Origin of the sequence: Streptomyces sp. NPDC050625 (assembly GCF_040654755.1) — a bacterium.
Taxonomy (GTDB): Bacteria; Actinomycetota; Actinomycetes; order Streptomycetales; family Streptomycetaceae; genus Streptomyces.
Genome location: NZ_JBFAIQ010000022.1, coordinates 1 through 56,517, shown reverse-complemented (window position 1 = coordinate 56,517; position 56,517 = coordinate 1). Strand labels below are relative to the sequence as shown.

The following is a 56,517-nucleotide window of genomic DNA, read 5'->3' as shown; positions in this document are numbered from 1 at the left end:
GACTCGTCGTGGACTGCTCACGGCTTGAGTTCTGTGACTCCACGGGCCTGAACGTGCTGCTCGGGGCCCGTCTGAAGGCGGAGGCCGCCGGCGGTGGGGTGCACCTGGCGGGGATGCTGCCCGTGGTGGCCCGTGTGTTCGAGATCACGGGGGCGGATGCGGTCTTCACCGTTCACGACTCCGTCGAGGCGGCCCTGGCGGACGAGGCCGACGAGGCCGGCTGAGCCGTCGCCGCGGCCGTCTCCCGCCGCGGCCGCCCCGGTGGTCGCACCGGTCACACCGCAAAGGGGGTGTTCCGGCGGATCCGCCGGGCAGGAGACAAGCTGGACCTGTTGGCCCCGGGGGGCGCCACGGAACCGGCGAACGCCCCGTGTGCGACCTGCGTACCGACTGGTATCGACTGGTACCGACTGGTGCCGACCGAACGAGAATTCTGAATCGTGTGAATTGTGAACTGGTGAATCGGTGAGGTGAAGCGCTGATGAGCACCACCCGGCCCTGCTCGCCGGGCGACCGCGGCCCGGAGCCCAGTGGCGCTTCCGGGGCGTCCGAGGGGGGAGCGCCGGCGGTCGGCGCGTCCACGGGGGAAACGGCCGCACCGTCCGCGCCGGCGGGGGACCGCCACAACGGCCAGGGCCATCGGGACCAGGACCCGGGAAGCGGCCAGGACGGCCGGGGCCGGCAGGTCCGCAGGCTGCGTCTGGACGGAGAGAGCGGGGTCGTCCCGCTCGCCCGTGATTTCACCCGCCAGGCGCTGTACGCATGGGGCTGGCTGCCCGCCGTCGGCGCCGATCGGCGGGCCGCCGCCGAGGACGTCCTGCTCGTCGTCTCCGAGCTGGTCACCAACGCCTGTCTGCATGCCGAGGGCCCGGAGGAGCTGTTCCTCGCCTGCGACAACAAGGTGATCCGCCTCGAGGTCACCGACCGCGGCACCGGCCAGCCGGCCCCCCGTACCCCGCACCGCGCCGGGCGCCCCGGCGGCCACGGGATGTTCATCGTGCAGCGGCTGTGCCTGGACTGGGGGGTCGTCCGCACCCCTGGACTGTCCGGCAAGACGGTGTGGGCCGAGCTGGGCGCACCGGCCTGACCCTGTTACTCACGGTCACTCCCTCCACTGGAGCCCCCTCCCGCGCACGCCGGATCGTCACAACTCCGGCGTGCGCCTTGTCTTCCCTCCTCAACGCCCCGGGCGTACCTTGACGGCCGATCTGATGTACCGTCAGGAATGGGGTGGACCGTGTCGTACCCGAAACGAACCGCCGCGCTCGTGTCCGCCGCGGCGCTGGCCGGGTCGGCGGTGCTGCTGGCCGCCCCCGCGGCCCACGCCGAGGTCGTCGACGTCAACTACCAGTGCAAGACGCCCATCGGCGACAAGAGCGCCGTCTCGCCCATCGACATCAAGGGCGTCAAGAGCGGCAGCGGCTACAGGATCACCATGTCCTGGCAGAAGGGCGTCTCATCCAGCCCGGTCGAGCTGGGCAAGGGCGCGATGAACCCGAGCGCCACCATCGTGCTGGGCGGCGCCGACAGCGGCACGCTGTCCGTGTCGGGCCCGGCCAACCAGAGCGCGATCCCGGCCAACACCCCCATCAAGATCAATGACTTGAGCGGCACCTACACACCGAAGAAGACCGGCAAGGTCACCTTCACCGCGGGCGTGCTCACCATCAAGGCGCTCGGTACGACGACGACCTGCACGCCGGCCAACAGCCCCAAGCCGTCGCTGACCCTGGACGTCACCGCGGCCGGTGGCTCCTCCGGCTCCTCGTCCACGACGTCCAACAGCGGCACCGACTCCGGCGGGCAGCTCCCGAAGACCGGTCCCGAGGACTCGGTCGTCGCCCTCGGCACGCTCGGCGGCACCGTTCTCCTCGCCGGGGCGGCGGGCGCGCTGTGGCTGACAAGGCGGAATCAGGCCGTACGCCGCTGAACCCCGGGTCCGACCGTTTGAACTCCCGGGCCCGACCGCTTGCCCCCGGGTCCGACCGCTGGAGCCGCCGATGCCGTCCGCCGCCCGTGTCCCGCGCCCGTCCCTCGTGCCCGCCCTCGCCGCGCTGACCCTCCTGCCCCTCCTGCCCCTGCTCGCCGCCGCGCCGGCCGAGGCCGCGGGCGGCTGGTCCGTCGCGCCCTCGGGCGGCGGACGCCCGACCTTCTACGCCGAGGGCACGCCCGGGACGGTCCAGCAGGACACGGTGTCCGTGACCAACCGCGGCGCACGGCCGGTCACGGTACGGCTGAGCGGCACCGGCGTCCGGGTCACCTTCGCCCGGCCGCGGCTGAGCGTCCCCGCCCGCACCCGGGCCGACGTCCCCTTCACGGTGGCCGTACCGGCGGACGCCGCGCCCGGCGACCGGGCGGGCACGGTCACCGTGCGGGACGGCGACGGCCGCACGGCCACCGTCCCGGTCCGTCTGCGCGTCGCCGGTCCCGCGCTGTCCGCGCTGACCGTCGAGCACCTGGCCGTGCACGCCGACCGCATCACGTACGAGCTGGTCAACCGCGGTACGACGGTCCTCGTACCGAGACTCGCGGTGCGCGCCGACGGGCTGTTCGGACCGGTCCTGCAACGCGCCCCGCGCACCCTGCCCGTCCGGCTGCCCCCGGGCCGGCGCCTGCGGCTCGACGAACCGTGGCCCGACCGGCCGGCGCTGGACGCGGTCGACGTACGGCTGACGGTGACCGCGTCCGGCGGGGCGCGGGACTCGGCGAGCGCGTCGGTGCGGTTGGTGCCCTGGGGCGGTGTGGCGACGGGGGCGACCCTGGCGGCCGGGGCGGCCACGGCATTCGTCGTACGGCGGCGCGGACGGCGTACGACCGGCAGCGAGGCACGACCGCCGTGCGTGGAAGCCGAGTCGACGGGAGTGCTGACGTGAGCGGGAGAGTGCGGATTCCGGCGCTGGTGGCGGTGCTCGCACTGCTCCTGCTGCCGCTCGCGGGCACGGCGACGGCGGCGGACGGGCCGACCGTCGAGCTCTCCGACTCCCAGGCGGGAACGGGTGGTTCGGTCACCGTCAGCGGCAGCGGCTGGCGGCCGCACACGCTGCTGATGATGCTGATCTGCGGCCGGGCCACCCCGTCCCGCGGCGTGATCGGCGGCACCAACTCCTGCGCCAACGGCGACGGCAGGGCCGTCACCACCGACGCCAAGGGCGGTTTCGGCAAGAAGCTGCCGGTCGCCGAGCCGCCGGTGCCGTGCCCGTGCGTGGTGCACGTGGCCACCGTGACCGGGGCGAAGGCCGACGCGGACGCGGTCCTCCAGGTCGCCGGGCACGCCGTCGAGCCGCTGCCCGCCGAGCCGTCCGGCGGGCGCCTGTCGATCCTCACCGACACCCGGCTCGAAGGGTCCAGTGGGCTGCTGACCTGGTTCGGCGCCCCGCCGTCGCGCACGCTGGTCCTCACCGTCGGCAACGTCGGCTCCTCCGCCGTCAAGAACCCCGTCTTCCAGGTCGGCACCTCGCACGGCGTGTTCGCCCCGCAGTGGGACGAGCAGCAGTGGCGCGGCACCCTCGGGCCCGGCAAGAAGGCGCGGATCAGACTGCCCGTCGAGCTCGCGGCCGGGGCGCACGGCGACTACACCGTCTCCCTCAAGTACGGCGGCAAGGTCCTCGCCGAGCAGCCGTGGGGCGTGGGGCGGCCCTGGGGCGTGACCCTGTTCTGGATCCTGGTCTGTCTCGTCGTACCGGCCGCGGTGTTCCGCGTCGGGATGGCGGTGGTGGACCGGGTGCGGCCGCGCGGGACCGGCGGCGCGGCCCGAGGCCGCGGACCCCGTCCCTCCCGGTCGGCCTGGCGGCTGCCGCGGTTCGGCACCCCGGACGGCGCGCCCACCCCGTCTTCGACCCTGCCGTGGTTCACCCCGGACTCCGATCCGGGCACGGCGGCCGGTCGGCTCTCCGCACCGCACGACGACAGCCCGACGAGTCCTACGACTCCCACCACGAAGGGACCCACGTGAGCATGCGAAGGAGAGTCACACCGGTCGGCGGCGGCGTACGGAGAGCGGGCGCGGCGGGGGCCGCGCTGGCGCTGGGCGGGGCGGCGGTCCTGCTGGGCGTGGCCGCGACGCCCGCCCAGGCCGCCGAGGTGTCGTTCGCGACGCACTGCGTGCCGCCCGCGGGCATCGACCCCGTCGACGGCACCACCAAGGTCGAGATCACCGCGCCGGCCACCGCGAAGGTGGGCGACACCGTCGACGTGGTGTGGAAGTTCGTACAGGCCGCGTCGAAGAACCCCGACATCATCGACCTGCCCGCGAACTCGGTCCAGCCGTCCGGCGTCCTCAAGGCGGCCGGCGCGCAGAGCGCCGACATCGCGATGCAGGGGCCGCGGCAGAACCCGGCGATCCCCAAGGGCGCGGCCATGGTGCTGTCCGACATGAAGGGCACCCTGAAGCTGACGGCACCCGGTGAGGTGACGCTGACGCCGGACGCGTACACGGTCAACGCCATGTCGACCGACACCAAGTGCACGCCGAAGGAGACGGTGCAGAAGGCGGCGACCATCGAGGTGACGGCGGGCGGCGGCGGTTCGTCGAGTACGACGCCGGGGCCGACGACCTCGACCTCGCAGTCGGCCACGCCCACCCAGTCGGGCACGGCCACCGCCTCGGCCTCCCCGAGCGACGGCACCGGCCAGACCGACTTCACCGGCAAGGAGGTCCAGGTCCCCTACGCCTGCAAGACGCCCATCGGCGACAAGAACGCGACCTCGCCGGTGCAGATCAACGCCAAGAAGAACGGCGGGAGTTTCGACCTCACGGTGCAGTTCAAGAAGTCGGTGATGAACAGCCCGGCCGACATCCCCAAGGACTCCGTGAAGCCGTCGATGGAGGTGGTCCTGGGCGGCGCCGACAAGGGCACGGTGCATGTGGAGGGCCCGACGAACTCCTCCGCCATCAAGTCCGGCGACCCGATCGAGATCCCCGATCTGACGGGCACGTACAAGCCGGGGGCGAGCGGCTCGTCGACCCTGGCGCCGGGCGTCCTGACCATCAAGGCGCTGGGCACGACCACGACCTGCACGCCGACCAAGTCGGAGGTCTCCCTCACGCTGGACACCTCGCAGCAGGCGAACGGCGCCTCGGGCGGCACGTCGTCGTCCGGCGGTTCGTCCTCCGGCGGGAGCAGCGGCAGCGGCGGCCTGGCCGAGACCGGTTCGGGCGACCACGGCGCCCTCAAGGCCCTCGGCCTGGTGGCGGGCACGGCGATCCTGCTGGGCGCGGCGGTGTTCACCTTCATGCCCCGGCGGAACACCCGCTGACCGGCTGATCCGTGGTTCCTCGAACCCTGCTCGGATCCGCCGCGCGGGTTTGCACGGCGGGCACCGCGGAGGCGGCCGGCGCCAAGTACATACGGCGAGGGCCGCCGCACATGGAGTGCGGCGGCCCTCGCCGTATGCCGGGCGGTGCGTCAGCGCACGTCGCCCATCAGCGCCTTGACCTTCCGGCGGTACATCCACACCGCGAATCCGGCGAGGGCCGCGAGGGCCGCCTCCCCGAAGACGGCGCCCTTGCCGCTCAGGTCGACCCCGGCTATGGCCGGGTTGGACAGCAGGCTGGTGATGGAGTCGCCCGCGGTGACCGCGAGGAACCACACGCCCATCATCTGGCTGGCGTACTTGGCCGGGGCCATCTTCGTCGTCACCGACAGGCCGACCGGGGACAGGCACAGCTCACCGACGGTCTGGATGAAGTAGATGCCGACCAGCCACATCGGGCTGACCGCGGTGCCGTTCGCCGCCATGCCCAGCGGGATCAGGAAGAAGAAGAACGACACGCCGATCAGGACCAGGCCCATCGCGAACTTCACGATGGTGCTGGGCTCCTTGTCGCGGCGGTTCAGCCACATCCAGATCCAGGCGAACACCGGGGCCAGCGCCATGATGAACAGCGGGTTCAGCGACTGGTACCAGGAGGTCGGGAAGTCGAAGCCCAGCATGTCGTGGGACGCCTTGCCCTCGCCGAACGCCTGGACCGTGGACGCGCCCTGGTCGTAGATCATCCAGAACACGGCGGCGGCGACGAAGAACCAGATGTACGCGCTCATCTTCGACTGCTCGGGGCCCGAGAGGTCCTTGTCCCGCTTGATGCGCAGCAGCACGCCCGCCGGGACGACCAGACCGATGACGGTCAGCGGGATCATCGCCCAGTTCAGGGTGAAGTGGCCGGTGAGGCCGACGACCCCGTAGAACACGGTCGCGACGATCAGCCAGGTCAGGCCCTTGCGCAGCCAGGAGGTGCGCTCCTCGGTGGTCAGCGGCTTGGGGACGATGTTGCTCTTGGGGCTCAGGGTGCGGGTGCCGAGCAGGAACGCGGCGAGGCCGATGGCCATGCCGACCGCGGCCATGCCGAAGCCGAGGTGCCAGCTGACCTTCTGGCCGACGGTGCCGATGGCCAGCGGGGCGAAGAAGGCGCCCGCGTTGATGCCCATGTAGAAGATCGTGAAGCCACCGTCGCGACGCGGGTCGTTCGGACCGTCGTACAGGTGGCCGACCATCGTGGAGATGTTGGCCTTGAGGAGACCCGAACCGGCCGCGACCAGCGCGAGACCCGCGAAGAACGGGGCCTGGCCGCCGGGCAGCGCCAGCACGAGGTGGCCGCACATGATCGTGACGGCGGCGATGGCCACCGTCTTGCGCGGGCCCCAGACGCGGTCGCCGAGCCAGCCGCCGGGCATGGCGAGCAGGTACACCATCGCCGAGTAGACGGAGACGATCACTGTGGTGGTGGCCACGTCCATGGCCAGGCCGCCACCCATGCTGCCCTTGCCGGCGCCGGGGCCGCCCGAGAGCAGGTAGACGGTGAGGAGGGCCTTCATGCCGTAGTAGGAGAATCGCTCCCACATCTCGGTCATGAAGAGGGTGGCCAGTCCGCGGGGGTGGCCGAAGAAGGTCTTCTCGGAACCGGGGGTGCCCGGTTGGACCGAGTCCTTCGTCAGGCTGGACGCCATGGTCGTTCCTTGCTGGTCGGGACGCGCGCTGGAGCGTTGCGCGCCCGGTGGGGGAGTGGCCGGCACCGGCGGGGTCGGCACGTCCACCCCCACGCCCGAGGGGAGTCCGCTCCGGATCGCGGAGCGGTGGACGGCGACCACCGGGATCCACGCCCCGTGACGCGTCATGCGTACGGAGCCCGGCCAGAGGTCATTCCTTTCAAGGCCGGTGGAGGACCGGCCCGCACACAAAAGAGACCCTCAGCGTCAACTGCCCGCCAAAGGTCCCCGGTGTACTACAGGCGTTGCAAGTCACTGTACGTCAGGACAGTGCCGGATATGGAAGGACTTGAGACACGGATCACAGGTGTCGCGGGAACCGCGCACCCGATTTCGAAGGTCCCTCCTAGGGTCGCACCTCTCGGCCATAGGTTCGTACCACTGTGCCCCAAGGTAAGAATCCGGCCAGCCGATCACACCCCTGCACTACGGGCGGGCGGACTACCATCACCTCATGACCCGTGTACTGCTCGCCGAGGACGACGCGTCCATCTCGGAGCCGCTGGCCCGCGCCCTGCGCCGGGAAGGTTACGAGGTCGAGGTGCGCGAGGACGGACCCACCGCGCTCGACGCCGGAATGCAGGGCGGCGTCGACCTGGTCGTGCTGGATCTGGGCCTGCCCGGCATGGACGGCCTGGAGGTCGCCCGCCGGCTGCGTGCCGAGGGCCACACCGTGCCCATCCTCATCCTGACCGCGCGGGCCGACGAGGTGGACACCGTCGTCGGCCTCGACGCGGGCGCCGACGACTACGTCACCAAGCCCTTCCGGCTCGCCGAACTGCTCGCCCGTGTCCGGGCCCTGCTCCGGCGCGGCGCCGCCGAGCCGCAGCAGCCGCCGGCCACGCACGGCGTGCGGATCGACGTCGAGTCGCACCGCGCGTGGATGGGTGACGAGGAACTCCAGCTCACTGCCAAGGAGTTCGACCTGCTGCGGGTCCTGGTGCGCGACGCGGGCCGGGTCGTCACCCGGGACCAGCTGATGCGCGAGGTGTGGGACACGACGTGGTGGTCCTCGACCAAGACGCTGGACATGCACATCTCGTGGCTGCGGAAGAAGCTCGGCGACGACGCGGCCAACCCTCGCTACATCGCGACCGTGCGAGGGGTCGGGTTCCGCTTCGAGAAGAGCTAGACGCTGCCGCTGGGCTTGGCCGACTACGCGTGTAACGCCGTTGTGGCTCGTGTGGCGGCGCGGCTGCGGGCCGTCGGGGGCTGGTCGCGCAGTTCCCCGCGCCCCTTCGGGGCGCTGCCCCGAACCGGTGTGCCCGCATGCCCGAGGCACACTGGTCGTCGTAGAGCCACTGCCCGGAGGGCCCCGTGCGTCGTCGTCTCATTCAGTCCACCCTTGCCGTCGTCCTGGTGGTGATCGCGGTCTTCGGCGTGTCCCTGGTGATCGTCGAGACCCGCACCATCAGCAACAGCGCCCAGGAACGGGTGGACTCCGAGGCGGTGCGCCTGGCCAGCATCGTCGACAGCCGGATCCTCGGCGCGGAGAACGTCAACGCCGAGATCCTGCGCGACCAGGTCGCCAAGGAGCAGTACGCGGTGATCCGCCTCCCCGGCCGCGCGCCGATCGAGTTGGGCGTCAAGCCGGAGGGCGACGTCATCCACGCCACGCAGGCCGGCGAGGAGGGCGAGACGGTCACCGTGCAGGAGCCGCGCTCGTCGGTGACGCGCGAGGTCGGCCGTACGCTGCTGATCATCGGTGCGGTGGCGCTGCTCGCGGTGATCGCCGCGGTCCTGCTGGCCGTACGCCAGGCCAACCGTCTCGCCTCCCCGCTCACCGACCTCGCGGAGACCGCCGAGCGCCTCGGCTCGGGTGACCCGCGGCCCCGCCACAAGCGGTACGGCGTGCCCGAGCTGGACCGGGTCGCCGACGTCCTCGACTCCTCGGCCGAGCGCATCGGCCGCATGCTGACCGCCGAGCGGCGGCTCGCGGCCGACGCCTCCCACCAGCTGCGTACGCCCCTCACGGCGCTGTCGATGCGGCTGGAGGAGATCACCCTCACCGACGACCCGGACACGGTGAAGGAGGAGGCGAACGTCGCGCTGACGCAGGTGGAGCGGCTGACGGACGTCGTGGAGCGGCTGCTGACCAACGCCCGCGACCCGCGGACCGGCTCTGCCGTCTCCTTCGACCTGGACGAGGTCATCCAGCAGCAGCTCGCCGAGTGGCGCCCCGCCTACCGCAGCGCGGGCCGCGCGATCGTCAGCTCCGGCAAGCGGCATCTGCGGGCCGTCGGCACGCCGGGCGCCGTCGCCCAGGTGCTGGCGGCGCTGATCGAGAACTCGCTCATGCACGGTGGCGGCACGGTCGCCCTGCGCACCCGGGTCACCGGCAACCAGGCCGTGGTCGAGGTCACCGACGAGGGCACCGGGGTGCCGGCCGACCTAGGCGCCCGTATCTTCGAGCGGACGATCAGCGGGCGGAACTCGACGGGGATCGGGCTCGCCGTCGCCCGCGACCTCGCGGAGGCGGACGGCGGCCGCCTGGAGCTGCTCCAGGCCCAGCCCCCGGTCTTCGGCCTGTTCCTGTCCCGCACACCCCCGCTCAGGAAGCACGACGGGGACCGTCCGACGGTCCGCTAGGCAGGTCCGCCAGGCAGGTCCCGAGGGAGGGCTAGGGCACCCGCTGGGTGGCCCGGCGGGCGGCGGAACCCTCGTCGAGGAACGACTCCGCGCTGGCGACGGCCTCGCGGGCCGGAAGCGCCTTGAAGACCCAGCTCCGGTAGGACCAGAAGCGGAACAGCGTCGCGACGCCGATGCCGAGGAACTTGAAGACGTTGCTCTGCAGCGGGGTGTCCCAGCCGAACCCGTACGTCGCCGCGTACAGCACGCCGTTCTCGATCACCAGGCCGACCACGCTGAACAGCAGGAACAGCGTGAGTTCCTTGGTGCGCCCGCTCTTGTCACGGTCCCGGTACGTCCAGTAGCGGAAACCGATGTAGTTGAAGATGATCGCGACGACGGTCGCGATCACGCTCGCCCTGACGACCGGCAGGTCGGTGACGTGGCGTACCAGGTTGAACACGCCGAGATTGACAAGAAGTCCCGCGCCACCGACGGCGCCGAACTTGGCCACCTCGCGCACGAGTCGTTGCAGCCCCGAGGAACGATGTTCCATGGTCGTGCAGGCCCCCGTCCGTAGGTTCGGTCAACCCAGCCATGCTAACCGGCGCACTTCGGCCTTTCCTGCGGACGGGCTCACAGGTCGGCATCAGATCGGAAAGAGCCAGGGAAAAGCAGGGCAAGAGGTGGCGAAACGCAGGGTAAGAACCCTGCTCGAAGGCGCGCAATCCGGCCGCGCCGGCACGGCCGATACCCTGGGGGGCGTGACGTTCCCGGTAGTCGGCATGGTCGGCGGGGGTCAGCTCGCTCGTATGACACACGAGGCGGGCATCCCGTTGGGCATCAGGTTCAAGCTTCTCAGTGACACCCCTCAGGATTCCGCGGCACAGGTCGTGAGCGATGTCGTCATCGGCGACTACCGCGACCTGGAGACGCTGCGTGCGTTCGCGCGGGGCTGCGATGTGATCACCTTCGATCACGAACACGTACCCACAGAGCATCTGCGGGCCCTGGAGGCGGACGGTGTCCCCGTGCGCCCCGGCCCCGACGCGCTCGTGCACGCCCAGGACAAGGGCGTCATGCGGGCGAAGCTCGATGCGATCGGTGTGCCGTGCCCGCGGCACCGGATCGTGACGGACGCGGCGGACGTCGTCCGCTTCGCGGCCGAGGGCGACGGCTTCCCCGTCGTCCTCAAGACGGTCCGCGGCGGCTACGACGGCAAGGGCGTGTGGGTCGTGGAGTCGGCCGAGGAGGCCACCGACCCGTTCCGCGCGGGCGTCCCGGTCCTCGCCGAGGAGAAGGTCGACTACGTCCGCGAGCTCGCCGCCAACGTCGTACGGTCCCCGCACGGCCAGGCGGTCGCCTACCCGGTCGTCGAGTCCCAGCAGGTGAACGGCGTCTGCGACACCGTGATCGCGCCCGCTCCCGGCCTGGACGAGGCCCTCGCCCTGAAGGCCGAGGAGATGGCCCTGACCATCGCCAAGGAACTCGGCGTCGTCGGGCACCTCGCCGTCGAGCTGTTCGAGACCCGCGACGGCCGCGTCCTCGTCAACGAACTGGCGATGCGCCCGCACAACTCGGGCCACTGGACCCAGGACGGCGCGATCACCTCGCAGTTCGCCAACCACGTCCGCGCGGTCCTCGACCTGCCGCTGGGCGACCCGCGTCCGCGCGCCAGATGGACGGTCATGGCGAACGTCCTCGGCGGCGACTACCCGGACATGTACTCCGCGTACCTGCACTGCATGGCCCGCGACCCCCAGCTCAAGATCCACATGTACGGCAAGGACGTGAAGCCCGGCCGTAAGGTCGGTCATGTCAACACCTACGGCGACGACCTGGACGAGGTGCTGGAGCGCGCCCGTCACGCTGCCGGCTACCTGAGAGGCACCATCACCGAATGAGCCCAGTTGTAGGCATCGTCATGGGGTCGGACTCCGACTGGCCCGTCATGGAGGCCGCCGCCCAGGCGCTCGACGAGTTCGAGATCGCGTACGAGGTCGACGTCGTCTCCGCGCACCGCATGCCGCGCGAGATGATCGCGTACGGCGAGCAGGCGGCGGAGCGCGGCCTGAAGGTGATCATCGCGGGCGCGGGCGGTGCCGCCCATCTGCCCGGCATGCTCGCCTCGGTCACCCCGCTGCCGGTCATCGGTGTCCCGGTCCCGCTGAAGTACCTCGACGGCATGGACTCCCTGATGTCGATCGTGCAGATGCCGGCCGGTGTCCCCGTCGCCACCGTCTCGGTGGGCGGCGCCCGCAACGCCGGTCTGCTCGCGGCCCGCATCCTCGCCACGCAGGACGAGGAACTCCTCACCCGCATGCGGGAGTTCCAGCAGGAACTGAACGACCAGGCGACCGAGAAGGGCAAGCGCCTGCGCGCCAAGGTCGAGGGCGCGAGCGGCTTCGGCTTCGGCTCGGGGAAGTGACGGCGATGGCCTCACCGGAGGAAGCCCGGGCACTCCTGCGGGAGTTCCCCGTCGTCGACGGCCACAACGACCTGCCCTGGGCGCTGCGCGAACAGGTCCGCTACGACCTCGACGCCCGTGACATCGCCGCCCACCAGAACGCCCATCTGCACACCGACATCCCGCGGCTGCGCGAGGGCGGCGTCGGGGCGCAGTACTGGTCGGTGTACGTCCGCTCGGACCTGCCCGACGCGGTCCCGGCGACGCTGGAACAGATCGACTGCGTACGGCAGTTGATCGCGCGCTACCCGGACGACCTGGCGCCCGCGCTGACCGCCGCCGACATGGAGTCCGCGCGCGCCGAGGGCCGCATAGCGTCGCTCATGGGCGCGGAGGGCGGCCACTCGATCGCCAACTCGCTGGGCACGCTGCGCGGGCTGTACGGCCTCGGTGTCCGCTACATGACCCTTACCCACAACGACAACAACGCGTGGGCGGACTCGGCGACGGACGAGCCGAACGTCGGCGGCCTGTCCTCCTTCGGCCGTGAGGTCGTGCGGGAGATGAACCGCCTCGGCATGCTCGTCGACCTCTCCCACGTGGCGGCGACGACGATGCACGCCGCGCTGGACACCTCCGTCGCCCCGGTGATCTTCTCCCACTCCTCGTCGCGTGCCGTCTGCGACCACCCGCGCAACATCCCGGACGACGTGCTGGAGCGCCTGCCGGTCAACGGCGGTGTCGCGATGGTGACGTTCGTACCGAAGTTCGTGCTCCAGGCGGCGGTCGACTGGACGGCCGCGGCGGACGAGAACATGCGTGCCCACGGCTTCCACCACCTCGCCACCACCGCCGAGGCGATGAAGGTGCACCGCGCCTTCGAGGAGAGCAACCCGCGTCCGGTCGCCACGGTGTCGACCGTCGCCGACCACCTCGACCACATGCGCGAGGTCGCCGGCATCGACCACCTCGGCATCGGCGGCGACTACGACGGCACGGCCTTCACACCCGACGGCCTGGGCGACGTCTCCGGCTACCCGAACCTGATCGCGGAACTCCTCGACCGCGGCTGGTCCAGGCCCGACCTGGCCAAGCTGACCTGGCAGAACGCGGTACGGGTACTGGGCGCGGCGGAGGACGTGGCCCGAGACCTCCAGACGACACGCGCACCGTCCAACGCGACCATCGCAGAACTGGACGGCTGATCGCCGAGGGGGCGGGGCGGCCGGCGCGTCCGGCTGCCCCGCCCTGCCGGGACGTCGTACTCCGCGGTCACCGACCTCGATGCCGGGCCCGGCGGACTCCGCCGCGCTTGCTGCGCGAGATGAACCGGTCCGGCGCGTGCTCCGGACGGCTGGGCGCGTACTCCGGACGGCCGGTCAGGGGCGGGCGATGCGGCACAGGCAGAACGGATGCCCGGCCGGATCCGCGAACACCCGGAAGTCCTTGTCCTCGCCCTCCTCCAGGTCCAGCGGCCGGGCGCCCAGCGCCAGCACCCTCTCCTGCGCCGCGTCGACCTCCTCCCAGGTGGACCCGGCGTCCAGGTCGAGATGGAACTGCTGCGCGTTCCGGTCCGCGCGCGGCCACTCGGGCGGGGTGTACCCCGGTGCCCGGTTGAAGGCGAGCCGTGGCACACCGGGTGCCTCCAGGACGACCCAGTCGTCCTCCTCGACCCGGGGCGTGCCGCCCACCACCGCCGCGTAGAAGCCGGCGAGCGCGACCGGGTCGGGGCAGTCGACGACGACGGAACGGAAGCGGGCGACCGGCTCCATGGACTCCTCCTGGCTCAGCTGAGGCACAGACAGAAGGGGTGCCCCGCCGGGTCCGCGTACACACGGTAGGTGCGCGAGCGGTCCGCCGCGTCCAGTGGCTTCGCGCCCAGTTCCAGCACCCCCTTCTCGGCCTCGTCCAGGTCCGCCACCACCAGGTCCAGATGGAACTGCTGCGAGCCGTCGGACGAGGGCCACTTCGGCGCCACGAACCCGGGGGACTCCTGGAACGCCAGTGCCTGCCCGCCGGACACCTTGAGGTCCACCCACTCCCCCTGGTCCTCGATGGTGCCGCCGAGCACGCCGGCGTAGAAACCGGCGAGCGCGCGCGGGTCGGGACAGTCCAGGACGACGACGCCCAGTTTGGCGAGAGCCATGACTTCCTCCTCGAATCGGGTTACGTAGAAGTGGGTTACCTATAGAAGCGGCTTACCAGTAACCGTTACCGCATACTGCCGCATGAGAGGTAACGTCGCAAGGGAATTCCCGAGAGGTAGCGTCACGGCCATGAGTGAGAGATCGCCCGCCCCCGGAGGCCTGGCCCTGGTCGAGTCCCTGGTGAACACGCTCGACCTCGAGTCGGGTGGCGACGCGCTCGACACACCGGAGGTCCGGGACGGCCTCGGGCTCACCGAGGACGACCTGCCGGACGCCCGCGAACTGCGCGAGTCGCTGCGCGCCACGCTGCTCGCCCACGCCGGCCACCCCCCGCACCGCGAGGTCACCCCGCTCGGCGAGCTGCTGGCCCGCGCCCCGCTGTACGTGGCGGTCGACGAGCGGGACGGCTCCGCCGCCCTCGCCCCCGCCGACGCGGCCCCGCTGCTGTCCCGGGTCGCCGCGGCCGTCGCCGAGGCGCTGGTGGCGGGCACCTGGAACCGGCTCAAGGCCTGCGAGGCCGTCACCTGTCACTGGGCGTACTACGACCGCAGCCCTGCCGGCCGCGGCCGCTGGTGCTCGATGCAGGTGTGCGGAGCACGCGCGAAGATGCGCCGCTACCGCGCCAAGGAGCAGTAGCCGAAGGAGCGGCAACCCACAGGTGGTTCATCGGCCATCCAGTGGTCCCGTGGTGCAGAATGCAACAGGACGCCGGTTCGGCCGACTGAGCCTCGGCCGAACCGGCGTCACCCTGTCTCCGGGGACTCAGGCGGTCGGACGCCCCATCGCCCGGTACGTCCACCCGGCCCGCCGCCAGTGCTCCGGGTCCAGGGCGTTGCGCCCGTCGAGGATCACCCGGGCCGCCACGACCTCGCCCAGCGCCGCCGGGTCCAGCTCGCGGAACTCCCGCCACTCGGTGAGGTGCAGTACGACGTCGGCGCCCCGGACGGCGGTGAGCGCGGAGTCGGCGTACCCCAGCGTCGGGAAGACGCGGCGGGCGTTGTCCATGCCCTTCGGGTCGTACACCGTGACCTGACCGCCCTGCAGATGGATCTGGCCCGCCACGTTGAGCGCGGGCGAGTCCCGGACGTCGTCCGAGTCGGGCTTGAAGGCGGCGCCGAGGACCGCGACCCGCTTGCCGAGGAAGGAACCCCCGCCGAGCGCCTCCCGGGCCATCTCCACCATCTGCCCGCGCCGGCGCATGTTGATGGAGTCGATCTCCCGCAGGAAGGTCAGCGCCTGGTCCGCGCCCAGCTCACCGGCGCGCGCCATGAACGCCCGGATGTCCTTGGGCAGACAGCCGCCGCCGAACCCGATCCCGGCGCGCAGGAACTTCTTGCCGATCCGGTCGTCGTGCCCGATGGCCTCCGCCAGCTTGGCGACGTCGCCGCCGGCCGCTTCGCACACCTCCGCCATGGCGTTGATGAACGAGATCTTCGTGGCCAGGAAGGAGTTCGCGGAGGTCTTCACCAGCTCGGCGGTCGGGAAGTCGGTCACCACGAACGGCGTGCCCTCGCTCATCGGCGTGGCGTACACCTCCCGGAGCAGCTTCTCGGCCCGCTCGCTGCGCACGCCGACCACGATCCGGTCCGGGTGCAGGGTGTCCTCGACGGCGAAGCCCTCGCGCAGGAACTCCGGGTTCCAGGCCAGCTCGGCGTCGGCGCCGGCGGGCGCGTGCTCGGCCAGGTAGGCGGCGAGCCGGTTCGCGGAGCCGACGGGCACGGTGGACTTTCCGACCACCAGCGCGGGGCCGGTCAGATGGGGGGCGAGGGAGGCGACGGCGGCGTCGACGTACGACATGTCCGCCGCGTACTCGCCGTGCTTCTGCGGGGTGTTCACACACACGAAGTGGACATCGCCGAACTCGGCCAGCTCGGCCCAGTCCATGGTGAACCGGAGTCTCCCGGAGGAACCCTCGATACCGGCGACATGCCTGCGCAGCAGCTCGTCGAGCCCCGGCTCGTACATCGGGGTCTCGCCGCGCTCCAGCATCGCGATCTTCTCGGGCACGACGTCCAGCCCCAGCACCTCGAAACCGAGTTCGGCCATGGCTGCGGCGTGCGTGGCGCCGAGGTAGCCGGTGCCGATCACGGTGATCTTCAGGCTCATGGAGTGCTCCAGATCGGGTGCGTCTCAGATGCGGAGCCGAGCATAGTCGGGCCGCCCACCGGGCAATTTCCCGGCTGTCGCCAAGCTCACGTAGGCGGGTCGTGGGCGGCCCTTTAAAATTTCAGTTACTTAACGGTAATTAGCGTCAGTATCACTGCGTCTTTGGAGCGTGAGAGACCGTGGCCGGATCGGCTGACTTCGACCTGTACCGCCCGTCCGAGGAGCACGACATGCTCCGCGACGCCGTCCGTTCGCTGGTCGAGGCGAAGATCGCGCCGTTCGCCGCCGCGGTGGACGAGGAGGCACGCTTCCCGCAGGAGGCACTGGACGCCCTGGTCGCGGGCGACCTGCACGCCGTGCACGTACCCGAGGAGTACGGCGGCGCGGGCGCGGACGCCCTGGCCACCGTGATAGTGATCGAGGAGGTGGCGCGCGCCTGCGTCTCCTCCTCCCTCATCCCCGCGGTGAACAAACTGGGTTCGCTCCCGGTGATCCTCTCCGGGTCCGAGGACCTGAAGAAGAAGTACCTGTCGCCGCTGGCCAAGGGCGACGCGATGTTCTCGTACTGCCTCTCCGAGCCGGAGGCGGGCTCGGACGCGGGCGGCATGACGACGAAGGCGGTCCGCGACGGCGACCACTACGTCCTCAACGGCGTCAAGCGCTGGATCACCAACGCCGGCGTCTCCGAGTACTACACCGTCATGGCGGTGACCGACCCGTCCCGGCGCACCAAGGGCATCTCGGCCTTCGTCGTCGAGAAGTCGGACGAGGGCGTCTCCTTCGGCGCCCCGGAGAAGAAGCTCGGCATCAAGGGCTCGCCGACCCGCGAGGTCTACTTCGACAACGTCCGCATCCCCGCCGACCGCATCATCGGCGAGGAGGGCACCGGCTTCGCCACCGCGATGAAGACCCTGGACCACACCCGCATCACGATCGCCGCCCAGGCGCTCGGCGTGGCGCAGGGCGCCTTCGACTACGCCAAGGGCTATGTCCAGGAGCGCAAGCAGTTCGGCAAGCCGATCGCCGACTTCCAGGGCATCCAGTTCATGCTCGCCGACATGGCCATGAAGATCGAGGCCGCCCGCCAGCTGACCTACGCGGCCGCCGCCAAGTCCGAGCGCGGCGACCGCGACCTCACCTTCCAGGGCGCGGCCGCCAAGTGCTTCGCCTCGGACGTGGCGATGGAGGTCACCACGGACGCGGTCCAGCTCCTCGGCGGCTACGGCTACACGCGGGACTACCCGGTGGAGCGGATGATGCGCGACGCCAAGATCACCCAGATCTACGAGGGCACGAACCAGGTCCAGCGGATCGTGATGGCGAGGAACCTGCCGTAAGCGGCAGTTGCAGGAGTTCGAGAAGGCGCCCCGCGGGGCGCCTTCCGTTCGTCGGGTGCGGGGATCCGTCGGAGGGAGCCGTCGTACGAATGGCACTACCCGGCGGTCGGGCGTAGGACGGAAGCACACGGGGCCCGCCCAGGGCCCCTCTCCCTCTCAGGAGGAGCCATGACCCAGCCCGGAACCATGAGCGCCATGAGCAAGGAGATGCAGGACTGCGTCGAGGCCTGCATGTCCTGCCACGCCACGTGCGAGGAGACGATGAGCAGCTGCATGCAGATGGGCGGCCAGGCCCAGATGCAGATCATGCGCGCGCTCATGGACTGCTCCGAGACGACCCGTATGTGCGCGGACATGATGATGCGCCGCTCACCCATGTCCGCCGAGATGTGCGCGATGTGTGCCAAGGCCTGCGACATGTGCGCCGAGGCGTGTATGGCCATGCCCGACGACCCACAGATGAAGCGCTGCGCGGAGGCGTGTCGCCGCTGCGCCGAGACCTGCCGCGCGATGGCGGGCGCACGTATGTGACGCCGGCCCGACGCCGTTCAGGGGCACCCCGCCGGGTGCCCTTGATCGTTGTGCGGCAGGCTGTGCCCATGGGTATCCCGTCCGATGCGACCGCTGCCTTCGACGCCGCCGAACGCGCCATGTGGGAGGGGCGGGCCGCGGCGTACGCCGACAGCTTCGGCCGGCTGTGCGCGCACCCGGTCGACGCGCTGCTGGACGCGGCGGGGGTGACCGAGGGGACACGGGTCCTCGACGCCGGAACCGGAACGGGTACGGCGGCCCTGGCCGCGCTGGGGCGCGGGGCCCGGGTGTGCGCCGTGGACGCGGACGCCGGGATGGTGGCGGCGGCCCGGGAGCGCGGCATCGTCGCGCGCGTCGCGGTCCTTCCCGAACTGCCCTTCGCCGACGGCGAGTTCGACGCCGCCGTGGGCAACTTCGTACTCAACCACGTCGGCCGCCCGCGCGCCGCGCTCGCCGAGCTGCGCCGGGTGCTGAAGCCCGGCGGGCGGATCGCCCTGACGCTGTGGGGCGCGCGCCGCGGCGCCGGTCAGGAACTGCTCGGCCGGGCCTGCGCCGAGGGCGGGGCCGTACCGCCCGCGTACCTGCCCCGCCTGGACCCCGCCGAGGACTTCACCCGGACTCCGGAGGGCCTCGCGAAACTGCTGGCGGAGGCCGGCTTCACCGACGGGCACGCCACCGAGCACACCTGGAACCACCGGACCACGGTGGAGGAGTGGTGGGGTGGAGCGGCCGGCGGGGTCGCCACCGTGGGGCTGGTCGTGACGGCACAGGACGCGGAGACGGTCGTACGGATCAGGCGCGAGTACGAGCGACTGAGCGCCGAATACGCCGATGGGGAAGGGCACCTGGCCCTTCCCCATGTGGCGATCCTCGCGGCCGGTACGGCCTAATTGCCGGAGACGGTGACCGGGGCGTCGCTCTTCAGTTCGTCCACCAGGGTCTTCACCTTCGCCTTGTCCCAGACGAGGTTGCCGCCCGAAGAGCCGGAGATCGGCATGTTCATGGACTTGCCGTCACCACCGCTGACGCTCTTCATCGCCCAGAACATCGACGCCAGGTCCCACAGGCTCATGTCCTTGTCGACGGTCAGGGAGTCCAGGCCCGCGCCCATGGTCGGGTAGAACTTGAAGGGGTTCAGGACCGTCGACGGCGTGGCGACCTGGTGGGCCAGGGCCGACAGGAACTTCTGCTGGTTCTTCGTGCGCTGGAGGTCGCTGGTCGCGAAGGCGTGCCGGGTGCGGACGAAGGCCAGCGCCTCCTCGCCGTTCAGCGTCTGCTTGCCTGCCTTGAAGTCCGCGCCCGAGTACTTGTCCTTGAAGCCCTTGTCGATGTCGATCTCGACGCCGCCGACGGCGTCGACTATGTTCGCGAAGCCGGCGAAGCCGATCTCCACGTAGTGGTCGATGTGCAGGCCCGTGTTGTACTCGACGGTGCGCACGAGGAGCGTCGGGCCGTCGAACGCGTACGCCGCGTTCAGCTTGTTCGTACCGAGCGGGCCCCTGATCTTGCCGGACTCCGAGCCCTGGAACTTCGGAATCGTGACGTTCGAGTCACGCGGGAGCGAGATCAGCGTGTCGCCGTTGTCGCCGACGTGCAGGATCATCATCGAGTCGGTGCGCTGGCCCTCGGCGGAGCCGGTGTGCAGCTTCTTCTTGTCCGCGGACGACATGCCCTTGCGGCTGTCCGAGCCGACGATGAGGTAGTTGGTGCCCGAGCCGGTCTCCGGCCGGTCGATGACCTTCGACAGGTCGACGTCGCGGTGGAGCTTGGAGTCGGCCCAGAAGTAGGTCGCCACGGATGTGACGACCAGCAGGGTGGCGAGGGTGATCGCCGTCCACTTGATGCGCTTGCGCCAGTTCGGCCGCGGCCGGTACTGGCCGACGTCCGGGTCCACGTCGTTGTCGTTGGGGACGAAACCACCGCCGCCGTACACCTGGCCGGTGTTGTAGCCGCTGTCGTAGTCGTCGTAGCCGTCGTCGTATCCCTGGCCGTCGGCGTACGACGGCTGCTGCGGGACCCCGGCGCCGTACGGCGGCGCGGGCCGGCCGCCGTTGCCGTACCCGCCCTGCCCGGGCGGGGTCGCCGGGCCGCGCCGGACCTGGCGCATCACGCGGGCGCCCTCGGGGTGCGCGCTGGCGCTACCGCGTCCGTACCGGTTGCCGCGGTTCTCGTCGGACCATGCCTCGGGCCAATCGTTCATGCGCCCCAGTGTGCAGTGCGCGGCCGTGTCCCTTACAAGGGACATCGGAAAATCAGGGCAGTGCTGTTGCGAAGCTGACACAAATTCCCCGAATGTCACTTCGGCATAAGGTGGGGGCCATGACAGACCAGGTTTCCTCCGCAGACGCGGACGGAATGGACATATCGGGCAAGCCCACCTCGGCGTCCCGCACCACCCTCAGCCACATCATGACCCACAACGACACCAACCTGCTGGGCACGGTGCACGGCGGCGTGATCATGAAGCTGGTGGACGACGCGGCGGGCGCCGTGGCCGGGCGCCATTCCGGCGGCCCCGCCGTCACCGCGTCCATGGACGAGATGGCGTTCCTGGAGCCGGTGCGCGTCGGCGATCTGGTCCATGTGAAGGCACAGGTCAACTGGACCGGACGGACCTCGATGGAGGTCGGCGTCCGAGTCCTCGCGGAACGCTGGAACGAGTCGGCCCCGCCCACCCAGGTCGGCTCCGCGTATCTGGTCTTCGCGGCGGTCGACGAGGACGGCAAGCCCCGCCGGGTCCCCCCGGTCCTCCCGGAGACCGAGCGCGACAAGCGCCGCTACCAGGAGGCCCAGATCCGCCGCACCCACCGCCTGGCCCGCCGCCACGCGATCAAGGAACTGCGCGAGAAGCGCGCGGCACAGGGGTACGAGGACTGACCGGCCCGCACGCCGTCACCACGTCTTGGCGGGCCGCGGCCGCCGCTATGCCCCGCACACCACCTCGTCGCCCCGCACCGCCTGGGACTCCGCCTCGGGCGGGTCCTCCGGCTTCACCTTGCGCACGTCCTTGAAGTCGGACCCGGCGATCACCTTCAGGAGCGGCCCCCGCCCGGGTTCCGCCCGCAGCTCACTGCCCGGGAGCGCCGCCGCCAGGGATCTGGCCGAGCGGTCCCAGCGGGGGTCGTAGACGATCACCGTCCGTCGTACGGAGTGGTCCTTCGAGGTCGCGGGCTGGTGGGTGGTGGCGAAGCCGGTCGCGGCCAGGGCCGCGTCGACGCGCTTGGCCAGCCCCGCGGTGCCGGTGCCGTTCTCCACCTGCACGCGGATCTGCTGCGGGGCCACGTCCACCGTCTCGGCCCGCAGGCGCGGCGGACGGTTCACGGCCAGCGGCCTGTCGGCGCGCAGGGACCGGAACAGCTGGTCCGCCTTGGGCTCGTCCCACTTCAGGGTCGAGCCGATGCCCGGCACGACGTATCCCATCCGGCCGATCGGGACCGTCATGAACTCGGAGGACGACGGGGAGAAGTTCCGCATCGCACGGCCGAGGTCCAGCAGCTCGTCGGTGCCGAAGCCCCGGTCCGCCCGCACCGACCCCAGCACGGCCCGTGTCACATCACGGAACTTCAGCGGGTTCAGCAGCACCCCGGACGAGGTCGCCCGCTCGATCAGCGCCGCCAGGAACCGCTGCTGGCGCTTCATCCGGCCCAGGTCGCTCGCCCCGTCGATGTGCCGCGAGCGGACGTACTGCAGGGCCTCCCCGCCCTTCAGCGTGTGCGTGCCGGCCGCCAGGTCGAGCCCGGTGTAGGAGTCCTTGAGCGGCTTCGTCGTACAGATCCTGACCCCGCCGAGCACGTCCACGGTCTTCATGAAGGAGGTGAAGTCGACCTCCAGATAGTGGTCGATCTTCACATGGGTCATGTTCTCGACCGTGCGCACGGTCAGCTGCGGCCCGCCCTCCGCGTACGCCGCGTTGATCCTGATCGGGTGCGGGCCGTGGCGGGCGCCGGTGGTCTCGTCGACGTGCTCGGGCAGCTCGGCGTACGAGTCGCGCGGCAGGCTCACCACGCTGGCCCGCTCCCGGTCCTCCGAGATGTGCACGATCATGATCGTGTCGGTGCAGTGGCACGGCGCCCCGCCGAGCCGGTACTCGCGCCGCTCCTGCTCCGTCACCCTGTCGCGGCCGTCCGTGCCCACCAGCAGCACGTTCATGCCATGACCCGCCTGCGGCCGGTTCTTCATGTCCCTGAACGGGTCGACCCGGGCGATGTCCGCGTCGAGGCTGGTGACCACCGCGTGCCCGATCCCGGCGGACGCGAGCACCACCACGGACAGGGTCGTCACCGCCCGCATGGCCCAGCGCGGCCGCTTGCGCCGTACGGGCCGCACCGGCGCACGCGCCGGCCGGGGCGGTTGTGGACGGCGCTGCGGCCGTGCGGGGGAGCGTGGCGGCGTCGCGGGCATGGGGAAACCTCCGCTCGGGCCGTGGCCCCGGGGCCGTACGTGGGATCCTGAGCACCGTAGGCCCATACGATCTCCGGCCCGAGGCAGTGGACCGGTGGCGCGCAACGGTGTCCCCCGTTCGCGGTAACGTGAGCCCCCTATGAACGCCAAGCCCGACGTGCGGCTCCCCGCCGTTTCTGTGATCATGCCCGTCCTCGACGAGGAGCGGCATCTGCGCGGAGCCGTCCAAGCGATCCTCGCGCAGGAGTACGCCGGCGACATGGAGGTCGTGATCGCCCTCGGTCCGTCCACGGACCGCACGGACGAGATCGCCGCCGAGCTCGTTCGCGAAGACCCGCGCGTGCACACCGTTCCGAACCCGACGGGCCGCACGCCCGCCGCCCTCAACGCTGCGATCAAGGCCTCCGGCCACCCGATCGTGGTCCGCGTCGACGGCCACGGCATGCTCTCGCCGAACTACATCGCCACCGCCGTACGGCTCCTGGAGGAGACCGGCGCGCAGAACGTCGGCGGCATCATGCACGCCGAGGGCGAGAACGACTGGGAGCACGCGGTCGCGGCCGCGATGACCTCGAAGATCGGCGTCGGCAACGCGGCCTTCCACACCGGCGGGGAGGCGGGCCCGGCCGAGACCGTCTATCTCGGCGTCTTCCGGCGCGAGGCCCTTGAGCGGCAGGGCGGCTACAACGAGGAGTTCATCCGCGCCCAGGACTGGGAGCTGAACTTCCGCATCCGCGAGGCCGGCGGGCTGATCTGGTTCTCGCCGGAGCTGAGGGTGTCGTACCGGCCGCGGCCCAGCGTGAAGGCGCTCGCCAAGCAGTACAAGGACTACGGCCGCTGGCGGCATGTCGTCGCCCGCTACCACGAAGGCTCCATCAACCTGCGCTACCTCGCCCCGCCGACCGCGGTGTGCGCGATCGCGGCGGGCATCGTGGTCGGCGCGGCGCTGACCCCGCTGGGCTTCGTGATCCCCGGCGGCTATCTCGCGGCGATCGTCGCGGGGTCGCTCCCGGCGGGCAAGGGGCTGCCGCTGAAGGCCCGGCTGCAGATCCCCGTGGCCCTCGCCACCATGCACATGTCGTGGGGCTGGGGCTTCCTGACCAGCCCGAAGGCGCTGGCGAAGCGGGTCATCGCGTCCCGCCGTCCGGCGGTGCTCGCCGCCGACTGAGCGCCGCCGTACCCGCTCCGGCCCGGACTACCAGGTGTAGTCCGGGTCGACGTGCATACAGGCCTTGGTGTCCGCGCCGTTGAGGGCGCCGGCCGACTCCGGCGTCTCGTCGTCGTCCTCCGTGGCCGTGTACTCGGTGCCCGAGCGCCAGTCGGCGCCCACCACCAGCGTGACTCCGGACACGTCCGTCGACTTCTTCACCCGAGTGGCCGGGATCCCGAGCGCCTTGCCGACCCGCTGGGCGTCGCCCTCCAGGTCGGCGCTCGGGTAGCGGACGACCGTCTCGTCCTCGCCGAGCAGCGTGGAGGTGTCCGCGACCGCCTGGTCGAAGCCCTTGCCGACGAGCAGCCGGGCGATCGTGCCCGCCCGGCCGGTGACCGCGGCCTCGGTGCCGCTCCGCGTGCCGTTCCGCACCTGCACGGCGATCCTGTCGTCCGCCGCGGCGGGGTCGGTGGACGTCTCGGTCTTCGTGCTCTTCCTCTTGTCCTTGCCGTCCAGCGCGATGTCCTCGCGGACCAGCCGGAACAGCTTCGCCGCGTCGGTGGGCCTGGGCAGCACCCGGTTGCCGTCCGAGGAGTACACCCATGGCATCGTCGTCATGGTGATGCGCCCGGTGGGGACCTTCTTCAGCTCCTTGCTCAGGTCGTAGAGCCGCGTCACGGTCCCGAGGCCGGTGTCCACCGTCAGCGCCCTGGTGGCCGTCTCGGCCAGGGCGCGCAGCTTGCCGGGGTTGCCGAGCGTGGCGTCGGCGCGCAGCCGGCGGACCATCGAGTTCATGTACATGTGCTGGGCCTTGGTCCGGGCGATGTCGCTGCCGTCCTCGAAGCCGTACCGCGTGCGCAGCCACTGCAGGGCCTGCTTGCCCTTGACGGAGGTGGTGCCCTTCTTCAGCTTCAGGCCCGAGCCATGGCCGGAGGAGGTGTGCGAGTAGATGTCGGCGTCCACGCACACCGGGACACCGCCGATCGCGTCCGCCATGGACACCACGCCCGAGAAGTCGACCATCATGAAGTGGTCGATGTGGATGTCGGTCAGCTTCTCCCAGGTCGCCACCGTGCAGCCGGGGCCGCCGCGGCCCAGGGAGTCGTTCGTCATGGCCAGTGAGGTGCTCGCCGCGTACACCTTGCCGGTGTCGGGGTCCGTGCACCTGGGGATCCGCAGCAGTGTGTCGCGCGGCATGCTGATCACCGACATGTTGGTGCGGTCCGCCGAGACATGGACCAGCATCTGGACGTCGGCGCGCGGTGCCGTGTTGAAGGTGTCCTTGGCGCCGCCGAGTTTCTGGTTCTCCGTGCTGTTGCGCGCGTCGGAGCCTATGAGCAGGATGTTCAGCGGCTTCTGGCCCGCCGCGTTCGCCCTGGACTCGGCCGCACGGTCCTTGGCGTCGCCGATGTTGAGCTCGTCCTTCTTCATGTTGGCGTTGAGGTGTCGGTAGTAGAGGTATCCGGCGCCTGCCGTGCCGAGCACCGCCACCGCCAGGACCATCGCTGTCCAGCGCAGCACACGCCGTCCGCGCGGCCTGCGGGCACCGCCCGGCACGTCCTGGCCCTGCGATGCGCGGAAGTTCGCGTCGTCGGCCGCGTCGACCGCGTCGGCCGCGTCGAGCCCTTCGCGCGGGGGCACCTCCCCGCGCACACTGCTCCGCACCACTGCGTGCCCTCCCACCCGCTCCTGCCACCGGCGCCGGGCCTCAGCACCCGGGCACGCCGCATTGTTCTGCAGACATGTATGAGCCCCCTGTGCGTACGAAGACCGCGGTGCCGGCGCACCGCGACAGGGGCGGGCGCCGGCACCGGGCGAGCTACGCGGACGGCACTACCACTGGTAGACCTTGTAGACGTCCATGCACTGCTTGGTGTCCGAGCCGTTGATGGCGTCGGAGTTACTGGGCAGGTCGCCGGCCTTCGGCGGGGACTGCTTCGGGTACGCCGAGCCCGTGCGCCAGTCGGCGCCGACGACGACGGTGACACCCGACACGGCGGTCGACTTCTTCACCGCACTCAGCGGAATCCCCAGCGACTTGGCGACGGCCTGGGCGTCACCCTCCAGATCCGCGCTCGGGTACTGCACCACCGTCTTGTCCGCGGACAGCGTCGCCGTCGTGTCCGCCGCGGCCCTGGTGAAGCCCTTGCCCGCGAGCACCTGGGCGATCGCGCTCGCCCGCCGGCCGACCGGCAGTTCGGTGGCCGTGCGGGTGGCGTTCTGCACCTGCACGCCGAGCCGGCCCGGGTCGACCGAGGGAGTCCTGGTGGGCGTGCTCGTGCCGGTCTTCTTCTTCGCGCCGGACGCCTTGCCGTTCTTGTCGAGCGGCACGTCGTCACGGAGCATCTGCCACACCTTGTCGGCGTTGGCGGGGTCCGGCACGACGTGGTCGGCGTTCTGCGGGTCCGCGACGTTCGGCATCGTCACCGAGGTGATGCGGTCCGTCGGCACCGACTTGAGCTCCATGCCCAGGTCGTACAGCTTCTTGACCGTGCCGATCTCCTCGGAGACCTGCAGGGACTTCGTGGCCGCCTCGGCCAGGTCCGTCAGCCGCCCGGTGTCGGTGAAGACGTTCTGGTGCTTCAGCGTGCGGATCATCGAGTTCAGGTACATGTGCTGGGCCCGCGCGCGCATCAGGTCACTGCCCCAGGCGTGCCGGGTACGCAGCCACTGCAGGGCCTGCTTGCCCTTGACCTTGTGCGAGCCCGCCGTCAGCTTCAGGCCGGAGCCTCCCGGCACCGAGGCCGTCGGGTGGTCCCACACGTTCTGCTTCACACAGACGTCGACGCCGCCGATGGCGTCGGCCATCCGCACCACACCCGCGAAGTCGATCGTCATCCAGTGGTCGATGTAGACCCCGGTGAGGTTCTCCCAGGTGGCCAGCGTGCAGCCGGCGCCGCCACGGGCCAGCGACTCGTTGATGATGCCGTTGGTCGCCGGGTACGTCTTGCCGGTGCCGGGGTCCGTGCACTTGGGGATGTCGACCCGGGTGTCCCGCGGAATGCTGACCATCGCGGCGCTCTTGCGGTCCGCGGACAGATGGATGAGCATCTGCACGTCGCCGAGCGGCGGATTGCCGCGGTTGTCCTTGCTGCCGCCGAGCTTCACGTTCTCGTCGGAGTTACGGCTGTCGGAGCCGATCAGCAGGATGTTCAGCGGCGTCTGGCCGGCCGCGTTGGGCTCGGTCCTCCTCGCCTTGGAGTCGCCGCTGCTGCGCTGGCCCTTGCGGATGTTGTCGTTGAGGTGCTGGTAGTACAGGTATCCGGCGCCGGCCGTGCCGAGTATCGCCACCGAGAGCACCGTGGCCGACCAGCGCAGCACACGCCGTCTGCGCCGCGGCGGGCCCCCGTCCGGACCGCCTCTGCGCCGCCCTCCGCCGTGCCGTCCGCCACCGTCCGCGCTCGGCTCCCTCGGTGTGAGCGACATGGTGTCCTCCACCGCAGGAACCTCCCCCCGCACACTGCTCTGCGCCAACTGCCTGCCCTCCCCACCCTGCGCCTGACAACGGGTCCCTCCCGCGTCGGGTTAGACGCACGAGGGACCCGTAGGGTTACCTACTTGGCGCATGTCACCTTGTCTGCCGTGGACTTATCAACATCCGGCGCCTTTGTCGGAGTGGTGAGGGACACACCCGCACCCTTGAAGTCCTTGCCCAGGGTCAGCGTCATCGCGGGCAGCCCCTGGGAGTTGGTCACGCTCTTGCCGGGCTTCATCGCGGATCCGGAAAGTCCCATGATGGCGGCCAGCCTGCGCGCCTGGGCCGCCTGGTCGGGAGCGTACTCGAGTGTGGTCTTGCTCAGCTCCGCCGGAGCGTTGCCCGCGTTCTCCGACTTGAGCACGCCCTCGTCGTTCTGCAGCCACTGCAGGGTCTCCTGCGCGCTGCCGGCCACCGCCCCGCCGTTGAGGATGCGCACCCGCACCTCGGAGGCGTCGGCCTTGGTGCCCTTGAGCCGGGCGGCCTGGGCGTCCTTGGCGGCCTTCTGCTTCTTCTTCACCTCACTGAAGGAGACATCGTCCTTGATCGCCTGGAAGACCGCGGGGGCCTTGGAGTCGTTGAGGACGACGGTCGCCTTGACCTTCTCGGCCGGGTTGTCCACGACCGGCACCGTCGTGAAGGTCAGGTTCTTCGGGTTGAGCTTGCCCAGCTCCAGACCGAGGTCCTTCAGCTTGCCGATGCTGTCCAGCTGGGAGTCGACGGTCAGTGCCTTGGTGCCGGTCTCCGCGAGCTTCAGCATCTTCGTCGGGCTGCTCAGCGTCGAGTTGGAGCTGAGCTTGCGCATCAGCGCGCTCAGGAACTGCTGCTGCAGCCCGATCCGGCTCAGGTCGCCGCCGAAGCCGACGGCGTGCCGGGTCCGTACGAAGGCCAGTGCCTGCTCGCCGGAGATGTTGTGGGTGCCCTTCGACAGCTTCAGGTGCGAGTCCGGGTCGTCGATGTTCTTGCCCAGGCACACCTCGACGCCGCCGACCGCCTCGGTCAGCGTCTTGACCGCGTTGAAGTCGGCGACCATGAAGTTGTCCGGCTTGATCCCGGTCAGCTCCGTCACGGTGCGCACGGTGCAGCTGGGCGTCCGTCCGTCCTGCCCGAGGCTGGTGTTGAAGCGGACGTTGTCGGTGCCCGGGATGACCTTCTCGGAGCCGTCGGGCTGCTTCGTCGGGCAGTCCGGGATGTTCACGATCAGGTCGCGCGGGATGCTCAGCGCGGTGGCGTTCGAGCGGTCCTTGGACAGGTGCAGCAGGATGTTGGTGTCGGCGTGACCGACGCTGCCGGCGTCGCCGTAGCCCTCGTTGCCCTTGCCGGTGCGCTTGTCGGTGCCGATCAGCAGGATGTTGATCGCCTTGTCCTTGCTGAAGCCACCGGTGCTCGCGCCGTCGTCGGAGACCGACGTGATGTTGTCGTTGAGGTGCTGGATGTAGAGGTAGGCGGCGGCCGACACGGCGACCAGGACGAAGGCCATGATCCCGCCGGTCCACAGCAGTATCTTCTTCGCCTTCGACTTCGTCTTCACCGGCCGCCTGGTGCGGCGCCCCGGCGGCGGCTCGGGCTCGCCCCGGCGCCTGCGCTGCGCCGGCACCTCCCGGCTCGGTGTCTCGGACTCCTCGCGCCTCGGCGCGGGCCTCCGCCCGCGCGCCCCGCCGGCCGAACCGCCGCCACTGCGTGGTCTACGGGGGCCAGGGACCGCCGACTGCGGAGCGGAAGGAGTCAGTCGCAGTTCGTATTCACCGGTGCTCGGATTGAGTACCCACTGGTCTGCGGGATCGATGTTGTCCGCCCGCCCACGGCCTTGCGCGTCCACGGTTGTCCGAATCCTCCGTTGGGGCCACGCGGCGCCTTCCCCCCTCAAGGCGCTCGGGTCTCGGTCAATCAGTGCACGACCCCAGGTCGGAGCTCGCGGCGTGGTGCACCGGATCGCTCACACTATCCGCCCAGTTCAGCGTTGGGTGACGCCGGTGACAAATTCCACGTCCCTACAAGCGGGCAATCCGCCTCATTCTTCGGAACAAAAGTTCGTCGTCTTGGCGCACGTTTTACCCGCAGGTGTTCTCGGCGGCCGTGGTCCCGTGAAATGTGGGTTCGGCGGAGGGGTCGCTCTTCTCGTTGCCACCCCTGCCCGAATTGCCACTCTTCGTTGCTGATTTCGGGGAAACGGTCACCGGCCTGTCGGTGCGCAGCCGCGAGAAGAGCCGCTCGGCCGCGGGCTCCACCAGTTGGTCGCGATTGGTGTCATGGGCGTACGACTCCCGTGGAACGGTCAGGAACTGCACATGTTCGGTGGGGATGTTCCGCAGCCCGCGCACCAATTGGTACAAACCGCGCAAGCTGGCCAGCTCCGGGTCGGTGGTGAGCGACGAGGTCGCCGCGTCCAGCACGGGGTAGAGCTTCACGGGATTCAGCAGTACGTCATCGCTCCGCACCTTGTTGACCAGCGCCCCGAGGAAGCGTTGCTGCCGGTCCATGCGGTCGGTGTCGCTTCCGTCGCCGAGCGACTTGCGGGCCCGCACATAGCCGAGCGCCTGCTCGCCGTCGAGCGTGACCCTTCCCGCGGGCAGCTTCAGCTTGGCGGCCTTGTCGTCGATGGGCTCCTTCAGACACACCTGCACGCCGTCGACGGCGTCGACCATCTCCTTGAACCCGCTGAAGTCGATGACGACATGATGGTCGATCCGGATGTCCGCCAGGTTCTCCACGGTACGGATGCTGCACGCCGAACCGCCCACCGCGAAGGCGTAGTTGAACATCGCCCAGGTCGGCTCGCTGCGGCTGCCGTCCGGCCGCAGGCAGCTCGGCACGCGCACCATCAGATCGCGGGGCAGGGACACCGCGGTGGCGCTCTTCCGGTCGGCCGCCAGGTGCAGCAGGATCGCGGTGTCGGACCGCTCCGTCCCCTGGTCCCGCCCGTACTTGCGGTTGCCCGCGCCCGAGCGGGTGTCGGACCCGATCAGCAGGATGTTCTGCGCGCCGCGCACCAGCGGGGTGGGCCGCTCCCGCTCATAGCGGGCCAGCTCGGCCGCGGCCGCCTCGTCGGCCGTGATGTTGCCGCTGAGCTTCGCGTACACGGCCCACCCGGCCCCGCCCGCCGCGAGCAACAGGAAGGCCCCTCCCAGGGCGGCACCCTGTGTCCAGCGCCGACGGCGCCGCCGTATGAGCCCGTCACCGGTGGCTGAGGCACCCGTACCGGGACCGAGGGTGCCCGAGGAAGGTGTACCTGCAGCATCGGTCACGGGCGGGCCACCCCTCATGGCGTACGAGCGTGTCGTCCTGCTCCTACGACGATGGCCCGGGGCAGGGCGCCGAGGCGGCCGGTACTACTCCATTCGGGTGACTGCGGTTCCCCTGGGGGCACGGGGAACTGCGCGACCGGCCACGACGGTCCGGCAGCCGCGATACAGCCGTCGCTCCCCGGTTCAGCACGCGTGACTGTCGCTTCTCGCTACGGGTGACCGCGGCTTCCTCAGGGGCGCGGGGAACCGCGCGACCGGCCACGACGGACCCGCACCCGCCCGGAAACACTCGCCCGGAAACCGCCACCGCCCCCGTCAGTGACGCGACGCAGTCACCCGCTCGCTCTCGATCCGCTTGGCCAGCGCGTCCTCGTCCAGCCGGTCCAGATGCCGGCACAGCACCACGGACCCGCCGACGGCCAACGGCGCGTACAGCCCCGCGCTCAGCCCCTCCCACGTGTCGTACGACAGCCCCGAGAGCAGCCTGGATCCGGGCCCGATCAGGTCCAGCGACGGCGCGTCCGTCCGGGCCCGTTCCACGACCTCGGCCCCCGTGTACTCCGCCCCGGCCACGATCAGCGCCGGCTCCTCGGGATCCACCGGCGCGAAAGGAGCGAACCGGTCCCCCTGGCTCGGCGCCTCGACGGCGTAGTCCATGAAGCCCTCCGGCGGCTGCGGGAAGCGCCCGCCCAGCGGCCGCAGCGCGAGCGCGACGCGCTCCCCGCGGCAGGCGCGTGCCGCCTCCAGCGAGTCCGGGCCGCTCACGACGACATCGGCCGCCGCCGGGTCACCGGCCACGTCCGCGATCGCGCCCACCGACGAACACGCAAGCAGCCACACCGCCGTCTGCCAGTGCGCGGGCAGCAGCAGCGCGACCCGGTCGCCGGGCCCGGCGGCGAGATCGCCCTGGAGCAGATTCGCCGTCTTGGCCACCCAATTGGCGAAGGTGGCCACGGACAGTTCGACGCGTTCGCCCGTGGCGTCGTCGTAGAAGGTCACCAGGGGGCGTCCGGGATCCGCGGCGAGCGCGGAACGCAGCAGGTCGGCAGGGGTGCGATCGGTGGCGTTCACCCGGGCAAGCGTACGCGGCGCGAGGGCCGCACACCGGGCGGCGGGGCCACCGGTTCGGAGGAACGGAACCCGACGACCCGTCAATTTCCCAATGGACAGGATTATATGGATATATCCAGGATGAGGGGCATGCACGGATTCCTCGCCTCCTCGCTCGGTGTCTCCTCGGCCGGTGTCACCTGCGCGGCCGCCCTCACCCTCCCGCCGACCCTGCCCGCGGCCGCCGCCGCACCCATGAGACTCCCGGCGCCGGCCGTCTCCGGCGCCACCCAGTCGCTCCCGCTCGTCCCCCTCACCCACGACCGCGTCCACGGTGTGGCCCCCGAACAGGGCCTGCACCGCCGGAGCGTGCGTCACTTCTCCCTGGTCGGTGTCATCTGGGACAACCCGGACACCGAACTCCGCGGCGGGGTCCAGGTCCGCACCCGCGACGCGGCGGGCGGCACCTGGTCGGGCTGGCAGGACGTCGAGACGCACAACGAGGACGGCGCCGACCCGGGCACGGCGGAGCGCACCTCGGGCCGGGTGCGCGGCGCGACGGCACCGCTGTGGGTCGGCGACTCGGACGGCGTGGAGGTGCGCGTGCGCGCGGCCGCCGAAGACGCGGCGGGCCCGGGCCGCGACGGGGACGCCGCCGGCCGGTCTCTTCTCCCCGCGGGACTGCGTCTGGAACTCGTCGACCCCGGCATCGCCTCCGGCATCGACCCCGGCACGGAGCCGGCGCCCGTGGGCCGCCCCGCCGCCGGACCCCGCCCCGCCGCCGGGCCCCGCGCCGACTCCCCGGGGACCGACGTCCCCCCGGGCGAGGTCGCCCGCACCGACAGCCTGGGTGACATCGCCGCCTCCGCCGTCAACACCGACCTGGCGCTGACCCACCTGGGAGCCGCCGAGATCCCCGCGCTGAACCGGCGGGACACCGAGATCGAACTGCTGGCCCTGCGGTCGGGCGAACTGACCCAGGCCCAGAGCGCGAAGCCGTACATCGGACCGCGCCCCCGGATCGTGACGAGGCACGGCTGGGGCGCGGACGAGAGCCTGCGCGAACGGGGCTTCGTCTACACGAAGAAGATCAAGGCCGCCTTCGTGCACCACAGCGCGGGGGGCAACAAGTACACCTGCTCACAGGCCCCGTCCGTCATTCGCAGTATCTACCGCTATCACGTCAAGAGCATGGGCTGGCGGGACATCGGCTACAACTTCCTCGTCGACAAGTGCGGAAACATCTACGAGGGCCGGGCCGGGGGTGCCGCCAAGGCGGTCATGGGCGCACACACCCACGGTTTCAACTCAAACACCATGGGCATCGCGGTCCTCGGCAGTTACGCCACGACCAAGCCGGCCTCCGCGGCGGTGAAGGCGATCGCCAAACTCACCGCGTGGAAGCTCGGGCTCTACGGGATCAATCCGCGCGGAAAGACATATCTGACGTCGGGTGGTGGCAATCTCTACCCAAAGGGGAAGAACGTACGACTGAACGTGATCTCCGGCCATCGGGACGGGTTCGCCACGCAGTGCCCAGGACAGAAGCTCTACTCCAAGCTCGGCACCGCCCGTTCCGACGCGGCGCGCTATCAGGGGCGCTGAGGCCGGGGCGCGCGTGCACAGCCGTCGGGGACAGTCGGGGGAAACCGCATGCCGATGTCGCGGGACACCGCGTGGCCATCGAGGGCGCCGTCGCACGGTCTGCGTACACTGACCGGCCGAAACACACTTCGGCCGGTCCCGGCAGGAAGCAGAGACGACAGGTGACAGAAGCGATCCTCCTGGTCGGCGGCAAGGGCACCCGGCTCCGTCCGCTCACGGTGCACACGCCCAAGCCCATGGTCCCGGCGGCCGGAGTCCCGTTCCTCACACACCAGTTGGCCCGCGCGAGAGCGGCGGGCGTCGAGCACATCGTGCTGGCGACGAGCTATCTGGCCGAGGTGTTCGAGCCGTACTTCGGTGACGGCGCCGCGCTCGGCCTGCACATCGAGTACGTCACCGAGGAGGAGCCCCTCGGCACGGGCGGCGCCATCCGCAACGCGGCCGCGCACCTCCACTCGGGCCCCGACGACCCGGTACTGGTGTTCAACGGCGACATCCTGACGGGCCTGGACATCAGGGCGCTGGTGCGCACGCACGAGTCGACGGGCGCGGACGTGTCCCTGCACCTGACGAAGGTGACCGACCCCCGCGCCTACGGCCTGGTCCCCACGGACGAGACGGGCAGGGTGCTCGCCTTCCTGGAGAAGCCGCAGACACCGGAGGAGATCGTCACCGACCAGATCAACGCGGGGGCGTACGCCTTCCGCCGCTCGGTCATCGACACGATCCCGGCGGGCCGCCCGGTGTCGGTGGAACGGGAGACGTTCCCGGGCCTCCTCTCCGCCGGAGCCCACCTCCAGGGCCTGGTCGACTCCACCTACTGGCTCGACCTGGGCACCCCCGCCGCCTTCGTCCGCGGCTCCGCGGACCTGGTCCTCGGCCGGGCGCCGTCCCCCGCTGTCCCGGGCCGCTGCGGCGACCGGCTGATCCTGCCGACGGCACGCGTGGCGCCGGACGCGAAGCTGACCGGCGGCACGGTGGTGGGCGAGGGCGCGTTCGTCGCGGAGGGGGCGCGGGTCTTCGGCAGCACGATCCTCCCCGGCGCCGTCATCGAACCCGGCGCCGTCATCACCGACTCCCTCATCGGAACCCGAGCCCGCGTCGGCGAACGCTCGGTCCTCACCGGCACGGTCATCGGAGACGGCGCGATCGTGGGCCCGGACAACGAACTCCGCGAGGGAGCACGGGTGTGGTGCGACGCCCAGATCCCGGCAAGGGCGCTGCGCTTCTCGTCGGACCAGTAAGGGCTTAGCTGCGGGCATTCGTGCCTCCCCCCTGCTCGAACGAAGTTGAGAGCTTGGGGGAGGCACCCCGCCAGCGCCGGGCCGCGCGACCCACCCCCGCCCAGCAACAGCACCGGGCGCCGATCCAGCCGACGCTCACTTCACAACCGGCCGATATCACCGCGAGGCATCTTCGGAGCCCGACGCGCAGGCGTCTTCCCGCTCAACAGAATCAACCGAGCCGCCCGATGCCGCTGCCCGGCATACGGCTCCAACAACTCCAGCATCACGGAGTCGTCCGCATACCGGTCCCCGGCCAGCGCCCACCCCACGATCCCCGGCAGATGAAGATCCCCGACGGTCACCGCGTCCGGCGCCCCATGACTGCGCTGCACGGTCTCCGCCGACGTCCAGGGCCCGACCCCCGGCACGACCTCCAACCGCGCCTGCGCGGCCGCAGGCTCCATCCCGACCGCCTCCTCCAGCCGCGCGGCGACCCGCACGGCCCGCAGAATCGTCGACGCCCGCTTGTTGTCGACCCCGGCCCGATGCCACTCCCAGGACGGAATCAGCGCCCACGTCCGAGGCTCGGGCATCACCCACAGGCGTGAACCCGCCGCGGGCCCCGGCGCCGGCTCCCCGAACTTCCGCACCAGCAGCCGCCACGCCCGGTACGCCTCGTCGGTCGTGACCTTCTGTTCCAGAATCGACGGAATCAGCGACTCCAGCACCAGCCCGGTCCGCGTCAGCCTGAGCCCGGGCCGCCGGTGCCGGGCAAGCGCCACCAGCCGGTGCCGCGGCGCGAAGGCGTCGGGGTCGTCGTCGGCGCCCAGCAGCTCGGGCAACCGTTCCAGCAGCCACTCGGCTCCCGGTCCCCATGCCTCCCCGCGCACCTCACCGCCGTACACCGCCACCCGCAGCGTCCCCGGCCCGAGGGGTGTCCGGCTGGCCCGCCACACGGACCCGTCCGGCATGGCCCGGAACGTGGGGTCGGCCGGTCCGCGCCGCAGCGGCCCGAGCACCAGCCCGAGATCGAGCGTCCCCTCCGGCACCCAGCTGCGCACGCGCCCGGCCCGGCCGCTCTGCCGCGGCACCCCCGTCCCGGCGGGCACGGCGACATGCCCACCGCGCACGGTCGTACGCGTGGGCCGCGGAGCGAAACGTCCTGCCACGAGTGATCCCCTGGGGTGCCGGAGCTGTCCTACGAGACTAGGCGGTCCGTACGGCCGAGACCGGGCGGTCGTACGGCACGGTCACCGGACCTCGATGAACGCCCCCGCCTCCCGCTCCGGCCGGGGCCGCGGCGCCTCGGCCGGATGTCCGACCGCCACCGCCCCCATGGGATCCCAGTCCTGCGGAAGCCCGAGCACCTCGCGCACCACGTCCCGGCAGAACATCGTCGACGACACCCAGGCCGAACCGAGCCGCTCGCCGGCCAGCGCGACCAGGAGGTTCTGCACGCCCGCGCCCGTGGCCACCACGAACATCTCCCGCTCGGCCGTGTCACGCCGCGCGTCGCCGTAGGTGTGCGAGCCGTCCATGACGAGACAGGGCACGACCAGGTAGGGCGCGTTGCGCAACACGTCCCCGCGCCGCACCCGCTTGGCGATCGACTCCTGAGTCTTGCCGTCCCGCGCGAGGTCGGCGATCCACGCGTCGCGCATGGCGTCGAGCAGCCGCGTCCGGGACTCCTCCGACTCCAGCAGGACGAAGCGCCACGGCGTGGTGTGGTGCGGGGCCGGCGCGGTCACCGCCGCGGCCACCGCCCGCCGTACCGCCCCCGGGTCGACGGGTTCGTCGGTGAAGGCCCGTACGGTACGCCGCTGGGTCACCGCCTCCCGTACCGCCTCGGAGGTGCCGAGCCGGAACATGTCGTCGCGCGCGTCGCGCACCATCGCCCGTGCCCCTTCCTCGTGGTCCCCGCCCACCACGTGCGGCAGCCCGCGCACCACGGCGACCGGCAGGCCGGCCGCCTTGCCCTTGACGAGGTCGCCCGCGGCGGCGAGTTCGTCCGCCGTGGCCACGACCGTCGCGCTGAGCGGATTGCCGTACCCGTCCGTGCCCCCACGCAGATCGTCCAGCACGCGCACCCCCGCGGCGCCGATCGCGACGTCCGTCAGCCCCGCGCGCCACGGTCGCCCGAACGTGTCGGTGACCACGACTCCGACGTCGACGCCGAGGGCGTCGCGCAGCCCGTCGCGGATCGCCCGCGCGGACGCGTCCGGATCCTCCGGCAGCAACAGCACTGTCCCCGAAGGGGTGTTGGAGGCGTCGACCCCGGCGGCCGCCATGACCAGGCCCTGCCGGTTCTCGACGATCCGCAGTGGCCCGCGCCGGGCCACGACCCGCACGGTCTCGGCGTCGATCACCTCCTCCCGGTCGGCCGCCTCGACGATCCGGCCCTCCGCCTTCGACACGATCTTGGAGGTGACGAGGAGTACATCCCCGTCGAGCAGCCCGGGTTCGGCGGCGGCGATCAGCTTCCCGAGGTCGTCGCCCCGCTGGACCTCGGGAATCCCGCCGACGGCCCAGACCCGGTACTCGGGTGCTTTTCCGCTCAAGCTCCCCGCACCTCCTCGGCCAGCGCCAGTGCCTCCCGGGCCATCTGCGCGGTCGCGTCCGTATCGGTCATCATCAGCGGTACGGCCCGGCAGCGGATGCCCGCCGTCTCGATCCGCTCCACCGAACCGGCGTCCACGGTGTCGACGAGCCAGCCGTCGAGGAGCCCCGAGCCGTAGTGCTCGGCCACCGCCGCCGCGGTGGACTCCACGCCGACCGCCGCGAGCACCTTGTCGGCCATCCCGCGCACGGGCGCGTCCCCGACGATGGGGGAGAGGCCCACCACCGGCACCCCGGCGTCGGCGATCGCCTCCCTGATGCCGGGCACGGCCAGGATCGTGCCCACGGACACGACGGGGTTGGACGGGGGGAAGAGGATCACGTCCGCCTCCGCGATCGCCTCCAGCACTCCGGGCGCGGGCTTCGCCTGCTCGGCCCCGACCGGCACGACCGCCTCCGCCGGGACCGACGCCCGCAGCCGCACCCAGTACTCCTGGAAGTGGACCGCCTTGCGCTCGCCGTCGACCTCGACGGCGACATGCGTCTCGACGCGGTCGTCGGTCATCGGGATCAGCCGCACGCCGGGCTTCCAGCGGTCGCACAGGGCCTCGGTCACCGCGCTCAGCGGATAACCGGCGCTCAGCATCTGCGTCCGCACGATGTGCGTGGCGAAGTCCCGGTCGCCGAGCCCGAACCAGCCCGGCCCGGCCCCGTACGCCGCGAGTTCCTCCTTGAGGTGGAAGGTCTCCTCGGCCCGCCCCCAGCCCTGCTCCTCGTTGATGCCGCCGCCGAGCGTGTACATCACCGTGTCGAGGTCCGGGCAGACCTTGAGCCCGAAGAGGTGGATGTCGTCGCCGGTGTTGCCGATGACCGTGACGTCCGTGTCCGGCACGGCTCGCTTCAGACCGCGCAGGAACCGGGCACCACCGATGCCGCCTGCCAGAACCACAATGCGCATGGGGGCAAGTCTGGCAGGCGGGTACGACAACGCGTCAGGCAGCCGAGCGTCATGCAGCCGAGCGTCAGGCAGTCACCCGGCGGGGCTGCGCGTCCGCCTCGCAGTGAGGAGTCGTGTGCATGGGCATCTCGGTCAGGCCGGGGTAGTAGACGTGCAGGCTGACCGCGGGCTCCAGCGTGTCGTTGACGACCTCGTGCGCATACCCCGGCGCGAACACCCGCTGAGCGCCCGACCCCAACGCGCGCGTGCCCCGCTCGGTCCGCTCGGTCAGCGTGCCCTCCAGGACGGTCAGCACGCCGGAGGACCTGCCGTGGTCGTGCAGTCCGCTGCCCTGTCCCGGCACCCAGGACAGCAGCCACACCTCGTAGCCGGGCCCGGTGCGCAGCCGGTGGTACCAGCGCGTCGTGGCGTCGTACCGGACGAGGTGCTCCCACTGGGAGCGGTCGGCGGCGATGGTGCGGGCCAGGCCGACGAATTCGGCGACGGTGGCCGGGTGCTCGCGCGGGGGCTGCAGCAGGTGCGGGACTTCGAGGATGTCGCCGGCGATCTGGAGGTCGTTGTCGCTGTTCATGGGGGTGGGGTGGGTCCTCGGCGGAAGAGTGGGGGCTGGGGTCTCGCGTGCCGTCCGCCCGGGTCACGGACGGAAGGGGTGGCCCTGGATCAGGGTCGGGAAAGGGGACAGCAGCCGAGTCTGGATGGACTCAAGGACAGCCGGAGCGCGTTGGGCTCAACAGCTGGAACAGCAACAACAGCTACAGCGAACGTGGGCAGCACCGTGGGACCCGGCGGTGCGGGTCAAGGTGAGAGCCAAGTTCGCGAGCATGCCCCCAAGGACATCGGTTCACACCCGCACTGTCAACTCGACGACCGGCATGTGGGACACGTTTCACCTCATCCGGTGCATCTCCAGGGTGAAAGGTTTGTTCTGTGGGGCACCCGGACACATGGCGCACAACCGGGCGCATGAGTCTCGTCGGAACGCGATCGAACTCCTGGACGTCTTTCTCCGTACAAGTGTCTGTGTGGGGTCGGCGTCCCTCCCGGGCCTCGTCTGCATGTCAAGGTTTATGGCGATTTGAACACTTTCCGCATGGCCTTGGTTCCGCAGAGTGAATAACGGGCCCAATAGCAGATCCCGGCTTGACTCGCCCGGAGCAGCACACTTGTAATTTCACTCGTGTCGTTCAGCCGGAATCGGTAACGGCTACATCACGGGGACGCGAAAGACAGACGAGGGGCGCACATGACCGAGCTGGTGCAGCAACTGCTGGTCGACGACGCGGACGAGGAACTCGGCTGGCAGGAGCGCGCACTGTGCGCCCAGACCGACCCCGAGTCCTTCTTCCCCGAGAAGGGCGGCTCGACCAGAGAGGCCAAGAAGGTCTGCCTCGCCTGCGAGGTGCGCTCCGAGTGCCTCGAGTACGCCCTGGCCAACGACGAGCGCTTCGGGATCTGGGGCGGTCTGTCCGAGCGGGAGCGCCGCCGGCTGAAGAAGGCCGCCGTCTGAAAAGGCCGCCGTCCGAAAAGACCGCCTCACACGTCTCGTACACGCATCCATACACGTCTCGTACGCATCACGAACGGCCCGTCGCCGGTGGGTTATCCACAGGCGGCGGGCCGTCTTCCTGCCCAGCCGATAGTGTGGTCGCTCGTCCGAGACGCCCCGCTGTCCCCTCGGGGCACAGGCGTCCACCGCAGTCCATCGAACCGGGGCCCGTACCTCGATGTCCGTGCACAGCCATACGGCAGCCCAACACGACGCTGCCACCGCAGTGTTTGACCCGGCCCACCAGCCCGAGTCTCCGCGTCATGTGGTGACCGCGGTCCTCGTCTCCCACGACGGCGCCCGCTGGCTGCCCGACGCGCTCGCCGGGCTGCTCGGCCAGGAGCGTCCCGTTCAGTACGCGATCGCGGCCGACACCGGCAGCGCGGACGACTCCGCCCGGCTGGTCACCGACGCCCTCGGCGCCGACCGCGTGCTCCACCTCGCCCGGCGCACCGGCTTCGGCCAGGCAGTCGAGGAGGCCAACCGCAGCGCGCCCGTGCTCACCCCGGACGAGCTGCCGTATCTCAAGCGGCCCAGCGGCTGGGACCCCGTCACGCGCACCTGGCGCGACGACGCCTACGACCTGCCCGAGCTCCCGCACGGGGAGCCGATCCAGTGGCTGTGGCTGCTGCACGACGACTGTGCCCCCGACCCCGACGCCCTCGCCCAGCTGCTGCGCGTCGTCGACAACGAGATGGAGCTGGGCCGCGACGACGTGGCCGTCGTGGGCCCCAAGCTGCGCGGCTGGTACGACCGCCGGCAGCTCCTGGAGGTCGGCGTCACCATCGCCAACTCCGGCCGCCGCTGGACCGGCCTCGACCGCCGCGAACAGGACCAGGGCCAGCACGACCACGTACGGCCCGTGTTGTCCGTGTCCACCGCCGGCATGCTGATCCGGCGCGACGTCTTCGAGGAACTCGGCGGCTTCGACCGCCGGCTACCCCTGATGCGCGACGACGTCGACCTGTGCTGGCGCGCGCACTCGGCCGGCCATCGCGTCCTCATCGCCCCCGACGCCGTCGTGCGGCACGCCGAGGCCGCCTCCCGCGAGCGCCGCACCGTCGACTGCCTGGGCCGCACCGCGGCCTCCCCGCACAAGGTCGACAAGGCGGGCGCCGTCTACACCCTCCTCGTCAACACGCGCACGGCGGTGCTTCCCTGGGTGCTGCTGCGTGTGGTGCTCGGCACGTTCGTGAGGACCGTCGCCTATCTCGTCGGCAAGGTCCCCGGACAGGCCGTCGACGAGATCCGCGGCCTCCTGGGCACCCTGCTGCGGCCCGAGCGGATCATCGCCGGACGACGCAGGCGTGGCCGTCCGCAGATCGACAAGGGCGAGCTGCGGCCGCTGTTCCCGCCCCCGGGCGCGACCGTGCGGGCCACCGTGGAGCAGGTCGCCGGCGACTTCTTCGGCGGCTCCGACACCGAGGCCTCCTCGGCAGGACGGCACGGCGGCGCGGTCGAGTCCGGGCCCGGCGGCGACGACGCCGACTTCCTGGAGATCGAGCAGTTCGCCCGCGTCAAGCGCATCGCCCGCAAGCCCGGTCCGGTGCTCTTCCTGGTGCTGCTGCTCGTCTCGCTCATCGCCTGCCGCGCGCTCCTGGGCGGCGGCGCGCTCGCGGGCGGCGCCCTGCTGCCGGCCCCGGGCGACTCCGAGGAGCTGTGGTCCCGCTACCTGGACGCCTGGCACCCGGTGGGCGCGGGCGGCACCCCCGCCGCGCCGCCCTACCTCGCCCTCGTCGCGATGCTGGCCTCCACGCTGTTCGGCTCGACCGGCCTCGCGGTCACGGTCCTGCTCGTCGGCTCGGTGCCGCTGGCCGGGTTCACCGCCTACTTCGCCTCCCGCCCGCTCGTCGAGTCCCGTCTGCTGCGCGCGTGGGCGGCCGTCGCCTACGCCTTCCTGCCCGCGGCCACCGGCGCCCTGGCCGGCGGCCGCATCGGCACCGCCGTCCTCGCCGTCCTGCTGCCGCTCCTCGCCCGCGCGGGCACCGCCGCGGCCGGACTGGCCAACTCCTCCGGCGCGCGCGGCAGTTGGCGTGCCACCTGGGCGTACGCACTGCTGCTGACGATGGCCACCGCCTTCACACCGATCGTGTGGCCGATCGCACTGATCCTGGGCATCGGCGTACTCGCAGTGCGCCGCCGCGACCCCATCGCCCACGCCCTGCGCTTCCTGGTCCAGGTGGGCACCCCGCTGCTGGTCCTCGCGCCCTGGTCGCTGACCCTGCTCCCGTTCGGCTTCTTCAAGGAGGCCGGACTGGAGTACGGCTCCTCGGCCGCCTCCGCCCTCGACCTGCTCGGCGCCAGCCCCGGCGGCCCCGGCACCGTGGACGGGCTGATGCTCCTCGGCATCGTCCTGGCCGCGCTGGCAGCCCTGATGCGCTCCGAGCGACAGCTGGGAATCCGGACGGCCTGGGCGGTCGCGCTGGTGGGCCTCGTCTTCGCGGCCCTGTCCAACAGCACCACCTGGGCAGGCCCCGCGACGCTCGTCTACGGCCTGGCCCTGCTGGCCGCCGCCGCGCTCGGCGCCGACGGGGCACGCGCGCGTGTGGCCGAGCAGAGCTTCGGCTGGCGCCAGCCGGTGGCCGCGCTGATCGCGCTCGCCTCGGCCGTGGGCCCGCTGCTCGTCGCCGCCGGCTGGATGATCGGCGGCGCCGACGGTCCCGTGGAGCGACGCGACCCGGTGCAGGTGCCCGCGTTCGTCGCAGAGGAGAGCGGCACCCGCGACCAGGCCCGCACCCTGGTCCTCGACAGCGACTCCACCGCCCGCGTCCGCTACACCCTGGTCCGCGGCTCCGGCGCCCGCATGGGCGACGCCGAACTGGCCGCGGCCGACGGTGAGAACGGCAAGCTCGACAAGGTCGTCGCCAACCTCGTCGCCGGCTCCGGCGCCGACCAGGCGAACCAGCTCGGCGGCTTCGCCGTGCGCTACGTCCTGGTCCACAAGGGCGCGCCCCGCGAGGTCACCCGCGTCCTGGACGCCACGCCCGGCCTGAGCCGGCTCAGCCAGCAGAGCGGCAGCGCGCTGTGGCGCGTCGACCAGCAGGTCTCACGGGCCGCGATCGTGCCCGCCTCGGGCTCGGGCACCGCGCAGCCGGTCGCGGCCGGACCCGTCGAGATCCACACCACCATTCCAACCGGCTCCGACGGCCGGGTGCTGCGCCTGGCCGACTCCGCCGCCGAGGGCTGGACCGCCACCCTGGACGGCAGGCCGCTCACCCGCACCACGGTCGACGGCTGGGCCCAGGGCTTCGAACTCCCCTCGACCGGGGGACGGCTGGACGTCACCTACGACGCACCCGTCGGCCACACCGGCTGGCTGTGGGCCCAGGGCTCGCTCGCCGTCGTCCTCGTCGTGCTCGCCCTGCCGGGCCGTCGCCGCGACATCGACGACGACCTCCCCGAGGAGGAGACCGTCCCCGCCCAGCCCGCCGCCGGCGAGGGCCGCCGCGCCCGCCGTCTGCGGGCCCAGGCCGAGGAGGCCGCCGACGCGGACGAGTCCGACCCCGGCAGCGTGCCTCCTCCTCCGGAGGAGGCTCCCGCCGCCGTCCCGCACCAGCAGTCCTACGGCGACTGGGACGCGTCGGGCTACACGGGCGACGGCTACCCCGCCTACGGCGACCAGTACCAGGGCGCCGGGCAGTACCAGCCGGGCGGCTACGACCAGCAGGCCTACCAGGCCGACCCGTACCAGAGCGGCCAGTACGACCCGTACGCCTACGGCGGACAGGGCGGGCAGATGCCGTACGACCCGACGTACCAGCAGGGCTACGACCAGGCCTATGACCCGGAGCAGCCCCACCCCCACGGCACCACCGGCAGTGAGCGCCCCGACGGGAGCCAGCAGTGAAGCGCACCACCCTGTCCCTGATCGCCGGCACCGCCGCGCTGGCCGCCGTCACCGGGTTCGCCGCGCTCGAGACGCCGGACGCGTCCGGCGCGCCGACCGCCCGGGCGGCGGCCCAGCTGCCCGTGGAGCGCACGAGGCTGTTGTGCCCGGCCCCGAGCAGCTCCGACATCGCCGAGACCTCGTACACGTCCTTCACTCCCGTCACGAAGGGCACGGCGAGCGGCGGCAAGGCCGAACTCCGGTCGGCCACGGAGGAGTCGGCGGACGGGACCAGCGGCTCCACCAAGGGCAAGGACAAGGCGAAGACCGCCAAGCCCGTCCTGATCCCCAAGCAACCCGGCACCCCGGCCACCGGTGACACCTCCGGCGCCGACTCGCCCGCGCTCATCGGTGCCGCCGACGGGAGGTTCGCGCCGGGCTGGACCGTCCAGGAGACCACCGAGGTCGCCGCGGGCACCGGACGCGGGCTCCAGGGCGTCAACTGCACGGCTCCGGACACGGAGTTCTGGTTCCCCGGTGCCAGCACCGACGCCGAGCGCACCGACTACGTGCACCTCACCAACCCCGACGACGCTCCGGCCGTCGTCGACATCGAGCTCTACGGCAAGGACGGCGCGATCAAGTCCACGGTCGGGGAGGGCATCACGGTCCAGCCGCACTCCAGCGAGCCGGTCCTGCTGTCCACGCTCAGCGACCAGCGGCAGACCAACCTGACCGTGCACGTCAGCGTGCGCAGCGGCCGGGTCGCCGCGGCCGTGCAGGCCCTGGACGACAAGATCGGCGGCGACTGGCTGGCCGCGTCCGCCGATCCGGCGGGCACCCTGGTCCTGCCCGGCATCCCGAAGGACGCCACCGCCGTGCGCCTGATCGCCTTCACCCCCGGCGACGCCGACGCCGACCTGAAGATCCGCCTCGCGTCTCCCGGCGGCCTGATCACCCCCGCCGGGAACGAGACCCTGCATGTGAAGTCGGGCATGACGTCGGCGCTCGACCTGGGCGACGTCACACGCGGTGAGGCGGGTTCCCTGGTCCTGACCCCGACGGACAGGTCGGTCCCGGTGGTCGCCGCCCTCCGGGTCACCCGGGGCAAGGGCGACAAGCAGGAGACGGCCTTCATCCCCGCCACCGGCCCGGTCGGCACGCGCGCGACGTCCGCCGACAACAGAGGCAAGGGCACGACGCTGTCCGTCACCGCGCCCACCGCCGCCGCGAGGGTCAAGGTCACGGCCTCGGCGGGCAGCGGTGGCGGCACGCCGGTGACGAAGACCTTCTCGATCAAGGCCGGCACCACCCAGGACGTCGACGTACCGGTCCCGGCCGGTCTGAAGGGCACGTACGCGCTGACGGTCGAGCCCCTGTCCGGCGGTCCGGTCTACGCCGCCCGCACCCTGGCGGCCACGGCGGAGGGCGTCCCCGGCTTCACCGTGCAGACACTCCCCGACGACCGAGGGACGGTGGCCGTACCGGAGGCGGACCAGGATCTGTCGGTGCTGCAGAAGTAGTCGGTGCCGCGGAAGCAGCGGTCCTCGGCCCGACCCGGGGTTCGCCGGCGTCCGGTCAGCCGGGCGTCCGGTCCGCCGGCCGTCCGGCGAGCCCCGGCTCGCTCAGTCCTCGCCGTAGCGGGGGTCCACCGTCTCCGGGGTCAGCCCCAGCAGCTCCGCCACCTGCTCCACGACCACCTCGTGCACCAGTGCGGCCCGCTCGTCCCGTCCCTTGGTCCGGATCTCGACCGGCCGCCGGTAGACCACGACCCGGGCCCGGCGTCCCTCGCGCGCGGGGATCGTCCCGCCGAGCGGCACCGCGTCGTCGCTCCAGCCCTCGCCGGCCCGCCCGTCCAGCCGGGGCACCTCCAGCACCAGGAAGTCGATGTCGGCGAGCTGCGGCCACCGTCGCTCAAGGCGCTCCACGGAGTCCTGCACCAGGTCCGCGAACGCCTCGGCACGGCTCGCCGCCAGCGGCACCTGGGGTGGCGCGATCGGCCCGCGCATGCCCCGACCGTGGCGATCACGACGACGGGGCCCGGGGCCGGCGGCACGGGGCGGTACACGGTTGTCCATCACTGGTGAAGCGTAGTCCCCGCGCGGTCCGGCCGCCCCGCCTCCACGCGGCAAGGGGGCCGCCGACAGGACGGCAACCGGCCACCCGTACGGCTTGTCTCCACATGACCATTCCGGCCAAGGTTGGGCTCGTTTCCGTATCTCTCCAAGACCGTCGAACTCAAGGCATTTGACGCTGTTTGTGCCTACCCATGACCGGATGGGAACCCGTCCATGACGCCGGAGTGGTCCGTCCCCGCAGGTCAGCAGGGCGTCTTCAGAGGGGTGTATGGGGCGTCTCACAGCACGACACGGTGGAGTGACCTGGTGGAGAGTCGTCGCGGCCCGCTCAAGAGTGCGGTACCGTCCAACGTCGTGAGCCCTGTACGTCGCTGTTCGCGCACCGCTTGCGGCCGACCCGCCGTCGCGACGCTGACGTACGTCTACGCCGACTCGACCGCGGTCCTCGGCCCCCTCGCCACCTACGCCGAACCCCACTGCTACGACCTGTGCGCCGACCACTCCGAGCGCCTCACCGCCCCGCGCGGCTGGGAGGTCGTACGACTCCTCGACGGCTCCGTACCCGCCCGCCCCACCGGGGACGACCTGGAAGCCCTCGCCAACGCCGTGCGCGAGGCGGCCCGCCCGCAGGAGCGCGCGGCCGAGGCGGGCGGCGCGGGCGCGCGCACGGCGGACCCGATGGAGGTCGCCCGCCGCGGCCATCTGCGGGTGCTGCGCTCCCCGGACAACTGAGCCGCCTGCGCGCGTGTGTTGCGCCGACCGGCGTCACCCCGACGTGCGGTGCGACGGCCTGACCTGAGATTACGTCTGAGGGTCCACTGGGCGTTCCCACATCGGAGCCTTACCCGGGACGGGTAGTTTGGGGCGACCGATGGAACTTTCAGGAGGGTTGGCCGTGGCTGCTGATCTGTCGCAGATCGTGAAGGCGTACGACGTACGCGGGGTGGTCCCGGACCAGTGGGACGAGACGCTGGCCGAACTCTTCGGTGCCGCCTTCGTCCGGGTGACCGCCGCGGACGCGATCGTGACCGGCCACGACATGCGCCCGTCGTCGCCCGGCCTGTCCCGTGCCTTCGCGCGCGGCGCGGCCGCATGCGGCGCGGACGTCACGGAGATCGGCCTCTGCTCGACGGACCAGCTGTACTACGCCTCGGGCGCCCTGAACCTCCCGGGCGCGATGTTCACGGCCTCGCACAACCCGGCGCAGTACAACGGCATCAAGATGTGCCGCGCGGGCGCGGCCCCGGTCGGCCAGGACACCGGCCTCGCCGAGATCCGCGAACTGGCCGAGCGATGGCTGGAGTCGGGCGCCCCGGAACCGGCCGCGACGCCGGGAACGATCACCCGGCGCGACACGTTGGAGGATTACGCGGCGTACCTCCGCTCCCTCGTCGACCTGACCGCAATTCGCCCCCTGAAGGTCGTCGTCGACGCGGGCAACGGCATGGGCGGCCACACGGTGCCCACGGTCTTCGCCGGCCTGCCCCTGACACTCGTCCCGATGTACTTCGAGCTGGACGGCACGTTCCCGAACCACGAGGCCAACCCCCTCGACCCCGCCAACATCGTCGACCTCCAAAAGCGCGTCCGCGAGGAGGGCGCCGACCTCGGCATCGCCTTCGACGGCGACGCCGACCGCTGCTTCGTCGTCGACGAGAACGGCGACCCGGTGTCCCCGTCGGCGATCACCGCCCTGGTGGCCGCGCGCGAGCTGGCCAAGAACGGCGGCGCGGGCACGATCATCCACAACCTGATCACGTCGTGGTCCGTCCCCGAAGTGGTCCGGGAGAACGGCGGCACCCCGGCCCGCACCCGTGTCGGCCACTCCTTCATCAAGGCCGAGATGGCGCGGACGGGCGCGATCTTCGGCGGTGAGCACTCCGCCCACTACTACTTCAAGGACTTCTGGAACGCCGACACGGGCATGCTCGCGGCCCTCCACGTCCTCGCCGCCCTCGGCGGCCAGGACGGCCCCCTGTCCGCCCTGGTCTCCCAGTACGACCGCTACGCCGGCTCCGGGGAGATCAACTCCACGGTCGACGACCAGGCCTCCCGCATCGCCGCGATCCGCTCCGCGTACGAGGGCCGCGACGACATCACCCTCGACGACCTCGACGGCCTCACCGTCTCCGCCGCCGACTGGTGGTTCAACGTCCGCCCCTCCAACACCGAGCCGCTGCTGCGCCTGAACGCCGAGGCCCGCGACGAGGCGACCATGGCCAAGGTGAGGGACGAGGCACTGGCGATCATCAGGGGCTGACCTCGGCGATCTTCCCGCCGGCCGGGCCGGGGGAGTGGGTCGGCAAACCCAACCCACTCCGCCCGGCGCCTCACGGCGGTACCCTGACCAGGCACATCAGTGCACATCCGCACCAGCCCGAAGGGACACCCCATGCCGCTCGAAGCCGGCCTCCTGGAGATCCTCGCCTGCCCGGCCTGCCACGCCCCGCTGCAGGAGCAGGACACCGAGCTGATCTGCACCGGTCAGGACTGCGGCCTGGCGTACCCGGTCCGTGACGGCATCCCCGTCCTCCTGGTGGACGAGGCCCGCCGCCCGGCGTAACGCCAAGGGCCCGCCGTAGCCACGGGCCCCGCCACCGCCCACAGCCAGGCCCCGCGCGCAGAAACCCGCGCAAGCGCCCCTCATACAGACGAGCCGCCCCTCTCAGGACCCCGGCGACCGGAGGCTGCCGCCCATGCTCGACGAATCGCTGCTCGACACCCCGGAGGGCCTCGCCGAGGCCGACCAACGAGGCCTCCTGCGCGGCGCCGCGGAGGCAGGCGCCCGCGTCCGCACCGCGGCCCGGCACGCCGTCGAGGCGGGCATCAACGAACTCAAGCCGGACGGCCGTCCCCGCGCCGTCCTGATCGCCGGCCCCGGCGCCGCCGCCACCCACGCGGCCGACCTCCTCGGCACACTCGCCGGCGCCGGCAGCCCCGTCACCCGTCTGGCCCCCACCGGCGTCGCCCCCGCGGCCGGAGCCCTGCGCTGGGAGCTCCCCGGCTGGGCCGGCTCCGTCGACCTGCTCCTGATCGCCACCCCGGACGGCACCGAACCCAGCCTCTCGCTGCTCGCCGAGCAGGCCTACCGCCGCGGCTGCTCGGTCGCCGCCGTCGCCCCCGCCCAGACCCCGCTCCACGAGGCCGTCACCGGCGCGCACGGCATGTTCGTCCCGATGGCCACAGCGCCGTACGACCACGACGAACCCCTCGCCGCGTCCTCCCCGGGCGTCCTGTGGGCCCTGCTCACCCCGCTGCTCGCCCTCCTCGACCGCATCGGCCTGCTCAGCGCCCCGCCCGAGGCACTGGAACAGGTCGCCGACCGGCTCGACCACATCGCCGAGCGCTGCGGCCCGGCCATCGCCACCTACAGCAACCCCGCCAAGACCCTTGCCGCCGAACTCGCCGACGCGCTCCCGGTGATCTGGACGGAGGGCACCTCGGCCGGTGCGGCGGGCCGCCGCTTCTCCGCCGCGCTCGCCGAACTCGCGGGACGCCCCGCCCTGGTCGAGGAACTCCCCGAGGCACTCGCCGCGCACAGCGCCCTGCTCGCCGGACCGCTGGCCGCCAGCGCCGACCCCGACGACTTCTTCCGCGACCGGGTGGAGGAGGCCCCAGCGCTGCACGCGCGCGTGGTGCTGCTCCGCGACCGCCCGATCGGCGGCCTCACCGCCGCCCCGGCCGCCCGCGACCTGGCCCTCAGCCATGACACGCCGATGAGCGAGCTGGAACCGGAGCCGGGTGACGAAATCGAGAGCCTCGCGGAACTGATCGCCGTCACGGATTTCGCCGCCGTTTACCTGGCGCTCGCTTCAAGGGCCTGATCTTGACCTCGAAGCCCTGACCGCCGTACGCGCGAAGACCCCTGAGCAGAGAAGAAACAGAGACGTTGATGGACCGCCTCGACAACACCGTCCGCCCCTACGCCTGGGGATCCACCACCGCCATCCCGAAGCTGCTCGGCGTGGAGCCGACCGGCGAACCACAGGCGGAGATGTGGATGGGCGCGCACCCGGGCGCACCCTCGCGCACCGCGCGCGGCACGCTCGTCGAGGTCATCGACGCGAACCCGGAGAAGGAGCTCGGCCCGTGCGCGGTCGCGAAGTTCGGCCCGCGCCTGCCCTTCCTGCTGAAGATCCTCGCGGCCGGTGCCCCGCTCTCCCTCCAGGTGCACCCGAACCTGGAACAGGCCAAGGAGGGGTACGCCGACGAGGAGCGCCGGGGCGTCCCGGTGGACGCCCCGCACCGCAACTACAAGGACGCCAACCACAAGCCCGAACTGGTCTGCGCGCTCACCGAGTTCGACGGCCTGTGCGGTTTCCGCGACCCGCTGCGGGCCGCCGAGCTGCTCGACGGCCTCGGCGTCGACTCCCTCAAGCCGTACGTCGACCTGCTGCACGCCCACCCCGAGGAGGCGGCGCTGCGCGAGGTGCTCACCGCGATCCTCACCGCCGACCCCGAGGAGATGGCCCACACGGTCGACGAGACCACGGCCGCCTGCTCCCGCCTCGGCGGCGACTACGCGCCCTACGCCGACCTCGCCCACCACTACCCAGGTGACCCGGGCGTCATCGCCGCGATGCTGCTCAACCATGTCCGGCTCCAGCCCGGCGAGGCCCTCTTCCTCGGCGCAGGCATCCCGCACGCCTACCTGAGCGGCCTCGGCGTCGAGATCATGGCCAACTCCGACAACGTCCTGCGCTGCGGCCTGACCCCCAAGCACGTCGACGTCCCCGAACTCCTGCGCATCGTCCGCTTCGAGCCGCGCGACGCCGGCGTCCTGCGCCCGGAGGCGGCCCCCGACGGCGAGGAGGTCTACGAGACCCCCATCGACGAGTTCCGGCTGTCCCGCTACGTCCTCCCCGAGGCCGGCACCGCCCACGACCTCACCCTCCCGACCCCGCAGATCCTGCTCTGCACGGCCGGTTCCGTACGGGTGGGCGAGCACGAACTGGGCCCGGGCCAGTCGGTCTTCGTGACGGCGGGCGAAGAGGCCGAGGCGTCCGGTGCGGGCACCGTATTCCGGGCCACTGTGATTGTCTGACCGCGCCTGTGGACACCTGACGCGCCGCCGGTGGACAGGGCTGCAAGAATGGCCCACCGGCAAAGGACGGGCAAAGGCGAAGGGCAGGGCCCTGGCCGGCGCAGACGGACGAAGGCGAAGGGACAACGCGGACACATGAGCGCGTCAGGCGGCACCAGGGCGATCGTGGCGGCACTCGGCGCCAACCTCGCGATCGCGGCATCGAAGTTCGTGGCGTTCGCGTTCAGCGGTTCGTCGTCGATGCTCGCCGAGGGCGTGCACTCGATGGCCGACTCCGGCAACCAGTTCCTGCTGCTCATCGGCGGCAAGAAGGCCCAGCGCGAGGCGACCCCCCAGCACCCCTTCGGCTACGGCCGCGAACGCTACATCTACGCCTTCCTGGTCTCGATCGTCCTCTTCTCCGTCGGCGGCATGTTCGCCATCTACGAGGGCTACGAGAAGATCAGCCACCCGCACGAGGTCGAGCACTGGTACTGGCCGGTGGGCGTCCTCGTCTTCGCGATCATCGCCGAGGGCTTCTCCTTCCGCACGGCCATCAAGGAGTCCAACGAACTGCGCGGCAGGCTCTCCTGGTCGCAGTTCATCCGCCGCGCCAAGGCCCCCGAGCTGCCGGTCGTCCTCCTGGAGGACTTCGGCGCGCTGATCGGTCTGGTCCTCGCCCTCGGCGGTGTCGGCCTCGCGCTGATCACCGGCGACGGCGTCTGGGACGGCATCGGCACCGTCTGCATCGGCGTCCTGCTCGTCCTGATCGCCCTCGTCCTGGCCGCCGAGACCAAGTCCCTGCTGCTCGGCGAGGCCGCGGGCCTCGACGTGGTCGAGCAGATCGAGTCCGCGATGGTCGACGGCGACTCGGTCACCGGCATCATCCACATGCGCACGCTCCACCTCGGCCCCGAGGAACTGCTGATCGCCGCCAAGATCAGCGTGCGGCACGACGACACGGCCGCCGAGGTCGCGGGCGCGATCGACGCCGCCGAGGCCCGTATCCGCGCCGCCGTCCCGATCGCCCGCGTGATCTACCTGGAGCCCGACATCTACAGCGAGGCCGCGGCAGCCGAGGGCCCGGACCCCAAGGCCACCCCGGGCGGCCCGACGCCGCACGCGGCCGGTCACTGAGCTCGTCGCACAGTCGGCAGTCGCCCGTCGGACACCTTCACGTCGTGCCGCGCGCGCCCCTCCGGCCGCCGATCACATCCAGAGATCGGCGCGATGTGTTCGAAGGCGGACTGGGGACGGCGGGGCCCTCCGGTGTAGCTTGGGACGGAGCCAGACGTCGCTGCTGATGGCGGTCGGGCGGTCCCGTGGCGGACCGACCGAGGGAGAGAGGGCCTCCGACGGACTGCGCTGCGCGCACGTGGGCATGCCTGTGTCCTCCTTTCGGGCACCCCTGTGTCCGCCGCCGCGCAGACCAGCCGTAACCACCTCGACCCAACCCCGAGGAGCAGCTCGCAATGACGACTGTCGACAACCGACAGGACTTCAAGGTCGCCGACCTCTCCCTGGCCGAGTTCGGCCGCAAGGAGATCACCCTCGCCGAGCACGAGATGCCGGGCCTGATGGCGATCCGCAAGGAGTACGCCGAGGCGCAGCCCCTCGCCGGCGCCCGTGTCACCGGCTCCCTGCACATGACCGTGCAGACCGCCGTGCTCATCGAGACTCTGGTCGCCCTGGGCGCCCAGGTCCGCTGGGCCTCCTGCAACATCTTCTCCACCCAGGACCACGCCGCGGCCGCCATCGCCGTCGGCCCGAACGGCACGCCCGACAACCCCCAGGGCGTCCCGGTCTTCGCTTGGAAGGGCGAGACCCTCCAGGAGTACTGGTGGTGCACGGAGCAGGCGCTGACCTGGCCGGACAGCCCCACCGGCGGCCCGAACATGATCCTGGACGACGGCGGTGACGCCACCCTCCTCGTCCACAAGGGCGTCGAGTACGAGAAGGACGGCAAGGTCCCCGCCCTGGAGACCGCCGAGTCCGACGAGCATCGCGTCATCCTCCAGCTGCTCCACCGCACCCTGGGCGAGAACCCCCAGAAGTGGACCCAGCTGTCCTCCGAGATCCGTGGTGTGACGGAGGAGACCACGACGGGCGTGCACCGCCTGTACGAGATGCAGCGCGACGGCGTCCTGCTGTTCCCGGCGATCAACGTCAACGACGCGGTGACGAAGTCGAAGTTCGACAACAAGTACGGCTGCCGCCACTCCCTCATCGACGGCATCAACCGCGCCACGGACGTGCTGATCGGCGGCAAGACCGCGGTCGTGTGCGGGTACGGCGACGTGGGCAAGGGCTGCGCGGAGTCGCTGCGCGGCCAGGGCGCCCGGGTGATCGTCACCGAGATCGACCCGATCTGCGCGCTGCAGGCGGCGATGGACGGCTACCAGGTCACCACCCTGGACGAGGTCATCGACAAGGCCGACATCTTCATCACCACGACCGGCAACAAGGACATCATCATGGCCGCGGACATGGCCAAGATGAAGCACCAGGCCATCGTGGGCAACATCGGCCACTTCGACAACGAGATCGACATGGCCGGCCTGGCCAAGATCCCGGGCATCGTCAAGGACGAGGTCAAGCCGCAGGTCCACACCTGGACCTTCCCCGACGGCAAGGTGATCATCGTGCTGTCCGAGGGCCGTCTGCTGAACCTCGGCAACGCCACCGGTCACCCCTCGTTCGTGATGTCCAACTCGTTCGCGGACCAGACCCTGGCCCAGATCGAGCTGTTCACCAAGCAGGCCGAGTACCCGACCGGCGTGTACACGCTGCCCAAGCACCTCGACGAGAAGGTCGCCCGCCTCCACCTGGACGCCCTCGGCGTCAAGCTGACCGTGCTGCGCCCGGAGCAGGCCGCGTACATCGGCGTGGAGGTCGACGGTCCGTACAAGTCGGACCACTACCGCTACTGAGTCCGCGGTTCCGCTCGCCGGAGGAGCCCGTCCGTGCACTGACGCGCTCCTCCTGGCGGCAGGTCCTTCGAGGCAGGCCCCCGCACCCCCGTGCCGGGGGCCTGCCCCTTTGGCCGGCCGGCCGTCACACCGGTCGGAGCGGCCCGTCGAGGTGACCGGACCACCAGCCCGTCAAGACCCAGGACCCCCATGCCCCGCGGCCGTTATTCGCTTCACGATCCGCACGATCACACCCCCCTCGCGGAAGAGCACTTCCAGTGCGCGCCCGGCCCCTCCGGCTGGCGCTACGTGTCTCAGCTGACCACCCCGTCGGGCGACCACAGCGGCTCCGTCGACCTCACCCTCGACGACCTCGGCCGCCCCATCCGCCTGGAACTCCACGCGGCAGGCTGGCAGGTGCGCGGCGCCGCCCTGGACGGCGTCACCTGGGTCCGAACCGACCCCACCGGCACCCAAGCCACCGAAGGCAATGTGCGCGCCCACGCCTTCACCGGCACGTCCCCCGCGTTCCTGGTCGCCACCACCCGTCTCCTGCGCCTCACCCCTTCCACCACCGCGACCCGCGTACGCCTCGTGGCCTTCACGGACCCGGTCCTCGCCCCACGCACCGTCGACCAGTCCTGGGCCCTGGTGAACAGCGAAACACACGCCACTGACAACGGCCCTCTGACCGTGGACGAATACCAGGTCACAGCCCTGGACACGGGTGAGCGGCACACCGTGCACATCGCGGGCGACGTGGTCCTCGCGGCGCCCGGCATCGAGCTGGAGGACCTGCAGTCGCCGCCGTCGCTGTTCGGCTGACGGGGACGAGGTGCCGCAGCGGCTCGGCGCGAGCTATGCCGGTGGTACGAACCCGGTGGCCGGGCGGTCGGCAGGCGCCCGGTCGTGCGGGGCCGCGGGCCGGTCGGCAGGAGCCGGAGAGGGTGGAGAGGCCGGAGAGGCCGGAGAGGCGTATGCGCTGGGAACACCGGCGGCAGGCGGGAAACCGCTGGGCGGGAAACCGTTGGTCGGGAAAGCGTGAGGAGCGCCTCCGACGGCAGCCGCCGCCCCCGCGGCCGGACCGCCCCCGAATGCCCGACGGGCCTCGCGTGCCTGCCGCTCGTTCATCACCGCCGCCAGATAGGCCGCCGACGGCACACCCTGCGGCGCCGGAGTCCCCGTGCGAGCCGCAAGGTCGGAGGCGAGCCGCTCCGCCATGGTCCAGGAGACCTGCGGATCGAGCTGTTGCATACGCGTCAGGTACTGACGGACGGCAAGCCACAGACTGTCGGGCACCGCCGACAGGTCGACCTCCGAAAAGCGCCCCACCAGCCAGGGCGGCGGCGGAGGAACGAAGCCGGTCTGCACGACGGGCACCCGTTCCCGTACGACCAACGTGCCCGCGAACACATCCCCGAGCCGCCGCCCACGCGCCGAAACGAGCGACGCGATACAGGCGACGACCCCGAAGGTCAGCAGGATCTCCACCACGCCGATGGCGCCCCGCACCAGTGCGTGCCGGAAGCGGATGGGCCCGCCGTCGTCCCGCACCACGCGCAGTCCGCACGCCAACTTCCCCAGCGACCGACCATGGCTCAGCGTCTCCACCGCGATGGGCCCGCCCACCAGCACCAGCAGGAACGTCGCGATCGAGAGCGCGATCTGGGCCGCCTCGTCCAAGGACGCCGTCGATGCCACCAGCACCAAGGTCACGGCTATATAGACGGCCATGGCCACGACCAGGTCCAGCAATATCGCCAGCGCCCTGCTGGGCAGCCTCGCGGGGCGCAACTCCAGCGCCACCGCCTCGCCCGTCACCAGCTCACTCACGCCCGCCGCCCTTCCCCTGGTCTGCCCCGAGAACCGCAAGTCTGCCAAGCTGAGGGCGCATCGCGCCCCAGTACGACAAGCTGACAGCCCTGATCAGTAGTCGACGAGCAGCCGAGGAGCAGGCAGACCCGATGGACCTGGACGTCTTCGTCTCCGCCCACCGAGCCGAGTGGGACCGCCTCGACGCCCTGCTCAGGCGCCAGCGCCGCCTCTCCGGCGTGGAGGCCGACGAACTCGTCGCTCTGTACCAGCGCACCGCAACCCATCTTTCCCTGATCCAGTCCGCCGCCCCCGACCCGCAGCTCACGGGCCGGCTCAGCCAACTGGTGGCACGCGCGCGTGGCGCCGTGACGGGAACCCGCCGCGCTTCTTGGCGCGACGTCACGCGTTTCCTGGGGTACGGCTTTCCCGCCGCGGTCTATCGGTCACGCCACTGGTGGGTACCGACCGCGCTGGTGTCCACCGCCATCGCCATTCTCCTGGGCTGGTGGATAGGCACGCACCCCGAGGTGCAGTCGTCCATAGCGGCCCCGAACCAGCTGCGTGAGCTCACCCGGCCGGGCGGTGAGTACGAGACGTACTACTCGAGCCACCCCGCCGCCTCCTTCGCGGCCCAGGTGTGGACGAACAACGCCCAGGCCGCAGCGATGTGCCTGGTCCTGGGCGTCTTCCTCGGTCTGCCGGTCCTCTGGATCCTCTTCGAGAACATGCTCAACCTGGGCGTCGGCTTCGGCCTCATGTCGTCGGCCGGCCGACTCGACACGTTCCTGGGCCTGGTCCTGCCACACGGCCTGCTCGAACTCACGGCGGTCTTCGTGGCCGCCGGTACGGGACTGCGCCTCGGGTGGACCGTGATCGACCCGGGTCCCCGCACTCGTCGCACCGCTCTCGCCGAAGAGGGCCGGGCCGCCGTGGCCATGGCGATCGGCCTGGCCCTGGTCCTCTTCATCTCCGGTGCCATCGAAGGCTTCGTCACCCCGTCGGGCCTGCCCACCTGGGCCCGCATCGGTATCGGAGTCGTCGCTGAGCTGGCCTTCCTCGCATACGTCTTCGTCCTGGGCGGCCGTGCCGCTCGCGCCGGCGAAACGGGCGACCTTGAGGAGGCCGAGCGTAGCTCGACCGTTCCAACGGCCGCCTGATGTGCATGCACGGGTCCTGAGCTGCTAGTCTCCTCTTCGCCCCACAGGAGCCGTTGACACGGAGCATGCGGGGAGGTAGATTCAAACAGTTGCCTAGAGGGCTGCACAGACAGTCCCGGTGGCGGCTTTGAAACTATCTGCTTCTTGTGGAGTCACAATTCCGAGGAGCACCCCTCCGATTACTCAGAAATGAGCAGCCGGTCAGACCGGCCCGAAAGTTCTGATAAAGTCGGAGTCGCCGGAAAGGGAAACGCGAGAGCGGGAACCTGGAAAGCGCCGAGGAAATCGGGTCGAGAAAAGATCTGATAGAGTCGGAAACGCAAAACCGAAGGGAAGCGCCCGGAGGAAAGCCCGAGAGGGTGAGTACAAAGGAAGCGTCCGTTCCTTGAGAACTCAACAGCGTGCCAAAAGTCAACGC

50 protein-coding genes (1 of these 50 only partly in view) are annotated in these 56,517 nt (G+C 71.3%); 32 read left to right on the top strand and 18 right to left on the bottom strand.

Annotated features, from left to right (window positions below; genetic code table 11):
* The 6 genes from AB0I54_RS34760 to AB0I54_RS34735 all read left to right on the top strand — a co-directional run.
* Positions 1–224, top strand: partial view of an STAS domain-containing protein gene (locus AB0I54_RS34760; protein ID WP_363300239.1) — the 3' portion only. It extends 163 nt beyond the left edge of the window; the window shows 224 of its 387 coding nt (coding positions 164–387); the start codon falls outside the window, past its left edge; the stop codon is at positions 222–224.
* Positions 225–481: 257 nt separating this feature from the next.
* The gene (locus AB0I54_RS34755) at positions 482–1,087 is read left to right on the top strand and encodes an ATP-binding protein (protein WP_363300238.1); all 606 of its coding nucleotides are present in this window, start codon (positions 482–484) and stop codon (positions 1,085–1,087) included.
* A gap of 150 nt (positions 1,088–1,237) precedes the next feature.
* Positions 1,238–1,930, top strand: coding sequence for an LPXTG cell wall anchor domain-containing protein (locus tag AB0I54_RS34750; protein WP_263209517.1), 693 nt, complete (start codon positions 1,238–1,240; stop codon positions 1,928–1,930).
* A 70-nt stretch (positions 1,931–2,000) separates the two neighbouring features.
* Complete coding sequence (locus tag AB0I54_RS34745) at positions 2,001–2,873, top strand: hypothetical protein (protein ID WP_363300237.1); 873 nt, start codon at positions 2,001–2,003, stop codon at positions 2,871–2,873.
* Positions 2,870–3,952 (top strand): hypothetical protein, encoded by a 1,083-nt coding sequence (locus AB0I54_RS34740; RefSeq protein WP_363300236.1) that lies wholly within the window; start codon positions 2,870–2,872, stop codon positions 3,950–3,952. Before AB0I54_RS34745 ends, AB0I54_RS34740 begins: the two co-directional genes overlap by 4 nt.
* A 2-nt stretch (positions 3,953–3,954) precedes the next feature.
* On the top strand, positions 3,955–5,256 hold the full coding sequence (locus AB0I54_RS34735) for a hypothetical protein (protein ID WP_363300235.1): 1,302 nt from the start codon (positions 3,955–3,957) through the stop codon (positions 5,254–5,256).
* Between the two features lie 149 nt (positions 5,257–5,405).
* Here the strand turns inward: AB0I54_RS34735 and AB0I54_RS34730 are convergent, their stop codons facing one another.
* Positions 5,406–6,944: an oligopeptide:H+ symporter gene (locus AB0I54_RS34730; RefSeq protein ID WP_363300234.1), complete on the bottom strand. Its 1,539-nt coding sequence runs from the start codon at positions 6,942–6,944 to the stop codon at positions 5,406–5,408.
* On the opposite strand from AB0I54_RS34730, the gene AB0I54_RS34725 reads away from it, so the two are divergent.
* The 3 genes from AB0I54_RS34725 (at position 6,943) to AB0I54_RS34715 (ending at position 9,572) form a co-directional block, all read left to right on the top strand.
* Positions 6,943–7,104 (top strand): hypothetical protein, encoded by a 162-nt coding sequence (locus AB0I54_RS34725; protein ID WP_363300233.1) that lies wholly within the window; start codon positions 6,943–6,945, stop codon positions 7,102–7,104. The genes AB0I54_RS34730 and AB0I54_RS34725 overlap by 2 nt on opposite strands.
* Positions 7,105–7,437: 333 nt before the next feature.
* Positions 7,438–8,115, top strand: a complete 678-nt coding sequence (locus tag AB0I54_RS34720; protein ID WP_018566970.1) for a response regulator transcription factor — start codon at positions 7,438–7,440, stop codon at positions 8,113–8,115.
* 185 nt (positions 8,116–8,300) lie between these two features.
* Positions 8,301–9,572, top strand: coding sequence for an ATP-binding protein (locus tag AB0I54_RS34715; protein ID WP_363300232.1), 1,272 nt, complete (start codon positions 8,301–8,303; stop codon positions 9,570–9,572).
* Between the two features lie 31 nt (positions 9,573–9,603).
* Here AB0I54_RS34715 and AB0I54_RS34710 read toward each other — a convergent pair whose 3' ends face one another.
* Complete coding sequence (locus AB0I54_RS34710) at positions 9,604–10,107, bottom strand: GtrA family protein (protein ID WP_363300231.1); 504 nt, start codon at positions 10,105–10,107, stop codon at positions 9,604–9,606.
* Positions 10,108–10,315: 208 nt separating this feature from the next.
* Here AB0I54_RS34710 and AB0I54_RS34705 point away from each other — a divergent pair, with 208 nt between their 5' ends.
* From AB0I54_RS34705 to AB0I54_RS34695, 3 genes are read left to right on the top strand one after another with little or no spacing between them, the layout of a single operon-like run.
* Positions 10,316–11,455, top strand: coding sequence for a 5-(carboxyamino)imidazole ribonucleotide synthase (locus AB0I54_RS34705; RefSeq protein ID WP_363300230.1), 1,140 nt, complete (start codon positions 10,316–10,318; stop codon positions 11,453–11,455).
* A complete protein-coding gene (purE, locus tag AB0I54_RS34700; protein WP_363300229.1) occupies positions 11,452–11,979 on the top strand; it encodes a 5-(carboxyamino)imidazole ribonucleotide mutase in 528 nt (175 codons plus the stop codon). Before AB0I54_RS34705 ends, purE begins: the two co-directional genes overlap by 4 nt.
* Positions 11,980–11,984: 5 nt before the next feature.
* Complete coding sequence (locus AB0I54_RS34695) at positions 11,985–13,163, top strand: dipeptidase (RefSeq protein WP_363300228.1); 1,179 nt, start codon at positions 11,985–11,987, stop codon at positions 13,161–13,163.
* A gap of 174 nt (positions 13,164–13,337) precedes the next feature.
* On the opposite strand, the gene AB0I54_RS34690 is transcribed toward AB0I54_RS34695, so the two are convergent.
* Both AB0I54_RS34690 and AB0I54_RS34685 read right to left on the bottom strand, forming a co-directional pair.
* The gene (locus AB0I54_RS34690) at positions 13,338–13,730 is read right to left on the bottom strand and encodes a VOC family protein (protein WP_363300227.1); all 393 of its coding nucleotides are present in this window, start codon (positions 13,728–13,730) and stop codon (positions 13,338–13,340) included.
* A 14-nt stretch (positions 13,731–13,744) separates the two neighbouring features.
* Positions 13,745–14,104 (bottom strand): VOC family protein, encoded by a 360-nt coding sequence (locus tag AB0I54_RS34685; RefSeq protein ID WP_363300226.1) that lies wholly within the window; start codon positions 14,102–14,104, stop codon positions 13,745–13,747.
* Between the two features lie 130 nt (positions 14,105–14,234).
* Here AB0I54_RS34685 and AB0I54_RS34680 point away from each other — a divergent pair, with 130 nt between their 5' ends.
* Positions 14,235–14,741, top strand: a complete 507-nt coding sequence (locus tag AB0I54_RS34680) for a CGNR zinc finger domain-containing protein (RefSeq protein WP_363300225.1) — start codon at positions 14,235–14,237, stop codon at positions 14,739–14,741.
* A 126-nt stretch (positions 14,742–14,867) separates the two neighbouring features.
* On the opposite strand, the gene AB0I54_RS34675 is transcribed toward AB0I54_RS34680, so the two are convergent.
* Positions 14,868–16,211 (bottom strand): UDP-glucose/GDP-mannose dehydrogenase family protein, encoded by a 1,344-nt coding sequence (locus AB0I54_RS34675; RefSeq protein ID WP_363300224.1) that lies wholly within the window; start codon positions 16,209–16,211, stop codon positions 14,868–14,870.
* 230 nt (positions 16,212–16,441) lie between these two features.
* Between AB0I54_RS34675 and AB0I54_RS34670 the strand changes: the two genes are divergently transcribed.
* The 3 genes from AB0I54_RS34670 (at position 16,442) to AB0I54_RS34660 (ending at position 18,969) form a co-directional block, all read left to right on the top strand.
* The gene (locus AB0I54_RS34670) at positions 16,442–17,548 is read left to right on the top strand and encodes an acyl-CoA dehydrogenase family protein (RefSeq protein ID WP_363300320.1); all 1,107 of its coding nucleotides are present in this window, start codon (positions 16,442–16,444) and stop codon (positions 17,546–17,548) included.
* 168 nt (positions 17,549–17,716) lie between these two features.
* Positions 17,717–18,079, top strand: coding sequence for a four-helix bundle copper-binding protein (locus tag AB0I54_RS34665; protein ID WP_363300223.1), 363 nt, complete (start codon positions 17,717–17,719; stop codon positions 18,077–18,079).
* Positions 18,080–18,147: 68 nt separating this feature from the next.
* Positions 18,148–18,969: a class I SAM-dependent methyltransferase gene (locus AB0I54_RS34660; protein WP_363300222.1), complete on the top strand. Its 822-nt coding sequence runs from the start codon at positions 18,148–18,150 to the stop codon at positions 18,967–18,969.
* Here the strand turns inward: AB0I54_RS34660 and AB0I54_RS34655 are convergent.
* Positions 18,966–20,279 carry an LCP family protein gene (locus AB0I54_RS34655; protein ID WP_363300221.1) on the bottom strand — a complete coding sequence of 438 codons (1,314 nt, stop codon included), beginning with the start codon at positions 20,277–20,279 and terminating at the stop codon, positions 18,966–18,968. The two genes, AB0I54_RS34660 and AB0I54_RS34655, sit on opposite strands and share 4 nt — an antisense overlap.
* A 119-nt stretch (positions 20,280–20,398) precedes the next feature.
* On the opposite strand from AB0I54_RS34655, the gene AB0I54_RS34650 reads away from it, so the two are divergent.
* Positions 20,399–20,956 (top strand): acyl-CoA thioesterase, encoded by a 558-nt coding sequence (locus tag AB0I54_RS34650; RefSeq protein ID WP_363300220.1) that lies wholly within the window; start codon positions 20,399–20,401, stop codon positions 20,954–20,956.
* A 45-nt stretch (positions 20,957–21,001) separates the two neighbouring features.
* Here AB0I54_RS34650 and AB0I54_RS34645 read toward each other — a convergent pair whose 3' ends face one another.
* Entirely contained in the window at positions 21,002–22,480 is a 1,479-nt protein-coding gene (locus AB0I54_RS34645; RefSeq protein WP_363300219.1) for an LCP family protein, read from the bottom strand.
* Between the two features lie 139 nt (positions 22,481–22,619).
* Here AB0I54_RS34645 and AB0I54_RS34640 point away from each other — a divergent pair, with 139 nt between their 5' ends.
* Positions 22,620–23,648, top strand: coding sequence for a glycosyltransferase family 2 protein (locus tag AB0I54_RS34640; RefSeq protein ID WP_363300218.1), 1,029 nt, complete (start codon positions 22,620–22,622; stop codon positions 23,646–23,648).
* A 27-nt stretch (positions 23,649–23,675) separates the two neighbouring features.
* Here the strand turns inward: AB0I54_RS34640 and AB0I54_RS34635 are convergent, their stop codons facing one another.
* The 5 genes from AB0I54_RS34635 to AB0I54_RS34615 all read right to left on the bottom strand — a co-directional run bounded on the left by AB0I54_RS34635 (position 23,676) and on the right by AB0I54_RS34615 (position 31,421).
* Positions 23,676–25,133 carry an LCP family protein gene (locus AB0I54_RS34635; RefSeq protein WP_363300319.1) on the bottom strand — a complete coding sequence of 486 codons (1,458 nt, stop codon included), beginning with the start codon at positions 25,131–25,133 and terminating at the stop codon, positions 23,676–23,678.
* A 330-nt stretch (positions 25,134–25,463) separates the two neighbouring features.
* Positions 25,464–27,056 (bottom strand): LCP family protein, encoded by a 1,593-nt coding sequence (locus AB0I54_RS34630; RefSeq protein WP_363300217.1) that lies wholly within the window; start codon positions 27,054–27,056, stop codon positions 25,464–25,466.
* Between the two features lie 128 nt (positions 27,057–27,184).
* Entirely contained in the window at positions 27,185–28,924 is a 1,740-nt protein-coding gene (locus AB0I54_RS34625; protein WP_363300216.1) for an LCP family protein, read from the bottom strand.
* 232 nt (positions 28,925–29,156) lie between these two features.
* On the bottom strand, positions 29,157–30,350 hold the full coding sequence (locus AB0I54_RS34620) for an LCP family protein (RefSeq protein WP_363300215.1): 1,194 nt from the start codon (positions 30,348–30,350) through the stop codon (positions 29,157–29,159).
* 315 nt (positions 30,351–30,665) lie between these two features.
* Positions 30,666–31,421 carry a TIGR03089 family protein gene (locus AB0I54_RS34615; RefSeq protein WP_363300214.1) on the bottom strand — a complete coding sequence of 252 codons (756 nt, stop codon included), beginning with the start codon at positions 31,419–31,421 and terminating at the stop codon, positions 30,666–30,668.
* A gap of 129 nt (positions 31,422–31,550) precedes the next feature.
* Between AB0I54_RS34615 and AB0I54_RS34610 the strand changes: the two genes are divergently transcribed.
* Together AB0I54_RS34610 and AB0I54_RS34605 are read left to right on the top strand one after the other, a co-directional pair.
* The gene (locus AB0I54_RS34610; RefSeq protein ID WP_363300213.1) at positions 31,551–33,005 is read left to right on the top strand and encodes an N-acetylmuramoyl-L-alanine amidase; all 1,455 of its coding nucleotides are present in this window, start codon (positions 31,551–31,553) and stop codon (positions 33,003–33,005) included.
* Between the two features lie 161 nt (positions 33,006–33,166).
* Complete coding sequence (locus AB0I54_RS34605; protein WP_363300212.1) at positions 33,167–34,249, top strand: NDP-sugar synthase; 1,083 nt, start codon at positions 33,167–33,169, stop codon at positions 34,247–34,249.
* Positions 34,250–34,389: 140 nt separating this feature from the next.
* On the opposite strand, the gene AB0I54_RS34600 is transcribed toward AB0I54_RS34605, so the two are convergent.
* From AB0I54_RS34600 to AB0I54_RS34585, 4 genes are all read right to left on the bottom strand, one after another.
* Positions 34,390–35,400 (bottom strand): DNA-3-methyladenine glycosylase 2 family protein, encoded by a 1,011-nt coding sequence (locus AB0I54_RS34600; RefSeq protein WP_363300211.1) that lies wholly within the window; start codon positions 35,398–35,400, stop codon positions 34,390–34,392.
* A gap of 81 nt (positions 35,401–35,481) precedes the next feature.
* Positions 35,482–36,789 (bottom strand): coenzyme F420-0:L-glutamate ligase, encoded by a 1,308-nt coding sequence (locus tag AB0I54_RS34595; protein WP_363300210.1) that lies wholly within the window; start codon positions 36,787–36,789, stop codon positions 35,482–35,484.
* Positions 36,786–37,745, bottom strand: coding sequence for a 2-phospho-L-lactate transferase (cofD, locus tag AB0I54_RS34590; protein WP_363300209.1), 960 nt, complete (start codon positions 37,743–37,745; stop codon positions 36,786–36,788). Before cofD ends, AB0I54_RS34595 begins: the two co-directional genes overlap by 4 nt.
* Before the next feature lie 64 nt (positions 37,746–37,809).
* A complete protein-coding gene (locus AB0I54_RS34585; protein WP_363300208.1) occupies positions 37,810–38,316 on the bottom strand; it encodes a cysteine dioxygenase family protein in 507 nt (168 codons plus the stop codon).
* Between the two features lie 672 nt (positions 38,317–38,988).
* Between AB0I54_RS34585 and AB0I54_RS34580 the strand changes: the two genes are divergently transcribed.
* From AB0I54_RS34580 to AB0I54_RS34570, 3 genes are all read left to right on the top strand, one after another.
* Complete coding sequence (locus tag AB0I54_RS34580) at positions 38,989–39,252, top strand: WhiB family transcriptional regulator (protein WP_003975777.1); 264 nt, start codon at positions 38,989–38,991, stop codon at positions 39,250–39,252.
* Between the two features lie 217 nt (positions 39,253–39,469).
* The gene (locus AB0I54_RS34575) at positions 39,470–43,138 is read left to right on the top strand and encodes a glycosyltransferase (RefSeq protein ID WP_363300207.1); all 3,669 of its coding nucleotides are present in this window, start codon (positions 39,470–39,472) and stop codon (positions 43,136–43,138) included.
* Positions 43,135–44,640: a DUF5719 family protein gene (locus AB0I54_RS34570; protein ID WP_363300206.1), complete on the top strand. Its 1,506-nt coding sequence runs from the start codon at positions 43,135–43,137 to the stop codon at positions 44,638–44,640. Before AB0I54_RS34575 ends, AB0I54_RS34570 begins: the two co-directional genes overlap by 4 nt.
* A 102-nt stretch (positions 44,641–44,742) precedes the next feature.
* On the opposite strand, the gene AB0I54_RS34565 is transcribed toward AB0I54_RS34570, so the two are convergent.
* Positions 44,743–45,195, bottom strand: a complete 453-nt coding sequence (locus AB0I54_RS34565) for a metallopeptidase family protein (protein ID WP_363300318.1) — start codon at positions 45,193–45,195, stop codon at positions 44,743–44,745.
* A 306-nt stretch (positions 45,196–45,501) separates the two neighbouring features.
* Here AB0I54_RS34565 and AB0I54_RS34560 point away from each other — a divergent pair, with 306 nt between their 5' ends.
* The 8 genes from AB0I54_RS34560 (at position 45,502) to AB0I54_RS34525 (ending at position 53,952) form a co-directional block, all read left to right on the top strand.
* Positions 45,502–45,927, top strand: a complete 426-nt coding sequence (locus AB0I54_RS34560) for a DUF3499 domain-containing protein (RefSeq protein ID WP_263209435.1) — start codon at positions 45,502–45,504, stop codon at positions 45,925–45,927.
* 163 nt (positions 45,928–46,090) lie between these two features.
* Entirely contained in the window at positions 46,091–47,455 is a 1,365-nt protein-coding gene (locus AB0I54_RS34555; protein WP_363300205.1) for a phosphomannomutase/phosphoglucomutase, read from the top strand.
* Between the two features lie 132 nt (positions 47,456–47,587).
* Positions 47,588–47,758 (top strand): Trm112 family protein, encoded by a 171-nt coding sequence (locus AB0I54_RS34550; protein WP_316748785.1) that lies wholly within the window; start codon positions 47,588–47,590, stop codon positions 47,756–47,758.
* A gap of 133 nt (positions 47,759–47,891) precedes the next feature.
* Complete coding sequence (locus tag AB0I54_RS34545; protein WP_363300204.1) at positions 47,892–49,019, top strand: SIS domain-containing protein; 1,128 nt, start codon at positions 47,892–47,894, stop codon at positions 49,017–49,019.
* A gap of 68 nt (positions 49,020–49,087) precedes the next feature.
* Positions 49,088–50,239: a mannose-6-phosphate isomerase, class I gene (gene manA, locus AB0I54_RS34540; protein WP_363300203.1), complete on the top strand. Its 1,152-nt coding sequence runs from the start codon at positions 49,088–49,090 to the stop codon at positions 50,237–50,239.
* A 135-nt stretch (positions 50,240–50,374) separates the two neighbouring features.
* The gene (locus AB0I54_RS34535) at positions 50,375–51,355 is read left to right on the top strand and encodes a cation diffusion facilitator family transporter (RefSeq protein ID WP_363300202.1); all 981 of its coding nucleotides are present in this window, start codon (positions 50,375–50,377) and stop codon (positions 51,353–51,355) included.
* 335 nt (positions 51,356–51,690) lie between these two features.
* Complete coding sequence (ahcY, locus tag AB0I54_RS34530) at positions 51,691–53,148, top strand: adenosylhomocysteinase (RefSeq protein ID WP_363300201.1); 1,458 nt, start codon at positions 51,691–51,693, stop codon at positions 53,146–53,148.
* Between the two features lie 189 nt (positions 53,149–53,337).
* Positions 53,338–53,952: a hypothetical protein gene (locus AB0I54_RS34525; RefSeq protein ID WP_363300200.1), complete on the top strand. Its 615-nt coding sequence runs from the start codon at positions 53,338–53,340 to the stop codon at positions 53,950–53,952.
* Between the two features lie 33 nt (positions 53,953–53,985).
* Here AB0I54_RS34525 and AB0I54_RS34520 read toward each other — a convergent pair whose 3' ends face one another.
* Positions 53,986–54,960: an RDD family protein gene (locus tag AB0I54_RS34520; protein ID WP_363300199.1), complete on the bottom strand. Its 975-nt coding sequence runs from the start codon at positions 54,958–54,960 to the stop codon at positions 53,986–53,988.
* Between the two features lie 131 nt (positions 54,961–55,091).
* On the opposite strand from AB0I54_RS34520, the gene AB0I54_RS34515 reads away from it, so the two are divergent.
* Positions 55,092–56,099: a stage II sporulation protein M gene (locus AB0I54_RS34515; RefSeq protein ID WP_363300198.1), complete on the top strand. Its 1,008-nt coding sequence runs from the start codon at positions 55,092–55,094 to the stop codon at positions 56,097–56,099.
* Positions 56,100–56,517: the final 418 nt, after the last annotated feature.

Coding starts and splice junctions, on each gene's coding strand:
- AB0I54_RS34610 (WP_363300213.1), top strand. CDS start 31,551: ATGCACGGATTCCTCGCCTCCTCGCTCGGTGTCTCCTCGGCCGGTGTC.
- AB0I54_RS34645 (WP_363300219.1), bottom strand. CDS start 22,480: ATGCCCGCGACGCCGCCACGCTCCCCCGCACGGCCGCAGCGCCGTCCA.
- AB0I54_RS34680 (WP_363300225.1), top strand. CDS start 14,235: ATGAGTGAGAGATCGCCCGCCCCCGGAGGCCTGGCCCTGGTCGAGTCC.
- AB0I54_RS34580 (WP_003975777.1), top strand. CDS start 38,989: ATGACCGAGCTGGTGCAGCAACTGCTGGTCGACGACGCGGACGAGGAA.
- AB0I54_RS34660 (WP_363300222.1), top strand. CDS start 18,148: ATGGGTATCCCGTCCGATGCGACCGCTGCCTTCGACGCCGCCGAACGC.
- AB0I54_RS34720 (WP_018566970.1), top strand. CDS start 7,438: ATGACCCGTGTACTGCTCGCCGAGGACGACGCGTCCATCTCGGAGCCG.
- AB0I54_RS34725 (WP_363300233.1), top strand. CDS start 6,943: ATGGTCGTTCCTTGCTGGTCGGGACGCGCGCTGGAGCGTTGCGCGCCC.
- AB0I54_RS34710 (WP_363300231.1), bottom strand. CDS start 10,107: ATGGAACATCGTTCCTCGGGGCTGCAACGACTCGTGCGCGAGGTGGCC.
- AB0I54_RS34550 (WP_316748785.1), top strand. CDS start 47,588: ATGCCGCTCGAAGCCGGCCTCCTGGAGATCCTCGCCTGCCCGGCCTGC.
- AB0I54_RS34755 (WP_363300238.1), top strand. CDS start 482: ATGAGCACCACCCGGCCCTGCTCGCCGGGCGACCGCGGCCCGGAGCCC.
- AB0I54_RS34670 (WP_363300320.1), top strand. CDS start 16,442: ATGCTCCGCGACGCCGTCCGTTCGCTGGTCGAGGCGAAGATCGCGCCG.
- AB0I54_RS34585 (WP_363300208.1), bottom strand. CDS start 38,316: ATGAACAGCGACAACGACCTCCAGATCGCCGGCGACATCCTCGAAGTC.
- AB0I54_RS34515 (WP_363300198.1), top strand. CDS start 55,092: ATGGACCTGGACGTCTTCGTCTCCGCCCACCGAGCCGAGTGGGACCGC.
- AB0I54_RS34545 (WP_363300204.1), top strand. CDS start 47,892: ATGCTCGACGAATCGCTGCTCGACACCCCGGAGGGCCTCGCCGAGGCC.
- AB0I54_RS34745 (WP_363300237.1), top strand. CDS start 2,001: ATGCCGTCCGCCGCCCGTGTCCCGCGCCCGTCCCTCGTGCCCGCCCTC.
- AB0I54_RS34535 (WP_363300202.1), top strand. CDS start 50,375: ATGAGCGCGTCAGGCGGCACCAGGGCGATCGTGGCGGCACTCGGCGCC.
- purE (WP_363300229.1), top strand. CDS start 11,452: ATGAGCCCAGTTGTAGGCATCGTCATGGGGTCGGACTCCGACTGGCCC.
- AB0I54_RS34630 (WP_363300217.1), bottom strand. CDS start 27,056: ATGTCGCTCACACCGAGGGAGCCGAGCGCGGACGGTGGCGGACGGCAC.
- AB0I54_RS34650 (WP_363300220.1), top strand. CDS start 20,399: ATGACAGACCAGGTTTCCTCCGCAGACGCGGACGGAATGGACATATCG.
- AB0I54_RS34640 (WP_363300218.1), top strand. CDS start 22,620: ATGAACGCCAAGCCCGACGTGCGGCTCCCCGCCGTTTCTGTGATCATG.
- AB0I54_RS34665 (WP_363300223.1), top strand. CDS start 17,717: ATGACCCAGCCCGGAACCATGAGCGCCATGAGCAAGGAGATGCAGGAC.
- AB0I54_RS34675 (WP_363300224.1), bottom strand. CDS start 16,211: ATGAGCCTGAAGATCACCGTGATCGGCACCGGCTACCTCGGCGCCACG.
- AB0I54_RS34690 (WP_363300227.1), bottom strand. CDS start 13,730: ATGGAGCCGGTCGCCCGCTTCCGTTCCGTCGTCGTCGACTGCCCCGAC.
- AB0I54_RS34655 (WP_363300221.1), bottom strand. CDS start 20,279: ATGAACGATTGGCCCGAGGCATGGTCCGACGAGAACCGCGGCAACCGG.
- AB0I54_RS34685 (WP_363300226.1), bottom strand. CDS start 14,104: ATGGCTCTCGCCAAACTGGGCGTCGTCGTCCTGGACTGTCCCGACCCG.
- AB0I54_RS34575 (WP_363300207.1), top strand. CDS start 39,470: ATGTCCGTGCACAGCCATACGGCAGCCCAACACGACGCTGCCACCGCA.
- AB0I54_RS34695 (WP_363300228.1), top strand. CDS start 11,985: ATGGCCTCACCGGAGGAAGCCCGGGCACTCCTGCGGGAGTTCCCCGTC.
- AB0I54_RS34635 (WP_363300319.1), bottom strand. CDS start 25,133: ATGGTCCTGGCGGTGGCGGTGCTCGGCACGGCAGGCGCCGGATACCTC.
- ahcY (WP_363300201.1), top strand. CDS start 51,691: ATGACGACTGTCGACAACCGACAGGACTTCAAGGTCGCCGACCTCTCC.
- AB0I54_RS34565 (WP_363300318.1), bottom strand. CDS start 45,195: ATGGACAACCGTGTACCGCCCCGTGCCGCCGGCCCCGGGCCCCGTCGT.
- AB0I54_RS34730 (WP_363300234.1), bottom strand. CDS start 6,944: ATGGCGTCCAGCCTGACGAAGGACTCGGTCCAACCGGGCACCCCCGGT.
- manA (WP_363300203.1), top strand. CDS start 49,088: ATGGACCGCCTCGACAACACCGTCCGCCCCTACGCCTGGGGATCCACC.
- AB0I54_RS34525 (WP_363300200.1), top strand. CDS start 53,338: ATGCCCCGCGGCCGTTATTCGCTTCACGATCCGCACGATCACACCCCC.
- AB0I54_RS34735 (WP_363300235.1), top strand. CDS start 3,955: ATGCGAAGGAGAGTCACACCGGTCGGCGGCGGCGTACGGAGAGCGGGC.
- cofD (WP_363300209.1), bottom strand. CDS start 37,745: ATGCGCATTGTGGTTCTGGCAGGCGGCATCGGTGGTGCCCGGTTCCTG.